Annotated in this window: 53 protein-coding genes (2 of these 53 running past the window's edge); 28 read left to right on the top strand and 25 right to left on the bottom strand. The window is 61.5% G+C overall.

The features are described 5' to 3' along the window. From ABVQ20_RS07300 to ABVQ20_RS07275, 6 genes are all read left to right on the top strand, one after another. On the top strand, positions 1-594 hold the 3' portion of the coding sequence (locus tag ABVQ20_RS07300) for an ABC transporter permease (protein WP_354458870.1). The gene continues 126 nt to the left of window position 1, outside the view; the window shows 594 of its 720 coding nt (coding positions 127-720); the start codon falls outside the window, past its left edge; its stop codon occupies positions 592-594. Beyond that, complete coding sequence (locus ABVQ20_RS07295) at positions 591-1,412, top strand: ABC transporter permease (RefSeq protein WP_354458869.1); 822 nt, start codon at positions 591-593, stop codon at positions 1,410-1,412. Before ABVQ20_RS07300 ends, ABVQ20_RS07295 begins: the two co-directional genes overlap by 4 nt. Before the next feature lie 111 nt (positions 1,413-1,523). Next, on the top strand, positions 1,524-2,393 hold the full coding sequence (locus ABVQ20_RS07290) for an NAD(P)-dependent oxidoreductase (protein WP_354458868.1): 870 nt from the start codon (positions 1,524-1,526) through the stop codon (positions 2,391-2,393). A 9-nt stretch (positions 2,394-2,402) separates the two neighbouring features. After that, on the top strand, positions 2,403-3,116 hold the full coding sequence (locus ABVQ20_RS07285) for a DNA alkylation repair protein (protein WP_354458867.1): 714 nt from the start codon (positions 2,403-2,405) through the stop codon (positions 3,114-3,116). After that, the gene (locus tag ABVQ20_RS07280; protein WP_354458866.1) at positions 3,113-3,652 is read left to right on the top strand and encodes a GNAT family N-acetyltransferase; all 540 of its coding nucleotides are present in this window, start codon (positions 3,113-3,115) and stop codon (positions 3,650-3,652) included. Before ABVQ20_RS07285 ends, ABVQ20_RS07280 begins: the two co-directional genes overlap by 4 nt. Before the next feature lie 49 nt (positions 3,653-3,701). Continuing rightward, a complete protein-coding gene (locus ABVQ20_RS07275; RefSeq protein WP_354458865.1) occupies positions 3,702-4,277 on the top strand; it encodes a DUF3299 domain-containing protein in 576 nt (191 codons plus the stop codon). Positions 4,278-4,298: 21 nt separating this feature from the next. Here ABVQ20_RS07275 and ABVQ20_RS07270 read toward each other — a convergent pair whose 3' ends face one another. The 4 genes from ABVQ20_RS07270 to ABVQ20_RS07255 all read right to left on the bottom strand — a co-directional run bounded on the left by ABVQ20_RS07270 (position 4,299) and on the right by ABVQ20_RS07255 (position 6,797). After that, on the bottom strand, positions 4,299-4,790 hold the full coding sequence (locus ABVQ20_RS07270) for an Lrp/AsnC family transcriptional regulator (protein ID WP_006333679.1): 492 nt from the start codon (positions 4,788-4,790) through the stop codon (positions 4,299-4,301). A gap of 108 nt (positions 4,791-4,898) precedes the next feature. Then, positions 4,899-5,579, bottom strand: a complete 681-nt coding sequence (locus ABVQ20_RS07265; protein ID WP_354458864.1) for a uracil-DNA glycosylase family protein — start codon at positions 5,577-5,579, stop codon at positions 4,899-4,901. Next, entirely contained in the window at positions 5,519-6,130 is a 612-nt protein-coding gene (locus tag ABVQ20_RS07260; RefSeq protein WP_354458863.1) for a glutathione S-transferase, read from the bottom strand. Before ABVQ20_RS07260 ends, ABVQ20_RS07265 begins: the two co-directional genes overlap by 61 nt. Before the next feature lie 43 nt (positions 6,131-6,173). Continuing rightward, complete coding sequence (locus ABVQ20_RS07255) at positions 6,174-6,797, bottom strand: thermonuclease family protein (protein ID WP_354458862.1); 624 nt, start codon at positions 6,795-6,797, stop codon at positions 6,174-6,176. Positions 6,798-6,872: 75 nt separating this feature from the next. Here ABVQ20_RS07255 and ABVQ20_RS07250 point away from each other — a divergent pair, with 75 nt between their 5' ends. Then, complete coding sequence (locus ABVQ20_RS07250; protein WP_354458861.1) at positions 6,873-8,396, top strand: sensor histidine kinase; 1,524 nt, start codon at positions 6,873-6,875, stop codon at positions 8,394-8,396. Positions 8,397-8,400: 4 nt separating this feature from the next. On the opposite strand, the gene ABVQ20_RS07245 is transcribed toward ABVQ20_RS07250, so the two are convergent. Then, the gene (locus ABVQ20_RS07245) at positions 8,401-9,399 is read right to left on the bottom strand and encodes a nicotinate-nucleotide--dimethylbenzimidazole phosphoribosyltransferase (RefSeq protein WP_354458860.1); all 999 of its coding nucleotides are present in this window, start codon (positions 9,397-9,399) and stop codon (positions 8,401-8,403) included. 180 nt (positions 9,400-9,579) lie between these two features. Between ABVQ20_RS07245 and ABVQ20_RS07240 the strand changes: the two genes are divergently transcribed. Together ABVQ20_RS07240 and ABVQ20_RS07235 are read left to right on the top strand one after the other, a co-directional pair. After that, on the top strand, positions 9,580-9,813 hold the full coding sequence (locus ABVQ20_RS07240; protein WP_354458859.1) for a DUF1289 domain-containing protein: 234 nt from the start codon (positions 9,580-9,582) through the stop codon (positions 9,811-9,813). A gap of 13 nt (positions 9,814-9,826) precedes the next feature. Beyond that, positions 9,827-10,531 (top strand): TIGR02281 family clan AA aspartic protease, encoded by a 705-nt coding sequence (locus ABVQ20_RS07235; RefSeq protein WP_354458858.1) that lies wholly within the window; start codon positions 9,827-9,829, stop codon positions 10,529-10,531. Positions 10,532-10,534: 3 nt separating this feature from the next. On the opposite strand, the gene dusA is transcribed toward ABVQ20_RS07235, so the two are convergent. Continuing rightward, the gene (gene dusA, locus ABVQ20_RS07230; RefSeq protein WP_354458857.1) at positions 10,535-11,524 is read right to left on the bottom strand and encodes a tRNA dihydrouridine(20/20a) synthase DusA; all 990 of its coding nucleotides are present in this window, start codon (positions 11,522-11,524) and stop codon (positions 10,535-10,537) included. Positions 11,525-11,801: 277 nt separating this feature from the next. On the opposite strand from dusA, the gene ABVQ20_RS07225 reads away from it, so the two are divergent. Continuing rightward, the gene (locus tag ABVQ20_RS07225) at positions 11,802-12,215 is read left to right on the top strand and encodes a hypothetical protein (protein WP_354458856.1); all 414 of its coding nucleotides are present in this window, start codon (positions 11,802-11,804) and stop codon (positions 12,213-12,215) included. Between the two features lie 537 nt (positions 12,216-12,752). Further along, a complete protein-coding gene (locus tag ABVQ20_RS07220; RefSeq protein WP_354458855.1) occupies positions 12,753-13,367 on the top strand; it encodes a hypothetical protein in 615 nt (204 codons plus the stop codon). A 185-nt stretch (positions 13,368-13,552) separates the two neighbouring features. Here the strand turns inward: ABVQ20_RS07220 and ABVQ20_RS07215 are convergent, their stop codons facing one another. Continuing rightward, complete coding sequence (locus tag ABVQ20_RS07215) at positions 13,553-14,257, bottom strand: hypothetical protein (RefSeq protein WP_354458854.1); 705 nt, start codon at positions 14,255-14,257, stop codon at positions 13,553-13,555. A 903-nt stretch (positions 14,258-15,160) separates the two neighbouring features. On the opposite strand from ABVQ20_RS07215, the gene ABVQ20_RS07210 reads away from it, so the two are divergent. Beyond that, entirely contained in the window at positions 15,161-16,327 is a 1,167-nt protein-coding gene (locus tag ABVQ20_RS07210) for a PP2C family protein-serine/threonine phosphatase (RefSeq protein ID WP_354458853.1), read from the top strand. A 131-nt stretch (positions 16,328-16,458) separates the two neighbouring features. On the opposite strand, the gene ABVQ20_RS07205 is transcribed toward ABVQ20_RS07210, so the two are convergent. The 13 genes from ABVQ20_RS07205 to ABVQ20_RS07145 form a co-directional block, all read right to left on the bottom strand. Next, entirely contained in the window at positions 16,459-16,830 is a 372-nt protein-coding gene (locus ABVQ20_RS07205; protein ID WP_354458852.1) for a response regulator, read from the bottom strand. 2 nt (positions 16,831-16,832) lie between these two features. After that, positions 16,833-19,484 (bottom strand): ATP-binding response regulator, encoded by a 2,652-nt coding sequence (locus ABVQ20_RS07200; RefSeq protein WP_354458851.1) that lies wholly within the window; start codon positions 19,482-19,484, stop codon positions 16,833-16,835. Positions 19,485-19,555: 71 nt separating this feature from the next. After that, positions 19,556-20,323 carry a Tll0287-like domain-containing protein gene (locus tag ABVQ20_RS07195; RefSeq protein ID WP_354458850.1) on the bottom strand — a complete coding sequence of 256 codons (768 nt, stop codon included), beginning with the start codon at positions 20,321-20,323 and terminating at the stop codon, positions 19,556-19,558. 123 nt (positions 20,324-20,446) lie between these two features. Further along, a complete protein-coding gene (gene tssE / locus ABVQ20_RS07190) occupies positions 20,447-20,929 on the bottom strand; it encodes a type VI secretion system baseplate subunit TssE (protein ID WP_354458849.1) in 483 nt (160 codons plus the stop codon). Positions 20,930-20,940: 11 nt separating this feature from the next. Next, positions 20,941-22,497: a type VI secretion system contractile sheath large subunit gene (gene tssC, locus ABVQ20_RS07185; RefSeq protein WP_354458848.1), complete on the bottom strand. Its 1,557-nt coding sequence runs from the start codon at positions 22,495-22,497 to the stop codon at positions 20,941-20,943. 22 nt (positions 22,498-22,519) lie between these two features. After that, positions 22,520-24,013 carry a type VI secretion system contractile sheath large subunit gene (tssC, locus tag ABVQ20_RS07180; protein WP_354458847.1) on the bottom strand — a complete coding sequence of 498 codons (1,494 nt, stop codon included), beginning with the start codon at positions 24,011-24,013 and terminating at the stop codon, positions 22,520-22,522. Between the two features lie 3 nt (positions 24,014-24,016). After that, a complete protein-coding gene (gene tssB, locus ABVQ20_RS07175) occupies positions 24,017-24,529 on the bottom strand; it encodes a type VI secretion system contractile sheath small subunit (RefSeq protein ID WP_354458846.1) in 513 nt (170 codons plus the stop codon). 61 nt (positions 24,530-24,590) lie between these two features. Beyond that, on the bottom strand, positions 24,591-25,700 hold the full coding sequence (gene tssA, locus ABVQ20_RS07170) for a type VI secretion system protein TssA (RefSeq protein ID WP_354458845.1): 1,110 nt from the start codon (positions 25,698-25,700) through the stop codon (positions 24,591-24,593). 172 nt (positions 25,701-25,872) lie between these two features. Continuing rightward, complete coding sequence (locus ABVQ20_RS07165) at positions 25,873-26,484, bottom strand: DUF6931 family protein (RefSeq protein ID WP_354458844.1); 612 nt, start codon at positions 26,482-26,484, stop codon at positions 25,873-25,875. A 12-nt stretch (positions 26,485-26,496) separates the two neighbouring features. Further along, entirely contained in the window at positions 26,497-28,533 is a 2,037-nt protein-coding gene (locus ABVQ20_RS07160; RefSeq protein ID WP_354458843.1) for a type VI secretion system Vgr family protein, read from the bottom strand. 62 nt (positions 28,534-28,595) lie between these two features. Then, positions 28,596-29,072 (bottom strand): Hcp family type VI secretion system effector, encoded by a 477-nt coding sequence (locus tag ABVQ20_RS07155; protein WP_354458842.1) that lies wholly within the window; start codon positions 29,070-29,072, stop codon positions 28,596-28,598. A 72-nt stretch (positions 29,073-29,144) separates the two neighbouring features. Further along, complete coding sequence (tssH, locus tag ABVQ20_RS07150) at positions 29,145-31,883, bottom strand: type VI secretion system ATPase TssH (RefSeq protein ID WP_354458841.1); 2,739 nt, start codon at positions 31,881-31,883, stop codon at positions 29,145-29,147. A gap of 150 nt (positions 31,884-32,033) precedes the next feature. Next, a complete protein-coding gene (locus ABVQ20_RS07145; protein WP_354458840.1) occupies positions 32,034-32,360 on the bottom strand; it encodes an STAS domain-containing protein in 327 nt (108 codons plus the stop codon). Positions 32,361-32,664: 304 nt separating this feature from the next. On the opposite strand from ABVQ20_RS07145, the gene ABVQ20_RS07140 reads away from it, so the two are divergent. The 13 genes from ABVQ20_RS07140 to ABVQ20_RS07080 all read left to right on the top strand — a co-directional run bounded on the left by ABVQ20_RS07140 (position 32,665) and on the right by ABVQ20_RS07080 (position 49,992). After that, on the top strand, positions 32,665-33,534 hold the full coding sequence (locus ABVQ20_RS07140; RefSeq protein ID WP_354458839.1) for an ATP-binding protein: 870 nt from the start codon (positions 32,665-32,667) through the stop codon (positions 33,532-33,534). Beyond that, positions 33,531-33,911, top strand: coding sequence for a PAAR domain-containing protein (locus ABVQ20_RS07135; protein WP_354458838.1), 381 nt, complete (start codon positions 33,531-33,533; stop codon positions 33,909-33,911). Before ABVQ20_RS07140 ends, ABVQ20_RS07135 begins: the two co-directional genes overlap by 4 nt. 1 nt (position 33,912) lies before the next feature. Continuing rightward, the gene (locus tag ABVQ20_RS07130; RefSeq protein ID WP_354458837.1) at positions 33,913-35,022 is read left to right on the top strand and encodes a class I SAM-dependent methyltransferase; all 1,110 of its coding nucleotides are present in this window, start codon (positions 33,913-33,915) and stop codon (positions 35,020-35,022) included. Between the two features lie 15 nt (positions 35,023-35,037). Beyond that, the gene (locus tag ABVQ20_RS07125; RefSeq protein ID WP_354458836.1) at positions 35,038-35,808 is read left to right on the top strand and encodes a type VI secretion system-associated FHA domain protein; all 771 of its coding nucleotides are present in this window, start codon (positions 35,038-35,040) and stop codon (positions 35,806-35,808) included. Between the two features lie 53 nt (positions 35,809-35,861). After that, the gene (gene tssJ, locus ABVQ20_RS07120; RefSeq protein WP_354458835.1) at positions 35,862-36,368 is read left to right on the top strand and encodes a type VI secretion system lipoprotein TssJ; all 507 of its coding nucleotides are present in this window, start codon (positions 35,862-35,864) and stop codon (positions 36,366-36,368) included. A 69-nt stretch (positions 36,369-36,437) separates the two neighbouring features. Next, entirely contained in the window at positions 36,438-37,769 is a 1,332-nt protein-coding gene (tssK, locus tag ABVQ20_RS07115; protein WP_354458834.1) for a type VI secretion system baseplate subunit TssK, read from the top strand. A gap of 107 nt (positions 37,770-37,876) precedes the next feature. Next, positions 37,877-39,301, top strand: coding sequence for a type IVB secretion system protein IcmH/DotU (icmH, locus tag ABVQ20_RS07110; protein ID WP_354458833.1), 1,425 nt, complete (start codon positions 37,877-37,879; stop codon positions 39,299-39,301). Beyond that, complete coding sequence (locus tag ABVQ20_RS07105) at positions 39,298-41,085, top strand: type VI secretion protein IcmF/TssM N-terminal domain-containing protein (protein ID WP_354458832.1); 1,788 nt, start codon at positions 39,298-39,300, stop codon at positions 41,083-41,085. The genes icmH and ABVQ20_RS07105 overlap by 4 nt, the downstream gene beginning before the upstream one ends. After that, positions 41,082-44,597 (top strand): type VI secretion system membrane subunit TssM, encoded by a 3,516-nt coding sequence (gene tssM, locus ABVQ20_RS07100; RefSeq protein WP_354458831.1) that lies wholly within the window; start codon positions 41,082-41,084, stop codon positions 44,595-44,597. The genes ABVQ20_RS07105 and tssM overlap by 4 nt, the downstream gene beginning before the upstream one ends. A 150-nt stretch (positions 44,598-44,747) precedes the next feature. Next, a complete protein-coding gene (gene tssF, locus ABVQ20_RS07095) occupies positions 44,748-46,583 on the top strand; it encodes a type VI secretion system baseplate subunit TssF (RefSeq protein ID WP_354458830.1) in 1,836 nt (611 codons plus the stop codon). Then, a complete protein-coding gene (tssG, locus tag ABVQ20_RS07090) occupies positions 46,580-47,638 on the top strand; it encodes a type VI secretion system baseplate subunit TssG (RefSeq protein ID WP_354458829.1) in 1,059 nt (352 codons plus the stop codon). The genes tssF and tssG overlap by 4 nt, the downstream gene beginning before the upstream one ends. A gap of 16 nt (positions 47,639-47,654) precedes the next feature. Next, positions 47,655-49,196, top strand: coding sequence for a class I SAM-dependent methyltransferase (locus ABVQ20_RS07085; RefSeq protein WP_354458828.1), 1,542 nt, complete (start codon positions 47,655-47,657; stop codon positions 49,194-49,196). 16 nt (positions 49,197-49,212) lie between these two features. Beyond that, positions 49,213-49,992, top strand: a complete 780-nt coding sequence (locus ABVQ20_RS07080; RefSeq protein WP_354458827.1) for a protein kinase domain-containing protein — start codon at positions 49,213-49,215, stop codon at positions 49,990-49,992. Between the two features lie 7 nt (positions 49,993-49,999). Here the strand turns inward: ABVQ20_RS07080 and ABVQ20_RS07075 are convergent, their stop codons facing one another. The 5 genes from ABVQ20_RS07075 to ABVQ20_RS07055 are packed head-to-tail and all read right to left on the bottom strand — an operon-like array spanning position 50,000 to position 55,003. Further along, positions 50,000-50,338 (bottom strand): slr1659 superfamily regulator, encoded by a 339-nt coding sequence (locus ABVQ20_RS07075; RefSeq protein WP_354458826.1) that lies wholly within the window; start codon positions 50,336-50,338, stop codon positions 50,000-50,002. A gap of 34 nt (positions 50,339-50,372) precedes the next feature. Further along, positions 50,373-50,921: a slr1658 superfamily regulator gene (locus ABVQ20_RS07070; RefSeq protein WP_354458825.1), complete on the bottom strand. Its 549-nt coding sequence runs from the start codon at positions 50,919-50,921 to the stop codon at positions 50,373-50,375. A 4-nt stretch (positions 50,922-50,925) separates the two neighbouring features. Further along, positions 50,926-53,313, bottom strand: coding sequence for a SpoIIE family protein phosphatase (locus tag ABVQ20_RS07065; RefSeq protein WP_354458824.1), 2,388 nt, complete (start codon positions 53,311-53,313; stop codon positions 50,926-50,928). Beyond that, the gene (locus ABVQ20_RS07060; RefSeq protein ID WP_354458823.1) at positions 53,310-54,485 is read right to left on the bottom strand and encodes a class I SAM-dependent methyltransferase; all 1,176 of its coding nucleotides are present in this window, start codon (positions 54,483-54,485) and stop codon (positions 53,310-53,312) included. The genes ABVQ20_RS07065 and ABVQ20_RS07060 overlap by 4 nt, the downstream gene beginning before the upstream one ends. Further along, entirely contained in the window at positions 54,485-55,003 is a 519-nt protein-coding gene (locus tag ABVQ20_RS07055; protein ID WP_354458822.1) for a ubiquinone biosynthesis methyltransferase UbiE, read from the bottom strand. The genes ABVQ20_RS07060 and ABVQ20_RS07055 overlap by 1 nt, the downstream gene beginning before the upstream one ends. A 218-nt stretch (positions 55,004-55,221) precedes the next feature. On the opposite strand from ABVQ20_RS07055, the gene ABVQ20_RS07050 reads away from it, so the two are divergent. From ABVQ20_RS07050 to ABVQ20_RS07040, 3 genes are all read left to right on the top strand, one after another. Further along, a complete protein-coding gene (locus tag ABVQ20_RS07050; protein ID WP_354458821.1) occupies positions 55,222-56,160 on the top strand; it encodes a PP2C family protein-serine/threonine phosphatase in 939 nt (312 codons plus the stop codon). Positions 56,161-56,598: 438 nt separating this feature from the next. Beyond that, positions 56,599-57,261, top strand: coding sequence for a M91 family zinc metallopeptidase (locus tag ABVQ20_RS07045; protein WP_354458820.1), 663 nt, complete (start codon positions 56,599-56,601; stop codon positions 57,259-57,261). 354 nt (positions 57,262-57,615) lie between these two features. Then, positions 57,616-57,671, top strand: the start of a protein-coding gene (locus ABVQ20_RS07040; protein WP_354458819.1) for a YopT-type cysteine protease domain-containing protein. Its footprint extends 652 nt past the window's final position; only the first 56 of its 708 coding nucleotides appear in the window; its start codon is at positions 57,616-57,618; its stop codon lies off the right edge, out of view.

The raw sequence follows: 57,671 nt of genomic DNA, 5'->3' as shown, positions 1-57,671 counted from the left end.
GGGTTTTTCATTGCACTGGGAAAGCAATCCGAAGAGCCGTCCCTGCGCCTTGCGGCCAACATCTACACCACGGTCTTCCGTGGCCTGCCGGAACTGGTGACGCTCTTCCTGTTTTTCTTCGGCATGCCGATTTTGCTGCAGCATCTCATCAGGTTTTTTCGGCCTGAAGCGACAGTCGACGTCAACAGCTTCGTCGCCGGCATGATCGTGCTCTCCCTGATCTTCTCGTCCTATGCCAGCGAGGTTTTCCTTTCGGCCTTCCGCGCCATACCGAAGGGCCAATATGAGGGCGGCTACGCCATCGGCCTTTCGAACTGGCTGACCATGCGCAAGGTGATCTTGCCGCAGCTTCTGCGCATTGCGTTTCCCGGCCTCGAAAACTGCTGGCTCAGCCTCCTGAAGGACACCTCGCTCGTGTCGGTCGTTGGCCTCGCGGAGACGTTGCGCAACGCCGGTGTGGCCGCTCGCGTCACCAAGCATTCGTTCCTGTTTTACGGCCTGGCGGCCCTGGTCTTTCTTGGTTTGGCGATCGTGTCGTCCTTCGCCACCAACGCCATTTTGCGCTCGCTCGGTCGGCGAGAGGCACAGCGATGAGCGCCACAGCCACCATGGTCGAACGGCCGCCGCCACAGGCCCGCGGCTGGCCGCGCAGGCGCGTCATCGGCTATGCACTGGTCGGCTTGTGGATAGCCTTTGGCCTCGGCATCGTCAGCTATCTCTTCTTTGCCTGGAACGCCGCTTTCTTTGCCAAATATGCGCCGGCCTATCTGCAGGGCCTGGGCGTCACCCTGTCGCTGGTTGCCATTTCAATGGTGCTTGGTGCCATTTTGTCCGTGCCTGTTGCTTATGGGCGTATGTCCAGGAACCGGATCCTGTCTGGCCTTGCTTATTGTTACGTCTATTTCTTCCGCGGCACGCCTCTGCTGGTTCAGACGTTTCTGGTCTATTACGGATTGGGTTCGTTCCGGCCGGAACTCCAGACGGTCGGCCTCTGGGATTTTTTCAAAGACGCCTTCAACTGCGGCGTCTTTGCTTTCGCGCTCAACACCGCGGCCTACCAGGCCGAGATTCTGCGCGGCGCCATCGAGAGTGTGCCGAGGGGCCAATGGGAAGGCGCTGCCTCGCTTGGCCTGCACAAGCTGCAGACACTGCGCAAGATCATCCTGCCGCAGGCATTGATCGTCGCCTTGCGGCCTTATGGCAACGAGCTGATCCTGATGATCAAGGCTTCTGCTATCGTCGCCATCATCACTGTCTATGATCTGATGGGCAACGCGAAACTCGCCTTCGCCAACAGCTTCGACATTCAAGCTTATATCTGGGTCGCCCTGGTGTATCTTGTCATGGTCGAGTTGCTACGCCATGCGGTCGAATGGATCGAGCGTCGGATCACCATCCACCTGAAGCGCTGATCTGTTCACCTCTGCTGGGCCAGTCGATCAGCGTGCGCGCGTCTTGACGAATTGAGCGCAGGGCCTAGAGCTTTCGCAGCAAATTCCGTTTTCATTCTGAAGGGCAAGCTCATGGCATCTGTGGCATTTCTCGGTCTTGGCGTCATGGGCTATCCGATGGCCGGACACCTGAAAAACAAGGGCGGCCACGATGTCACCGTTTACAACCGTACCAAGGCGAAAGCCGAGCAATGGGTTGGCCAGCATGGCGACACCTTTGCCGTAACGCCGGCGGAGGCGGCCAAGGGCAAGGACTTCGTTTTTTCCTGCGTCGGCAACGACGATGATCTGCGCGCGGTGACGATCGGCCCGGACGGCGCGTTCCAGGCGATGAAGAAGGGTTCGGTGTTCATCGACAACACGACAGCATCTGCGGAGGTCGCCCGTGAATTGGCGGCGGAGGCGAAAGCTCGCGGCTTCTCGTTCCTTGACGCGCCTGTCTCCGGGGGCCAGGCCGGCGCCGAGAGCGGTGTGCTGACGGTGATGGTCGGCGGCGAGCAGGAAGCCTTCGACGAGGCCCGGCCGGTCATCGACGCCTTTGCGCGCATGGTCGGGCTGATGGGCTCGGCAGGTGCCGGGCAGCTCACCAAGATGATCAACCAGATCTGCATTGCCGGATTGGTGCAGGGCCTGTCGGAAGGCATCCACTTCGGCAAGAAGGCCGGCCTCGACATCGAAAAGGTCATCGAGGTGATTTCGAAGGGCGCGGCCGGCTCCTGGCAGATGGAAAACCGCCACAAGACGATGAATGCCGGCAAATACGATTTTGGTTTCGCCGTCGACTGGATGCGCAAGGACCTCGGCATCTGCCTGGCTGAGGCCGACCGCAATGGCGCCAGGCTGCCGGTAACCGCACTTGTCGACCAGTTCTACAAGGATGTGCAGGCGATGGGCGGCAAGCGCTGGGATACGTCGTCGCTGCTGGCACGCCTGGAGAAGTAGGCGCCCGTGGTGGCAGAGCTCTCACCCCTATCCAGCGCGGAGGAGATTATCGCTCATCTGCGCGCGACCGGTTCGGAGCAAAACCTTGCCGGTATGGCACGGTTCGGCATCAACACCGCAACGGCACTCGGCATCAGCAATGCAGTCCTGGACCCTGTTGCCCGACGGGTTAAGCGGAACCACCAGCGCGCGCTGAAACTGTGGCAGAGCGGCATTCGCGAGGCACGGCTGCTGGCCGCCTTCACGGATGAGCCGCAAAAAGTCACTGTCGAACAATGCCGGCTCTGGGCCGGCGACCTGGGTTCCTGGGAAGTCGTGGATACGGTTTCCTACCTGTTCGCTATGACGCCATTCTGGCGCGAACGTGTCGAAGAGTTCGCCGAAGACGAGCGTGAATTCGTCCGGCGCACCGCCTTTTCCATGCTGGCATACGCAGCGGTGCATCTGAAGAAGGAGCCGGACGCGACATTCACGTCCTATCTGCCTCTTATCGAGTTGCATGCCGTCGACGAACGCAATTTCGTCAGGAAAGCGGTGAACTGGGCGCTCAGGCAGATCGGCAAGCGATCCATGGAATTGCATGCCCCTGCCCTTGGCCTGGCGCAAAAACTGGCTGCCGTCAACGACAAGACCGCGCGCTGGATCGGCAAGGATGCGGTACGAGAACTGACCGCCGCAAAAACACTCGAGCGGCTGGCGGCAAAGACAAAGCCCGGGACATGACCGAACTGGATTTCGTTCCTGTCACCAGGAAAACCTGGTCGGATTTCGAAACCCTGTTCGAGCAGCCGGGTAGCCCGAAATTCTGCTGGTGCATGAGCTGGCGAGACCTGCCCGCTCGCCAGTCGGCCGGTAGCGCCGACAAGAAGAAGGCGATGGCCGCGATCGTCTCGGCCGGCACACCGGTTGGTATCATTGCGCGTTCAGGCTCCGAAGTCGTCGGCTGGTGCTCGGTCGCGCCGCGCAGGACTTTCCGGAAATTGTCGCCTGATCAGAACGATGCCGAGAAGGACATCTGGTCGATCGTTTGTTTCTTCGTTGTCCGTGCCCACCGCAATGGTGGCGTCGGCGCCGCATTGCTCGACGCGGCCATCGATCACGCATTGAAGAGCGGCGCGTCCGCCATCGAAGCCTATCCAGTCGATCCGCAGTCGCCCAGCTTCCGCTTCATGGGCTTCAAACCGATGTTTGTCGCGCGCGGATTTCGCGCGATCGGCATGGCCGGTTCTCGGCGAAATGTGATGCGGCTCGACGGTTGACGCTTCCTGATGGTTGGTTCTACCTCATCCCGGCAGAGGAGTGCGATCGATGAGTATCCGTCTCAAATCGACAGCGGCCCTGGCAGCCGTGCTGCTCATGGCCATTGTGCCAGCCAAAGCTATGGCTGAGACCACCCAGATCTTCTGGAAGGATCTGCGCCCGGCAACCCAGTCGGTCGCGGAAAGCGCCGGACTGCCGATGATCGCGGCCAAAATGCCCGACCATGGCGAAACGTTGTCCGTCAATCTGCAGGACAGGACCATTCAATTAGCCGGCTATGCGCTGCCGGTCGACCGTGACGGCGATCTTGTCTATCAGTTTCTGCTGGTGCCCTGGACCGGTGCCTGCAGCCATATGCCGACACCGCCGCCCAATCAGATCGTGCTCGTCACGCCGGCCCAACCCTACAGAATGTCGCAAGCCTACCAGCCTGTTTCCGTGACAGGCGCACTGAAGCCGGACATGGAGAAGAGCCAGCTCTTCATCCTCGACGGCGTCAGCATCATCCAGTCGGGCTACACCGTGCGCAGGGCCGAGGTGGTCAGCGTCGAGAGCGTGCCGGACACCATCACCCTGCCGGTGAACTCGCCTTGGACTATCCTGCTCAACAAGAAGAAGAACTGAGCGTTACGCGCCCGATGTCTGTCAGGCGGCGTTCGCGCCTGACTCCTTGTCCAGCACCATGTAGTCCAGCGGCATCTCGGTCGTATACTTGATCTGCTCCATGGCGAAGGAGGACGACACGTCGCGGATTTCGATCTTGGCGATCAGCCGCTTGTAGAACGCGTCATAGGCGGCAATGTCGGGCACCACCACGCGCAGCAGATAATCGACGTCGCCGCTCATGCGGTAGAATTCGACCACTTCCGGAAATTCCTGGATGACCTCCGAAAAGCGCCGCAGCCATTCATGGCTGTGCGAATTGGTGCGGATCGACACGAACACGGTGACACGCACATTGACCTTTTCGTGATCGAGGATGGCGACGCGCCGCTTGATGACGCCCTCTTCCTCGAGCTTCTGGATGCGGCGCCAGCACGGCGTGGTCGATAGCCCGACTTTCTTGGCGACATCGGCGACCGCGAGCGTCGCGTCCTCCTGCAAGAGGCGGAGAATTTTTCTATCAAGGCGGTCCATTGGGTGCTCCCGGGGGAATAGATTGCTTATGATCTGCCTTACTTCGCCCTTTCACAAGAAAGAAATTCTGCCGATTGCGGAAAAAGCGAGTGATTTCTTCCCGAAAGATCAACCAAGGCGATAGCGGATTTCCGTTCTCAGAAATGGCAGCAATTCCATTTCAAACCACGGATTCTGTTTCAGCCAGCCGCTGTTGCGCCAGGATGGATGCGGCAATGGCAGCACTTTTGTGTTGCTGGGCGCATCCCAGATGGCACGCCAGTCCATCACGGTCTCGGTCAGTGAGGGACGGCGCGTGGCGCCCATATGCCAGGATTGCGCATAGATGCCTATGGTCAGCACAAGGTCGATTCGCGGCATCAGCGCCATCAAGGGCGCGCGCCATGCCGGCGCGCATTCGCGGCGCGGCGGCAGGTCGCCGCCTTTTGCATCCTGGCCGGGAAAGCAGAAGCCCATCGGCACGATGGCGAACTTTTCGATGTCATAGAACTCTTCGCTGCTGACACCCAGCCAGCTCCGCAGCCGGTCACCTGAGGCATCCGTGAACGGCATACCGGTGATGTGGACTTTTGTGCCAGGCGCTTGGCTGGCGATCAGGATACGGGCGCTCGAGGACGGGCGCAGTACCGGGCGCGGCTCATGCGGCAGCGGCCGGCCGATCGGATTTTCGACGCAGATGCGGCAGGCGCGAACTGTTGCCGCGAAACTATCCAGCTCAGCACTCATGCTCAGGCGGCGGCGCTCGGCCGGCTCGAAACGGCCTGGTACCAGCGCAGCACATTGGTGCAATCTTCCGGCACCTTGATGCGCGCCGGCTTCATGAAATCGATGGCGATCAGCCCGGTAATGTCGGCGATCGAATAGGTGTCTCCGGCCACGAATTGCCGGTCTGCCAGTTCGCTATCGAGAACCTTCAGGAATTCAACGGCTTTCGGCTTGTTGGCCTCGCCCCATTCGGGAATTTGCGGGACTTCCCATTCCTTCATGGCCGGATGGATGTGACGAAAGGCCTGCGCGACACAGGAGAGAAGATTGAACTCCATGCGCCTTTGCCACATCTCCACCTGCGCCTTGCCGACAGCGCCGCGCCCGAACAGCGCCGGCTCCGGATGCAACTCCTCGAAATAGCGGCAGATGGCGACCGATTCGGTAATGACGGTGCCGTCATCGAGTTCGAGCACAGGCAGCCGCCGAAGCGGATTGCGCGAACTGACCGCCTCCTGCCTGTGCTCCAGCGCCCCCATGTCGACTGGCACCAGCGGAACCTCGAGACCCTTTTCGGCCAGGAAGACGCGAACTCGTCTTGGGTTGGGCGCGCGCCCGCCGTCGAAAAGCCTCATCAAGTCCTCCCTGCCATTGTCCGTCCGAATTATAGGGTGCCTGTCACCAGAAGCGAAAAATTTCTCGCAAGGCATCGCCGACCGAAGCCAGACTGCCGTGCTTTCTCTCGGCCAGTTGGCCATTGTGGCTTGCGCGCCAGGTCTGCGGCTGATCGAAGGTGCCGGCCCAGATGCCGGCCTTGCCGACTCGTGCCACCGCTTCCTCGGTTTCGAAATCGCCATAGGCGACCGCCCAGCCCGCAGCCACCTGCGAACGGTTGAGGTCCACGCCGCCTGCCTGGCAGTCGCCCAGCAGCCTGCCATAGCGGTCGCGCTGCCAGCCGATGCAGGAAACGGGCCTGCCGGCGATCAACCGCACCAGCGACTGGCGTGAGAGCTTGCCGCAAGGATAGTCGGCGCCATCCCTGCGACAGGTCTGCGAATACTCGGGCGCATCGATGCCACGCATCCGGATGCGCTCGCCGCCGAGCGTGATCGAATCGCCGTCCGCGACGACAGCAACCCCTTCCGTCTTTCGCGTCTCCATCCGGTCGAGGCGCACCGCCAACAGGATGAGCAGACCGAGGAGGAGGACGGTCAGGCCATAATCGCCCAGCTTGCGCCACGGGCTTCTCGGAGATGGCGGAATATATCGCCGCCGCGACCTCCCGGACCAGGAACGGCTCATATGGCAAACCGTTGGTTAATCATTCGAACGTAGCTTAACACTTTGAAACCGCTGCCCGCATGAATTGAAGTTTCCATGCCCTTGCAACGCTCGAACACAGCGGACAAGTTTATCGTGGACCGCAGGAAACGCCATCGTAACAGCGACGTGGCGCGCGCGGTGCGCAAGACGCGCGACCGTCTTTCGCAGCAAGCTGGCAATCCCCACTTCGATCGAGAACTGCTGAAGCTGCATGCTCGCGCCATGGTCAGTGGCGCCATAGCTATGCCACTGATCGTCCTGGCCATAGCGGCGGTGGGGCTGCTGGCCGGCATGAGCAGGGAGATCGGCGTCTGGGCACTGTTCACGTTCATCTGCTACGCCCTCGTCGCGTTCATGGCACGACGTGTCGAACGTACCGAAGCCTCCGAACTCAATCCATTTCGAGTGCGCCGGGATTTCCTGATTGGCCATTTTCTCTGCGGCCTGGGTTGGGCCTGGTTCGCATGGCTTGGTTGCGGCAGCTGTCAGACGGACCAGTTCCAGATGATCAAGGCGGTGCTGCTGTTGCTCGCGATGGCCGTAACCGCGGTCATGGCATCATCATTGCGCGGAGCGCTTCTGGCGACTTTTGCCGTTCCCGTGGCGGTTTATGCCTATGCCGGCGGGCGACTATGGTTGCCGATCGAGGTGATCATGGTCGGCCTGCTGGTCATGTCCCTGCCCTTCTTCGCCTATGTGGCGCGCCAGCTTCACCGGTCATCCTTGATGCTCCTTTCGTTCCGCTCCGAGAAGGATGCGCTTATCGCCGAGCTGGAGACGGCGAAATCGATGTCGGACGAAGCGCGGCGTCGGGCGGAAGACGCCAATCTGGCGAAGTCGCGTTTCCTGGCCTCGATGAGCCACGAGCTGCGCACGCCGCTCAACGCCATTCTCGGTTTCTCGGAGGTAATGTCGAACGAGGTGCTGGGACCGATGAACAATCCCACCTACCGCGACTATGCCCACGACGTCCATGAATCGGGACAGCATCTGCTCGACCTGATCAACGAGATCCTCGACCTGTCGCGCATCGAGGCGGGGCGCTACCAGCTCAACGAGGAGCCGGTGATGCTGCTCTCCATCGTCGAGGATTGCTGCCACATGATGGAGCTGAAGGCGCGCAACAAGGACATCCGCATCGTCCAGGATTTTGAGAGCATCCTGCCGCGCCTGTTCGCCGACGAACGGGCCGTGCGACAGATCACGCTCAATCTTTTGTCCAACGCCATCAAATTCACCGCGACAGGCGGTGAAATCCTCGTGCGCGTCGGCTGGACAGCCGGCGGCGGCCAATACATTTCCGTCAAGGACAATGGACCGGGCATACCGGAAGACGAAATCCCCATCGTGCTCTCCGCTTTCGGCCAGGGGTCGATCGCCATCAAGAGCGCCGAACAGGGCACCGGGCTTGGCCTGCCGATCGTGCAGGGCCTGCTCGCCATGCATGGTGGCGAGTTCGAGCTCCAGTCGAAGCTGCGGGAAGGCACCGAGGCAATCGCGATCTTCCCGCTGAGCCGGGTCATGGAGGAACTGCCGGCGCTGCCGACCAAGGTGGTCACCGCGGCGCGCAGGCGCTGAACGCTTAGCCGTGAACCGCTGCCGCCATGCCCGAGCTGGTCAGCGCCGCGGCCTTCACCAAGCCTGCCGCAAGGGCTGCACCTACCCCTTCACCATGGCTCATCCCCAGGTCGAGAATCGGACGAAGCCCAAGCCGTTCGGCAGCCCGGGCGTGCGCTGGTTCGGTCGAGAGGCCGGCAAGCAGGCAGTGATCGAGGGCAGCGGGATTGGCTGCATGCAGCGCTGCGGCGGCGGCGGTCGCCGCAAACCCGTCGAGCAACACCGGGATCTTCTGCATGCGCGCGGCGAGGATGGCACCAGCGATCGCGGCAAGCTCGCGACCACCGACACGACGCAATGCTTCCAGCGGATCACGGAGATTGGCACCGTGGAAGGCAAGGGCCGCGTCGACCACGCCTGCCTTGCGCGACTGCATCGCCGCATCGGCGCCGGATCCGGGGCCTACCCAGTCCCTGCCCTTGCCTCCAAAAAGCGCTGCAAGCAGCGCTGCGGCGACAGTGGAATTACCGACACCGAGGTCGCCAAGGCAGATGAGATCGGTGCCGCCGGCGATGGCTTCCATGCCGAACGCCATGGTGGCGGCGCAGCCGCGCTCGTCGAGCGCCGCATCCTGCGTGATGTCGGCCGTCGGAATGTGCAGCGCCAGGTCGAACACCTTCAGACCAAGATCATAGGCGATGCAGACCTGGTTGATCGCCGCCCCGCCGGCCGCGCACAGCTCGACCGCGTTCGCCGTGGCCGCCACCGGCCGCGGAGAAATGCCGTGACGGGTCACGCCGTGGTTTCCGGCAAAGATCGCCACCAGTGGCCGATTTACCGCAGGCGGCGCACGACCGCTCCAGGCTGCGAGCCACGCGGCGATATCCTCGATTCGCCCCAGCGAACCCCGCGGCTTGTCTGCCTTCGAAAACAGCATACGCACGCGGTCCACAGCCGCCATATCGGCGCCTGGCAGGTTCGCCAGCAGATTGCGAAAATCATCAAGAGGCAGTGCACTGGTCATGTCGGTCCTGATCGTTCGTGATTGCTGAGCGGCATAGCCGCGTTGCCTGATCGGCACAACCTTCCGGCATTGGCGCGAAAGCGATTGCCGGGGGCGGAATCCAGAGGGCTTGCATCGGCCCGGTCGTTGCACCATGTGGGAGTGGAGAAGGTTTCCGGATGGAATCCTCAAGAGAAAGTCATGACGGCCATCGAATCCCCGTGCATCCTGGTTTGTTCAATCGACATGAAAACCGGCTTCTGTTTCGGTTGCGGTCGCACACGCGATGAAATCGGCGCGTGGATCAGCATGACGGCGGAAACGCGACGAGGCGTGATGGCCGAACTGCCTGCCCGCCTGGAAACAGTGGAGCGCCGGCCGCGCCGGGAAACGCGCCGCACGCGCATGGCGCGCGAGCGCGACGCGCTTTCGTGAACGGGGCGCACCGATGAACCGTCTGTTCTGGATATTGATGGCTGTGATCGGAGTGGGGGTGGCCCTGCTCATGTTCAACGATTCCGCCGGCAGCACGTTGGGCGTCGAGAACTATGATTTCGGACGGCTGATCTGGCTTGGTGCGTTTGCCGCTCTCATCGGCTCTGGTTTGCTTCGGTCAGGCAGGCCGATGGGCGACATGCTTAGAAATCTCGCAGCATGGGCGGCAATCGTGCTGGTGCTGATCGCCGGCTATCAATATCGCTATGAATTGCAGGATGTCGCCAGCCGGGTCACGGCCGGTCTTGTTCCAGGCAGCCCGCTTGCGCTGGGCCTGGAGGATGGTCGCGCCACCGTGTCGCTGGACAAGGCGGACAATGGCCATTTCGAAGCGCGCATCCTGGTCAACGGCACGCCGATCCGGGCCTTGGTCGACACTGGCGCGACCAGCACGGTGCTGACAGCCCAGGACGCCCGCGCAGCCGGGTTTGATCCGGACAAACTCAACTTCACCATACCGGTCTCCACCGCGAACGGCATGGCACGCGCCGCGGCCGTAAGGACGGACGAGCTGGCGATCGGCGGTATCGTGCGCAAGAACATGTCGGTGATGGTCGCGGCACCCGGCGCGCTCGGCCAGAGCCTGCTTGGCATGAACTTCATTGGCTCCTTGTCGGGTTTCGACGTGCGCGGCGACCGGATGATCCTCAGGGATTGAGGGTCAGGCGGCTTCGGCCGCCGCCCCGCCGAAATCGACCGCGGCAAAAGCCGTCTTCAGAACCTCAGCCCCCGCACCCGGCTTGGTCGCATCGGTGGACAGTATCTGCCGGTAACGCCGCGCGCCGGGCAGTCCATGGAACAACCCGACCATATGGCGGGTGACATGCCCAAGTCGCCCGCCCTGCTCGATATGGCGCGCTGCGTAGCCCGCCATGGTGTCGATCAGGGTGCCGAAATCGAATGCCCCAGATTCCGTGCCGTAGATCGCCGCGTCAGCTCCCGCCAGGATGCCCGGCGTGTGATAGGCGGCGCGGCCAAGCATGGCGCCATCGACATGGTCAAGATGCCGGCGGGTCTCCTCGAGAGATTGAATGCCGCCGTTGATGCCGATGAATTCGTTTGGCTTTCTGGATTTCAAACGATAGACGCGTTCGTAATCGAGCGGCGGGATGTCACGGTTTTCCTTTGGGCTCAGCCCTTCCAGCCAAGCCTTGCGGGCATGCACCCAGAGCGCGTCGGCGCCAGCTGCAAACACGCCGTCGGCCAGCGCATCGAGCGCCGGCTCCGGGTCCTGCTCGTCGACACCGATACGGCATTTGACGGTGACGGGGATGCTGACAGACGCCTTCATCGCCGCGACGCAGTCGGCCACGAGAACCGGCACCCTCATCAGGCAGGCGCCAAACGTGCCGGACTGGACACGGTCGGATGGGCAGCCGACATTGAGGTTGATCTCGTCATAACCGAACGCCTCGCCGATACGCGCCGCCTCGGCAAGCTTGAGGGGATCGGAACCGCCGAGCTGCAGCGCAACCGGATGCTCCGCGTCATCGAAGCCGAGCAGACGATCCCGCGCGCCGTGGATGACCGCATCGGCCACCACCATCTCGGTGTAGAGCAGCGCACGGCTCGTCAGCTTGCGATGGAAGAACCGGCAATGCCGGTCCGTCCAGTCCATCATGGGCGCTATGGCAAGTTTATGGTGTAACATATTAATTTCATTATCTGTTTATGTCTAAGTCCGTCCAATGCCCGGTGGGAAAGACTGGGTAATTTAGCAAAGGCGCCCGCCCAAACGTAGCCCGATTCACGATTCTGCCGCCGAAACGGAATGACCCTTGCCTATATCGAAGTTTTCACTGCCCACATAGTGCACATGGCACAGCGGCTCCATGGACAAACCCCGCCCTCGCATTCTACTAAAGCGGTCGCGGGCACGCACCACATGAGTCTGACGCGAGCCGCGATTTCAGTCCAAAGGGAAAAGCATGCGCATTCGGTCGATGATGATGGGGGCAGCAGCCTTGGTGGCGGTTGGGACGTTCGCTGTGCACGCACAGGCCGAAGGGTTCGAAAACATCGTGCTGTCCGCAAGCGAGGACGCGAAAGAGACTCAGACTACATTTGCACCGGATACGGCCAAGATCTTCCTCTCCGCCGACCTGACCGAGGCAGTGGCCTCGGGATCGAAGCTAACCGTGAGCTGGATTTCCGTGGATTCGGGCGGTGTTGCGCCGGCGAACTACAAGATCGACGAGGTCAGCTTCGAAATCGGCAAGATCGAAAACCATGTCGACTCCTCGATGACCAGGCCGGATGCCGGCTGGCCGGTCGGCACCTATCAGGTGCAGATCGCCGTTGACGGCACGATGAAGGAAGCGGTCGACTTTTCCGTGAAGTGACCGACGCGTCAGGTGGCCCCTACTCCACGAGTAGGGCGTCGCAGCCCGGCATCGCTGTCGTCGATCGGCTGATCAAGGTGCTGTTCTGCCAGCCTTGCCGTGAGGCGGAGCGCCCCGATCGTAACATCTCGTTCACAAGCCATCCGAAGACGCTAGGGCAGCGCTAGACAGCGCGGCGGACAATTATTCACCCGCAGAGAAATGGCTGGTGCAGGGGATGCTTGGATTAAAAGCGGGCCGCACCAGCCATTACGGGATTGGGCAACAGTCCTCCCACGGTGCCTAACTTGTAGTAACGTTAACAATAACCAAACCAATACTGAAGCCCCAGCCCTGCCCCGTGGCGGCCAGCAGCGGGAGCGGAATCGCGACCGGAAGCCGACTTTCCGAGGGCGCGCCAAGGCAGCGGCCCGGCACCTATGTTGGGATGACTAGGACATCTTCGCCGTGACCGCGCCGCGCGAGGCTACATCGCCTTTGACGCAACGAAACCCAAGGGGCTAAAAGGACAACGGTTCAAATTGCAGGGAGAGCAAGATGGCGATCAAGAAAGTGCAAGCGGAAGCGGCGATCAAGGCGCTCGTTGCGTGTAAGGCTGCCGAAATGTTCGACAAGATCAGGGGCAACCAACACTCGATGGAGAAACATTTCTCGAAAAAGACCGCGCATGAGGCGGCTGTTTCGACAGGCTATCCGCAAGGCTATTTCAAGCGGCAGAAGGGTGTGGTCTTCATTTCATCAGAAGACCTTCAACGTCCAGGGCTCTCCCAAAAGACGTACGGCAAGGCGCTGGCTGCGGTGGGAGCAAAGAAGAAAGCAGATTTCGGAAAGAAGCTCGGGAGCCGGCAGATCACCGTGATCGAAAAGAGCCCAGCGGGTAAGGACGACATTCTCGAACTGGTCAACGCGGTCATCTCATCGGATGCTTGCGAATTGCGCGAGAACAACGTCGATGCGATGACTCGGTTTTTGGCAGTTGCCCCAATTCCCAGAGGCTTTTACGGGCGATCGATTGATAACCAGGGGCAGAAAGCGACGGATTGCAACAAGGCAGTCTTGGTCATCAACGCGCTATCCACGTCGAACCCCCAGATCGTTACCATATTCCCTGCCAATGATCAGTACGCGAACGCGTGCCCTTTGCTGACATAGTCAAGCAGACAATCCATCGAGATGATCGATCCGGAAGGGATGTATCGCGTCAGGGTGCGGGGATTCGCTCGACGGCTTCGGCGCGCGCGAGCGATTGGTCGATCCAGATAGCGGCGGAACGATAGGTTGCGGTCATCAGGATAAGGGCAGGGAAAGATCAGCATCATTCCGCAATAGCGCCAATGCTACTGCGGGGGTATCAGCTTGCTGACAGCATCCCGGGCCATCATTCCCCAATTCATGTTGGGCGGAAACGAACGGAAATAGTTGTAATAAAGCTTGCTGGCATTGCCGTATCTCCGACGCACGTCCTCCGTTTTCGTCTTATCCCGGTGAGACTCATACAGCGTATGACCGAGCCCGCCCGGCACCAGCGGATAGGTCGCTTTCATCATCGCTTCCAGATGGGGTAAGGCGTCGCGGAACTCCTTCAGCGACTTCGCGTACATGAGAGCCGGCGTGTTGATCTGGATCTCGCCTTTATTGCCGCCGGATGAAACGAACACGGTGATGCCGGAATAGCCGGCGGTGTTGAGCGCGCCGAGGGTGATTTTCTCCTCGAATACCGTGAATCCGTTGCTGGCCCGGAAGTGCGCCCTTACGGCGTTGATCGCGTTGTCGAGGAGCATTGGTGATTCGACCACCAACGTGCAGCGCGCCATGTCCTTGATCTCGAGCCAGTCGCCTTTGTAGTCAGTATTGACCTTCTCGCTGGCCCTCTTGATACTTTTCGCGCCCGTCGGCGGGACCAGGACGACCGCGCCCTTGATAGTGGCCGCTACTTTTTTGGTCTCAGCCACCAGACGGCCCTGCAGGGCCTGTGCGCCCCGATCGACGACCTTGGCCATGATGTCGCTCTGCTTTAAGCGAAGCTCATCCAAAAACGACATAATCGGGTTCCTTCTATTCCGTTGTTACCAGACTTCCTGACCCAGATCTCCTGACGATGTATTGCGTGTGCCGTGGGCGGCAACCTTGCTGCCGCCGTGACCATCCTCGATGGGTGTGCTGGATTCGGAGCACTGTGCGGACATTCCTCACCAAGGCTCTGGCAGCGCTCCGTCTCATTTTTGCAGCACGCCGACCAACTGTTGGATGCGACCGCGCGCCGACTGAGGGTCCGCTCGAACTCTGCGTGGTAACTTGTTCTACACGATTGGATATCCTGGAAACTTTGTCAACGGCGGTCGGATTCCAGGCCAGCGTGGCAGAGTAAAGCATGCCAATGAGCTTGTAGTCCGTCGCCATGGTCGGCTTGGGGTGATCTCCCCGATGCCAGAAGCGGCGGTGGAGGTCGTGGCGGCCGCAATCCATCGCCAAGATGCTTCTATTGGCGAGCGTCGTTTCGACGGCGGGGAACGAAAGGCAACATATTGTCTCGCCGGGTGCTGGCGCAGAGGGACAGGCGAGCGCCCTTAGACAAGCCACCAGAACCTCCCTGCCTCGCAGACACACTTCCCACCGAAGCGCCCTGACAAGTACCGTCCCTGTCGGAGTGGCCGCCATCGACGAAACCAAACTGATACGGCTTGCGGCGTGCGCGTTGGGATTGCTCGGCTGCTACCTATTATTCGACGCATTAGCAGGCGCGATCCGCTCGTCACCGACATGATCGGCTGATCATCGACGCCGCAATTGCGCGGAAGCGAAAATCTGCTAGGGCTAGTGCATGTCGCCCAAAAGTGTGCAGCGGTTTTGGGCAACTGCATGCACAAAGACAAAAACTTGAATCGCGTCGACAGAACCCGTTTCAATGCGACGCGCTTTAGGGTTGACCTAGATTGAGGAGTCCGGTGAACCTCTCCGCAGCGCGCGTCCTTGTCGTCGACGACAATCTCGACAATCGCGATGTGCTCGCCCGCCGTTTGCGCCGGCTCGAAATCACTGAGGTGATACAGGCGGAAGATGGCCTTGAGGCAATGGGATGCCTGCGGTCAGGATCGTTCGATCTGGTCCTTCTCGATGTGATGATGCCACGCATGAACGGCGTCGAAGTTCTGGAAGCGATGAAGGCCGAAGGCCATCTCGAGGATACGCCCGTGGTGATGATATCCGCGGCTTCCGAACTCGATACCGTGGTCCGCTGCATCGAGCTGGGCGCCGAGGACTATCTCCCAAAGCCGTTCAACCCCGCCCTGCTTGCCGCGCGGGTCAAGGCCGTGATTGAGAAGAAATTCCTCAGAGCCGAGAACAAGCGCCAACTCGAAAGGCTGGAGCGCGAGCTGGCGGAAGCATGGGTGCACCAGCAGTCCATGTTGCCGACTGAGTTTCCCGTCGACCTGGCCGTCATTGATATCCACGCGCTGATTCATCCAGCTCTCGAAGTGGGGGGAGATCTATACGACGTCTTCGAAGTCAAGCCGGGGCTTATCTGCATAGCCATCGGCGATGTCGCCGGCAAAGGTACCGCGGCGGCGCTGTTCATGGCCCGTACGCGAAGTCTGTTGCGAGCCGGCACGCTCCAGTTCCAGGCCATCTCAGGACGCACACCACTCCCGTCGGACATCGCATCGCTGGTCAACGAGGAATTGTGCAAGAACAACTCATACTCGAAATTCGTAACGCTGTTTCTTGGCTTTCTCGATCTCGAAAGCGGCAGGTTGACATTCTGCAACGCCGGCCATGTCTATCCCATTCTGGCCGGTAGCGAGGGCGTCAAGGAAATCATCAGCACGCCGGATCCCGCACTCGGGGTGCTCGACGGGTTGAGCTTTTCGGATCATGCGTTGACGATCGCAGTGGGCGACACCTTCATACTGACCTCCGACGGGCTTTCCGACACGCTCAATGGCACTCTGGAAAACTTCGGTACCGAACGGATTCTTTCGGAAATCGACAAGGTAGCCGGCAAAGCGACGGCGGTCGTCGTGGACGCCGTTGTTTCGGCGGCGCGCGCATTCGCCAACGGTGCGGCCCAGTTCGACGATATTACTGTGCTGGCAATTCGCCGCTTGCGCTGACTCTCGCCGTTGCAGGCACCAGGTGTCCGACGCGCACGCAAGCCCCTCGCGTTGAAAACGGAGGCAGTCGACGCGCCCTTGTTTTTGCATGTCGTTGGCCCAAACCTCTACGCACTTTCGGGCGACATGCACTATCTTTTGGGGAGCAAGAGTGCATCGATCTTTCCGAGAAGCCGCTGGATGTCGACGGGTTTGGTGTCGAAGTCGTCGCAGCCCGCATCCAGAGCACGATCCCGGTCGCCAGTCATGGCATGCGCCGTCAGCGCTATAATCGGCAACTGGGCGATCCGTTCGGTGGCTCGAATTCGCCGCGTCGCCTCACAACCATCGATCCCTGGCAAGCCTATGTCCATCAGCACGAGGTCGGGAAGATCGCTATGCGCCCGCGTGACCGCCTCCTCCCCATCGACCGCCATGGTCACCTCATGTCCGTTTCGGATGAGTCGCCGCGAGAGCATGTCGCGATTCATCTCATTGTCCTCGACAAGCAGTATCCGCGCCATGGTCAGGCCCTCTCCAGGCTTTCGGTGGCACGCGACCCGAGCGCTTTGCGCAAGGCTTGCGAAAGCTCAAGGTGCGCGCCTTGCCCTTTGGCGACGATTTGCGCCGTGCGCTCGGTCAGCATGCTGCGCTCCGCCAGCGACAGTTGATGCGCGGTCACGACAATCACCGGGACCTTCGCCCAACTGTCGTTTTCACGCAAATGCGTGAGAAAGTCGAAGCCGTTCATTTCCGGCATGTTGAGATCGAGTAGAATGGCGGTCGGCGGCGGGTTGGCAACCATCCAGTCCATGGCCTTGCGCCCGTTCTCGGTCAGCGCGGGAACATGGCCGAGGCGTTCGATCGTGCGCTGCATCAGCACCTGTGTCGCCGCGTCGTCCTCCACAACGAGAATAGTCCCGGAGCCGTGAGCGCCGGTGAGCCGAATGATGAATTCACTGAGTTCGCCCCGGTCGACGGGCTTGGTCAGCATGCCTGCGGCGCCAAGCGTGAATCCCAACGCCTTTTCATTGCTGATGCTGACGATGATCACTGGTATGTCGGCGATCTCGGGGTCTTTTTTCAAGGCCACCAACACCGACCAGCCGTCCATCTTGGGCATCATGATGTCCAGGGTGATCGCCGCCGGCCGGTGTTTCCGCGCCAGTTCGAGCGCCTCGGCCCCGGTGGTCGCGTAGAGTATCTTGAACCCTTCGCGGACCAGGTGAGAGCCGATAATGTGCAGCGCCGATGCGTCGTCGTCGACCACCAGAATTGTGGTTCGCGCTTCGTCCGCACCGATCTCCTTGTTCCCTTCGTCCTTTTCCCGGCCCGTGCTGTCGGCAACCCGGATGCCCACGGCCGGCAAGGTGAAGACGAAGCAGGAACCTTCGCCCGGCTTGCTGGAGACCGTCAGGTCTCCGCCCAGCATCTGGGCGAAGCTGCGGCTGATGGCCAGTCCAAGGCCGGTGCCGCCAAACTTTCGGGAGGTCGAATTATCCGCCTGCGAGAAGGGCTGAAAGAGCCGGCTCATCTGTTCATCGCTCATGCCGATCCCACTGTCGGCGACCGAAAAAGCCAGCCACCCGGAATCGCCCTCGGTTCGCCGTTCGACAAGCAACCGGATCGTGCCGTTCTTCGTGAATTTCGACGCATTGCTGAGGAGGTTGAGCAATGTCTGCTTGACCTTGGTAACGTCTGATTCGACAGTTCCTATGTCCCGCGGGCAATTGATGATGAGCGTGTTGTCATTGCGTGAGGCGAGCGGGCGGACCAGCATCTCAACGTCGCCGACCAGGTCGGCCACATCGAAAGCCTCGTTATAGACCTCCATGCGCCCAGCTTCGATTTTGGACAGGTCGAGGATGTCGTTGATCAGCCCGAGCAAATGATTGCCGGCCGTTTCGATCTTTTTCAAATCCGGAAGAAAATCGCTCTGCCCGACATCTTGCATATCCTCCTGCAATATCTGGCTGTAGCCGATGATCGCGTTCAAAGGCGTCCTGAGCTCGTGACTCATATTCGCGAGGAAGTCCGACTTCACCTGGGTTGCACGCTGGGCCTCGTCACGCGCGACCTCAAGTTCGAACTGGCGTTGTCGCAGCTCGCTGATGTCGGTGTAGACGACGGTGAACCCACCCTCATGGGTTTCCCTCTCGCTGATCTGCATCCAGCGATCATCATGGAATTGTTCAATGCGGCTGGCCCGGTGGCCATGGTTGGCAAGGCGTTCTGCGATCCATTCTTCGGGTTTGCGGTCGGTGCGCACGACATGCCGCCCGCCGGCTTCGATGATCTCGTTGAAAGAGGCATGTGCTTCGGCAAGCGCGGCATAGAGCGGATGGATGTCGCGAAAGCGCTGGTTGGCAATCACAAGCCGGCTGTCGGGCGCATACAGGGCAAAGCCTTCGGCAATGCTTTCGATCGCGTCGGAAAGGGTCTTGCGCTGACGTTCGGTTTCCCGCGTCAGCCGATCGCGTTCGCTCTGGCTTTGCCGGAGAAGCAAAAGCGCTTCGCTGATCCGGCCGAGCTCATCCCTCGATGGCGGTGGAATGGCAATATCCGTATTGCCTGCCGTGAGGCCCTCGACCGCGACGACAATTTCGCCGAGAGGCTTCAGAATCGAACGGAGAACGACGAATGTGAGGAATGCGCCAACGAGGACCGCCAGGCCTGTCAAGGCAAACGCCACATTGGCCGCCTGATAGAACTGCGTCAGTATGCTGGCCCTGGCGCTTTGAGCCTGATCACGCAGCGTGGTCTGAACGGCTCTCAGCTGCTCGTCGATCTGCACGCCAAACTGACGTGCCTGGGCAAAGTGGGCGTTGCCGATGACGCGCTGGTCTTGCGTGTAGGCTTCAACCGCCTGGTTGGCGAGATCGTCGAACTGACCCGCCAGCGTCTCGATCCGGCTCGCCTCCTGCGGCTGGGTGGACGCAAGCCGCTTGAGCGCCGCCGCAAGCCGCGTGCGGGCATCGGCGGCATTGCTTTCTGCCAGTGTCAATTGGCTGACCGCCAAGTCCGTCTGCCAGTAGCGCAAATCGTTAAAGGCGGAGCGGACGCTGAAGGCCACGCCCATATTTTCGGCAGCGCGGTCGGCACTGTCCGACATGGCGAGCGCCTGATCGAGTGCGGCGCGGATATAAAGGCTGCTGCCAACAGTGGCCAGCAGCAACACCGTGGCCAATGCGATGAGACGAGACCTGATCGAGACGCTTCTCAGGAAACCACCCGCCTCGGCCCTGTCGCTCATTGCGGCGTAAGCCCGATGCTGATCACCCCGCCGAGGTCGCCTTCATGGGCGCCCTCCTTCGGATAGCCGGTCATGTCGAGTTCCCCTTTCGGATCTCCATGGCAGCTCAGGCAAGACGTCGAATAGTATTCCGGCACCATGATCCGCGCCCGCAAGACACCGCCTTCGGCGTCGACGCCGGAATAGATCTTCGCATGAGGCCAGTCCGCCTTCTGGAGGTAGTCCCTGATTGCCGCGACTTCCCAGCTGTCAGGACGCGCCCGCCTGTTGCGGACAAGCTCGGGCGGCGCGGTGACTTTGATGGTGGCCTCGGCGCCAACGCGCCTCGCGAAGGCCTCGTTCACCAGGCGGGCGAAGGTTGCCGGGATGAAGCCCTTGAAGGCGACACCTTTGGCATTGATCATTGCCTGATTGGCGTCCATCACCTCGACCACCGAATCCATCTGAGCCTTCAGCAGGCGACCTTCATAGGCAGCCTGGTCGATCGTGCGGGGATCCTTGCCGGTCCGCTCTTGATAGTTGCGGATCGCCTCATCGAGGACCGTTGGCCCGGACAATCCCTTGTCGCCCAGCGCAGGGTCGTTGATTTCCTTTTGATGCGCGGAGATGACGGCTCGCGCCGATTGCAGCATCGTCGCCAGGCTTTGGGCGACCCGCAGATCCTCCGCGGACGGCGCATCGGCTCCAGATGCCGGCATCAGGAGCACTGAGGTCGAAAGCAAGGTCGCCGCGCAAATCGCTCGAACGAACCATTGGCTGGTCATCCCACCCTCCCCGCCACGCGCCCTCAGCATGCAGGCTGAAACGGCTGCGCCGACTATCGCCTCTGCTTCCAATTTTGCAAGCCATATTGGTCACCGGATGCAACAGCGTTCGACGACACGGCGTCATGTTTTGCCAACCAGCACCAGTCCGCCTGAAACCGGATCCACCACGGTGTCATAGATCACCGGCTCGGCCGTCGCGTCCGCCAGCAGGACGGCATGGACCCGAAAGCGTAGCGTGCGGTCGAGCGTGTCCGTTCGGGCCACCAATTCGACCGAGACCTCGCGAAAGCGCGGTTCGAACTTTCTGATCAGCGCTTCGAGCTTGAGCCGGAATTGCTCCTGCTGATGCGGTGTTGCCAATTGCTGCGTCTGCAAATCCTGGACGCCGAACGACAGCAGGGACAGGCGGAGTTCTTCCAGCTCCGGCGCAATCGAGAGATAGCGGGGTCTCGTGGTGAACAGGATTTCCAGATCCCGCCGCACCGCCTCGCGCAGCTCGCGCATGGCGCGGTCGGCGTTGCGGTCCGTTTCGATGCTGTCACCCTGCAGCAGCCGGTCGAAGAGCGACAGCCGGGGCGGTAGTTTCGTGGTCGGTCTGGCCATGTCAGGGCCGATCAGTTCGCATGAACGGCCTGCATCTCGGTGCGAAGCCGGAATCCGGTGACCATATGGTCGAACTGGAAATGCGGCTGGAGGTGCATGACACATTTCATGATGCCGGGGCGTCCGGGTACTTCGCTGACTTCGATGCTTCCCCCGCTCAGCGGGTATCGCGCCTTGAGTTCGGCGCCGGCATCGGCATTGCCGAGCATATAGCCGCGCAGCCAGTCGTTGAGGTATTTCTCGAGTTCTTCAGCGGTCGTGTAAGCCCCCACCCGATCACGCGCCATGACCTTGGCATAGTGCGCGAAGCGGCTAATGCACAAGACATATTGCAGCATCGACGACAGCCGCGAATTGGCTCGTTCAACAGGATCGCGAAGATCGCCGGGTGCGTGCAGCGACTGTGTTCCGAGAAAAACCACCGATTTCGTGAAATTGCACGGGCTGAGCGCGATGAACCCCAGTTCCTCCAGCGCCTTTTGCTTCTTGTCGGTCAATTCGACCTCAAGCGGCCGCCGATAGGCTGTAGCCTCGCTCGTCGAAAAAGCCGGTGCGGGCAGACCGACAAGCACACCTGCCTCCTCGCGATCCTGATAGGCGCCACGGATATCGGCGAACCATCCCCAGTCGTGAAAGGCGCGGATCGCGACGGCACCGAAACCATAGACCGCGTTGCCCCAGAGCCAGGAGTCGATCCCGGTGCCGCCCTCGCGATAGCGGAACCCGTCCTCACGCGTGTGGCTGTCCCCATACTTGTTGCGCAACAGCATGCGCGGCAGCACAATGCCTAGAAACCGGCTCTCCTCCCTCTCTTGAAGCCGTCGCCAGCGCTGATACTCCCCCAGTCGGAAGCCTGCATCCAGCCTTTGGGTATGGGAAAGGTCGGCAAATGCGGGAACACCGAAAAGCTCCGGCGCGGCGCTGATCACGCAAGGTGCGAACGAAGCCGCCGCAACCTGGGTGAGACCCGACAAGGTGCTCACATCATCCGTCGGCTGTTCCGCGCCCGCCTGGAAACGATGGCGCACGGCATAGTCGCAAAGCAGAAGGCCGTAAGGAAGGCCGCCCGGCATCCCGTATTCGTCATTGTAGACCTTGGCGAATAACGTGCTTTGGTCGAATTCGACGGCGCGATCGAAATCGCGCGTCAGTTCTGCCCAGGTCGCATTGAACAACCTGACTTTGACCTTCTCGTCGCTTTCGACCTGACCCAGAAGGTAGTCGACACCGCGCCAGCTCGATTCCAGGCGCTTGAAATCCTTGTGATGCAGGACGGCATCGAGCAAATCGCCGATCAGTGCGTCCATCGCCGCGATATCGCGGGCCAAGAACTGGCGAATAGCCTCGCCATCGCCGCGCGATGCGAGTTTATGTGCCCCGTCTCCAAACCACACGCCCAGACAGCCGCCGGCGGCCTTGTCCGCGAGGAAGTCAGCCAGGGCTGCGTCAAGCGCTGCTTCGCCACGCCCGAGCACGGCGTCGACAACGCGGTCCCGTAAGGCAAAATGAATGCGGGCCCCGCCATCGGGAGCATCATCCTCCCTTTGCACGGAGCCCGCGTCATCCATTGTCGATCGTCCTATCGATCCGTCAGCCCATCTGCGGGATGCGTGCGACGAGCCGCATGGAGGCCGTCAGTTCCTCCATCTGCAGCCACGGACGCAGATACGCCACGGCGTTGTAGGAACCAGGCGCGCCCGGCACTTCCTTCACCGTGATCGAGGCTTCCGCCAGCGGATACTTGGCCTTCATATCGGCACTCGCATCCGGATTGCCGTTGACGTAGTTCCGGATCCAGTTGTTCAGCCAGTTCTCGCAATCCTTGGCTTCAAGGAACGAGCCGATCTTGTCGCGGCCCATCACCTTCAGATAGTGCGAGAAACGCGACGTGGCCATGATGTAAGGCAGCCGCGCCGAAATGGCAGCATTGGCCGTGGCATCCGGGCTGTCGTATTTCTTGGGTTTCTGCGAGGTCTGCGCGCCGAAGAAGACGGCATAGTCGGAGCCCTTGTAGTGACAGAGCGGAAGGAAACCGAGCTTCGACAGTTCGGCTTCGCGCCGGTCAGTGATACCGATTTCCGTCGGGCACTGCTGATCGACGTCACCATCGTCACTGGTAAAGGTGAAGCTTGGCAGATTTTCAACCTTGCCGCCGCCTTCCGCGCCGCGCACCGCGACGCACCAGCCGTTTTTCGAAAACGCAGACGTCAGGCGCTCGCCGAGAGCATAGGAGGCGTTCATCCAGGTGAACTTGTCCGAAGACATCGCGGTTGCCTTGCCGCTCGCATCGATGGCCGCTTCCTCGAACCCGAACTCCTCGATCTCCCTGCCCTTCGATCCATAAGGTACTCGTGCAAGCACGCGCGGCATCGTCAGTGTGACGAACCGGCTGTCCTCGCTGTCACGGAAGCCGCGCCACTTGATGTATTCGGAGCTTTCGAAGATTTTCTCCAGATCCCGCGGCTTGGACAATTCATTGAAGCTCTCCAGCCCGAACATCTTCGGATTGGCGGCTGAAATGAAAGGTGCGAAGGAGGCGGCGGCGACATTGGACATGCCCTGAAGCACCTCCAGGTCCTCCGTTCCGCTACCGAACTCGTAATCGCCGATCAGCGCGCCGTAAGGCTCACCGCCGGGCGTGCCGAATTCCGTTTCGTAGATCTTCTTGAAGACCTGGCTCTGATCGAATTCGACCGCCTTGGTCAGGTCCTTGTGAAGGTCCTTCTTTTTAAGATTCAGCACGCGGATCTTCAGCGTGGCGCTCGTTTCGGAGTTCTTCACCAGGTAGTTGAGGCCGCGCCACGAGCCTTCGAGCTTCTGGAAGTCCTCGTGATGCATGATTTCGGAAAGCTGCTTCGACATCTTTTCGTCGATTGCCGCGATTGCCTTGTTGAAGGTCTGCGTCAGGTTCTTGCTGAACGTCACGGTGCCGGAAAGCGCTTCGGTCGTCAGGGTCCTCAGCAGGTCCTGCATTTCGTCTGGTTCGGCAGTCTTGGTGACGCCGATGGCCTGATCAAGCAGGCTCAGCGTGGCGGTCTGTTCCGATGCGGCCGCGGCCGTTTTGGTTTCTGCTTCAGCGGCCATCGATCACGCTCCCTTTTTTTCTGCTGAATCGAGTTCACCCGCGAGGGCGGCCAGCTTGTCGGTGTTTTGCAACACCTCCTCAAGCAGGCTTTCCAGTTCCTCGGACCGATCCACCTTGGACATGAGGTCGCGAAGCTTGTTGCGCACGGCCAGCAGCTTGCGCAGCGGCTCCACCTGGTTGACGACGGCTGCCGGCTCGAAATCGTCCATCGATTTGAACTTGAGCGAAACGGCCATCTGTGAATCGTCGCCGGCCAGCGTGTTGTCGACCTTGAATTCGGCGCCCGGCGTCATCCGCTGCATCACATCGTCGAAATTGTCGCGGTCGACCTGGGTGAATTTGCGGTCACGCAGCGGCTTCACGGGCTCGTAGGGCTTTCCCGAGAAGTCGCCGATGACGCCGACGACGAACGGCAGTTCCTTGCGGACCTCCGCGCCCTCGGTTTCGACGTCATAAGTGATATGCACGCGCGGCTTGCGCACGCGGCTCAGTTTCTGTTGGACGCTCTCTGCCATAACGATCCCTCCACGGTTGGGTAGGTTGGTTGTTAAATAGGTAGACTGAATTCCATGTTCGTCAGGCAGCCGCCTCGACGTTTCTTATTCCTGCCGCCATCAGAATACGCTGGATATGAGCCGGATCCTCGGCCAATTCGGACAACAGCTCGGGCAGCGTCATACGAGCCCGCCTCACCGCTTCCTCCAGTGTATAGGAGATTGGCGAATGGGGTTCGGTCTTCCGAAAATAAGTGGCGATCTTGACCAACTCGGCCAAAGCTTCCTCGCGGCCCGAATAGCCTTCGGTGCGCCGCGCCGGGGCCACGGAAACGATACCATCCGTTGTGACCGTTTCCGTCAAACCGGCTTCTTCTTCCGATGAAGCGGCGTAGACGGCGGCGAGCTTGCCGGCGGCGAAATGGCGTATCGAACTGTTGATCTGCTCAAGGAGTTCACGCAGCCCCGAAATCGGCGGAGAATCCGATCCGGCAACGGCGTCGAATGCATCCGACATCGTCTTGAGCGCGCGTAGGGACTCGCCGACCACCTCCACTTTCTGGTGAAATTCGTCGGGCGGAGTCTCGGCAACACTCTGGACGAACTGCTCCATCGTCACCGAACCGGCCTCGATCCGCGCGTTCTTGCGGTTTGGATCGGTAATTTTCTCAAGCTCCGTCGCCTGTTCGTAGCTCCAGAGTGAAAAACTGGCCATCGAACCGTGCGTTAACGGTGTCAGGCGAACCGGCTGGATCAGTGTGCCGACCGCGCCCGAGCCGCTCAGGCCGGCGACCGAAGAGACCTTGCCTTCAACCCCGTCCTCGTCAAGTTCGGGAAAGCACGAATCCCAGAAGTTCGAGGCGATCCCGCTCAATACGTTCAGTCCATCACGCAATCCCTCGAAGCCATGTCGGCGCACAAGCGCCTCCACGAGCCACGAGGCGACCTCAAGATCCTTTGCATGGCCGGCGAGTATCTCCATCGCCGTTTCCAGGACAACGTCCCATTCCTCGGGGGGGGGCGAACCGATCTCGACGGATGCGCGTTCAGCTGAACGCGCCGCGTTGCGTGCGTCCTTGGTGCGATAGTACAGCGACGACGACGATGTGTCCGCGCGCGGATCGGTTCCCGCAGGCGCGTCTTCGGAAATCGGCTTGAGCAGCCCGCCAACATCGACAATTTGCGCCGTCATGCGCAATGATCCTTTCCGGCCAAGTATTTGGTAACTGGAGAGCCAGCGCAGACGGTTGGAACCCGATCAACAGTCGACGCCATATCCAATAGACCACAAAGATTATCGAGACTCCAGACGCGCTCGTACTTCTTCACGTCCAAAAATTCTTCAACCGTGCAACGCTCTTGACTCATGGCTGCGCCTTGATCGGACGGTCACCTTCGAGGTGTCCGTTTCCGCCGTTTGCGATATCCACCCCACGGGCGATCGCGATCTTGAATCGCTCATTCAAACGCATCGGATCGCCCGCCGTGATCGACAGCAACACCGACGCACCGACGCCGATCGGTCCCAGTTTCGGATCAGGCAGGGCGTCGGGCATGTTCTCCGGAGCCATGCTGCCACCCGACCAGAACACAGCCAGTGCGGCGTAGGCCGCGGCGCCGTCGAAATTCGCCGATTCGGCGGCCGCCATACAGGCGCGCCGGTGGCTGTCGGTTGGTTCGTAAACCCACGAGGCGGTGCGTCCGAGACACAGCGCATCAGGTCCAACAGGCTCGTTGAGGTTGCCGTGAACGACCACGCAAGCCCACCACACGCCTTCGCGGATCGGCAGCGCGAAAGCAAGGAACCGAACCGCATCGCCGATCTGCCCGGCATCAACAAGCAGCGCCAGATAGCCTTGCGGCGAAAGGCCCGGCACCAGGAAAGCGCTGGCCTCGGCGGACAAATCCACACGCTCGCAGATTTCGGCGGCGGTGCCGCCGGAAACCTTGCGAAACGGTTCGGTCTGGATTTTCACGTCGCCGGGCCCTTAGTTGATCTTGACCATGCCGCCGGCGATCTTGGCAATGCCGTCGGCTGAGACATCCACCATCGGGGCCTTGATTTCAGCCTTTGCGGTGCCCTTGATCGACACCTGAATCCCGTTCACGGTGACGCCCTGCGGCGTCACCTCGACGGTGTTCTCACCGCATTTGAGCGTGATGCCCTGCGTCGCCTCGAAGGTGATCTTTCCCGCATCGGCCTTGGTGACATGATTGCCGGCCGACAGCGTCAGCGCGTCGTTGCCTTGGGTGAGCTTGGTCGTCCGGTCGCCGACGTCGAGCGTCAGGGTATCGCCGCCCTGGCCGAGCGTCGTGGTCCGATTGCCCTGCTTGATGTCGAGCGTCTCGTTGCCTTTGGTGATCGTTTCGGTGCGGTTGCCCGACTTGATGGTCAGGTCCTCATTGCCCTCGGTGATCGTCGTCGTGCGATTGTTCTTGATCGTCCGGGTTTGGTCGTGTCCTACGTCGAGCGTGTCGTCGTTTTCGACCTCGCGAACAAAATCCTTCTCTGCATGGAACAGGACCTTTTCCTCACCCTTCTTGTCTTCGAACGACAATTCATTGGCGTTGGCGGCCGCGCCCGAGAGCGTGCTGCGCGACAGGAAACCGCTTTTGGTCATGTTGTCCGGCAGCCCCCATGGTGGCGCGTTCGTGCCGTTGTAGACCGTACCCGTCACCAACGGCCGGTCGGGATCGCCGTCGAGAAATTGAACCACGACCTCCATTCCGATCCGTGGCAGGAAGACCATGCCCCAGCCCTGGCCGGCCAGGCCTTGCGCAACATGGACGAAGCATGAGCTCTTCTCGTTCTTGGTGCCGACCCTGTCCCATGGGAACTGGACGCGTATGCGTCCGTATTTGTCGGTGTGGATGTCTTGGCCCGACGGCCCCACCACCCGTGCGGTCTGCGGACCGCGCACGATCGGTTTCGGCGCCGGCAGCGGCAACCGAGCCGGACGCGTCGCGGGAATGCAGGTGAAGCTGTTGCGATAGTAGGGCTTGCCTTCCATGCCCGGCCGGATGGTGAAATGCGCCCGGTCCATGGCTTCATGCCGCACCTCGGTCAGGACGAACTTCGTGTTCAAGCTTCCAATCGTGTGGTCGGAAAGCTTGAAGCGATGACCAGGCGTGAAGCTTGCGCAGGTGCCGGCCCCCTTGATCTCCTCGAACCCGGCCTCCTGCGCCTCGATCGCAACACCAGCCAGACGCGTCAGCGTCGAGTCGATCACACTGCCGGCCGGAAACCGGTAATGCTCCCAGGTTTTTGATGCCGAAGGCTGCAGGTTGGTTGTCTTGCTGCCCTCGCGCGGGCTGTCGGGCGCCTCGAAATCATAGTCCGCCACGATCCATTTCGCATCGGTCAAGCTGGCGCCGAACTCCATCTGATAGACGGCATCCGTGGCGTCCTCAGCGCTCTGACGAAAAACCACCTCGCTCTGCGCGCCATCAGTATAGCCAGTCGGGTTGTCGGCGATAATGAGCTTGTGGCTGCCGCTAGCATGAGTGAAATAGAAGTAGATGCCTTCCTCCGCGAACAACCGCTGGACAAAAGCTAGGTTCGTCTCGCCGAACTGGACGCAATAGGCCCGCGTCTCGTAAGTCGCTTGCAGCTTCTTCTCAAAGCTGATGCCGGCCGCGGTAAGGATTTCCTCGGCGATTTCAACAGCGGTCTTTTCTTGGAAAACCTTGTAGTCGGAAGTCCGGTCAAGCAGCCAAAGGGCCGGTGCCACCTGCAACGTAAACAGCCGATAGTTGCCGCGGGTGATGGCGCCGCCGGAAAAAGACACGACGATGCCGTTCACGATCCGGCGATTTCCGCCAGGCCGCGCCATCGACAGTGTGACGCTCTTGCCCAGAAGCTCTTGTGGCCCGATGATCTGAAGGCTGGATAGGGCCGATATTGTATATGCGAAAAGCCTCGAAATTCCCTCGACGCCCTTCGCCTCAGTCGCAACCAACACGTCCGCCCCAAGCGGAGTGTCCAAAGTGAGCCAGCGTTCCGCCTGAACAAGTGTTTCGGACATGTAGCTTTCAACCTTAGCCGGCGCCTGACCCGGAGATCAGGCGCCGCAAGCGGGACTCGACGTCAGCCGCTCTTGGTGGTCGACAGGTCGTAGCTGACCGTCACTGGCGTGCCGGCTTTGTTTTTGTCATCGAACGGGATGTGCTTGTACTCGATCTTGGTGAAATTGATCGAAATCGACTCCGATGGGCGGTCGCCGCCGCTCGACACGCTGTAGCCTGAAATCAGCGAATTGGTGAGCGTGTACTCAACATAGGTGTTGCCTGGGCTGCCCGTGTTGACCAGGTGGATTTCCACCTTCTTGCCTGTCGCGCCAGTGGCGGACTCGGTGAACAGCTTGCTTGACGAACCGTCCAGCATTTTCGTTATCACGACTTCGCTGACGCTCGGCTCGCTTGCCTCGCGATTGGCGGTCGATCCGGAAGGTGTGGAAATGCCGCGTCCAACACCGAACTGGAAGCTGCTTACGTCGATCCACTTCTTGTGGTTTTCCTGCGTCGCCTCGCCGTCGATACCTTCATACTTCAAATAAATTGCCATGGTTAGCTCCCGTTATGATCCCAAAAGCACGTTCACGGTGAGGTATTAACCCACCGGAATTCAAGAAAACCCTTACAAGGCCGCGGCCAGGGCCTCCACATCCGCAACCTTCGCATGCGGCGACGCCTTGTCCCGAGTGTCGCGACTCTCTCCCTTCGGCGTGAACCCGAAACGGCCGTCAGCGTCGATCGATACGTCGATACTGCCGATTTGACCGCCTTCCGCCATCACTGAAAGCACATGTGCCGACAATTGGGGCAGCAGACCACGAGACAAGATGTATTCGATGTTGCGCGCACCGCTTTCGACCTCGGTGCAGCGGCTGGCGATCTCGGCAACCAGCTTCTCGTCCCAGCTCAGTTCGGCTCGGTAATTTTCGAGGAAACGTTTGCGGATCCGGTTGAGTTGGAGGGCAACGATCTTGCGGATGATGTCATCGGCCAGCGGGAAATACGGAACGACCGAACAGCGACCAAGGAATGCCGGCTTGAAGGTCTTGAGAAGCTCGGGGCGCAGCGCTTCGGCCAGCGCCTCTGAATCCGGACGCGTATTCGGGTCGGCACAGAGCCGGTGGATCAGGTCCGTTCCAGCGTTCGACGTCATGATGATGACCGTGTTCTTGAAGTCGATGTCGCGGCCTTCGCCATCGCGCAGCATGCCCTTGTCGAACACTTGGTAGAACACGTCCTGGACACCCGGATGGGCTTTTTCCATTTCGTCGAACAGCAGCACCGAATAGGGCCTGCGACGTACCGCTTCGGTGAGCACGCCGCCTTCGCCGTAGCCGACATAACCGGGAGGCGAGCCGACAAGCATCGAGACCTTATGCTCTTCCTTGAACTCCGACATATTGATGACGGTGAGGTTCTGTTCGCCGCCATACAATAGGTCGGCGACGGCCAGTGCCGTCTCGGTCTTGCCGACGCCCGAGGTGCCGACCATCAGGAAGACGCCGATCGGCTTGCGGGGGTCGATGAGCTTGGCACGCGACGTCCGAATTGTTTCCGCGATCGCCTCAAGCGCATGCGGCTGGCCGATGACACGCTCCTCGAGCCTGTCCTTGAGCGCCATCACCGTCTTGATCTCGTTGGACACCATGCGCCCGACAGGGATGCCCGTCCAGTTGCCGACCACCTCGGCAATCGCCTGACTGTCGACCGTCACGTGCATCAACGGCTTTTCGCCCTGCAGTGCGGTCAATGTCGCATTGTATTTGACCAGATCGGCGCGCAACTTGGCCGGATCCTCCGCGCCTTCCACCGGCTCGGCGCCCTCATCCAGATCGCCCAGCATGCCGTGCAGGGCGCGGATCTTGGCAACGAGATCGCGCTCCTTTTCCCATTGCGCTTCAAGATCGGCAAGCTCCGAGGCGGTCTTCTCGCGATCCGCCTTGAGTTCCTCGACGCGCTGCGAATGGTCGGCGCCGATGCGGCCCTCACGCGCAAGCACAGCCAGATCGACATCCAGCATTTCAATGCGGCGACGACGGTCTTCCACCGGCGCGGGCGTGGCATGGCTGGCTATGGCGACGCGGCCGCAGGCGGTATCGAGCAGGCTGACAGCCTTGTCGGGCAGTTGCCTGCTCGGAATGTAGCGGCGTGACAGGCGCACGGCATCTTCGACCGCCTCGGCCAACACGCGCACGCCATGATGATGCTCCAGAGTGGGAACAAGACCACGCATCATGCCGATCGCGGCTTCGTCGCCGGGCTCCTCGACCTTGACCACCTGGAAGCGTCGAGTGAGCGCCGGGTCACGTTCGAAATACTTCTTGTATTCGGCCCAGGTCGTCGCCGCGATGGTGCGCATCTCGCCACGCGCCAATGCCGGCTTGAGCAGGTTGGCCGCATCATTCTGTCCGGCCGCGCCGCCGGCACCGATGAGCGTGTGTGCCTCGTCGATGAACACGATGATCGGCTTGGGCGACGACTTCACGCCTTCGATGACATTCTTGAGGCGGTTCTCGAACTCGCCCTTCATGCCGGCACCGGCCTGCAGCAAGCCCAGATCCAGCGACAGGAGTTCGACATCCTTGAGTGACGGAGGGACGTCTCCGGCGGCAATCTTCAACGCGAAACCTTCAACCACGGCGGTCTTGCCGACGCCGGCTTCGCCGGTGAGGATCGGATTGTTTTGACGCCGGCGTGTCAGGATATCGATGATCTGGCGCGTTTCGGCGTCGCGGCCGAGAACCGGGTCGATCTTGCCCTCGCGGGCGCGCGCCGTCAGATTGATCGTGTACTGTTCCAGTGCCGAACCGCCCGCCGTCGAAGCCGCGGGCGCACCACCGGCGGTCGCATTCGCGGCGCCGGAGGCGAGGCTCGCGCCCCCAGCCTCGCTGCTGTCCGCCACGATCTTGACCAGCGACAGGCGCAAGGTCTCGGCGTTGATCCTGGCCAGAAGCGGCGAAGCGTCGCGTGCCAGCGCCGCCAGGCTGTCATCGCCCAGCAGCGCGGCCATCAGGTGTCCGCTGCGGATGGCAGCTGCATTGTATTGAAGCGAAGCAAAGACCCAGGCTTCGCGAACCAGCTTGACGATATTGGGAGCCAAGGCCGGCGAACGGCTGTTGCCTGTCTTAAGCCGGTCCAGCGTCTTTGTCAGGTCCGCAGCCAACCGGCCGGCGTCTATCTCGAAATGCCGCAGGATCGAGGCGACGTCGTTGTCGCTCGATTCGACCAGCTTGAACAGCCAGTGCTCGATCTCGACGTTATAATGCGTGCGCGAAAGCGTAAGTCCAACCGCACCCTCCAACGTCGAGCGACAATGCGGGTTCAGCCGCCCAACCAAGGATTGCAAATCTACGTTGAGCACGACGCCTCCCCCAAAACCAGCGATACGCCGATTCCGCGAAGCGGAAGCGACAGACGTCGACCGGCAACCCCCGTTCCGAATCTGACAATACGTGATGGCGTCGCAGCCTAGTGTTTACCTCGCGTCAGGTCTACGGCAATTTTGCAACAATCATGCGATAGCGGCGTCGACATTCGGAAACACCGGAAATAACCTTAAGAAACCACTCATTTCGAAGACTAGACGTATCCGACTGTTCAGGCCCGCGAGCGCCATGCGACCACCGGCGGCCTTTACCTTTTTCGCCGCGGAAATGAACGCGGACAGCCCCGTGCTGCTGATGTATTCGAGGTCGGCAAGGTCGATGACAAGTCGCGTGTCGCCACGATCGATGACCGAACTGAGATGCCGATCGAATATCGGCGACGAAGTGGTGTCTATCCTGCCGCTGGGCGCGATTATGAGGTTGCCGTCGCGGCGACTCTCGGCGATGTTCATGATAATGGAGGCCTCGACAATTCTGAATGGTCCGCAGCGGGTGGCGTACCGGGGTGGGCCCACTTCCGCAACAGCCGCTATCATGTCAGAAAGCACCGCGTGCCGCTAGAATATTATCCTCGGTTTCTCTGGCAATGAGACGGTCGTGAGCGCGTCTTCTCTGCAAACGAACATGGTCGAGATCATTCGCGACGCGCTGTTGCCGCAGCGTTTTCCCATCCGTCGGGATGTCGAACTGAGCGCCAGCATAAGGCTTCGCGACGGGGTTGTCTCGTTTTATGACTATTTGTGGCTTGGCCGCCAGGTGCTGGCGGTCGCGACGGTGCAAATAAAGGGCAACGGGATCGAAGCCGTTCTCGAGGCGGCATCGTTTCGGCAACTTCTGCGAGCGGCCCTGGCCGTTTTCGATGATCCCGACATGGTGTTGTCGGCATGCCGCGAAACCTCACATCAGGTCAATTTCGAAGTCGCCATCCTGAGGCTCGATACCAGCAGCGGTGCTTTGGCGTCGGCGACCGCCGGCAGCGGCCGTGTCGAGGTGATTTCGTGCGCTGGCGAAGATCGACGGCTGTCGGCCGGCGACATCGTGTGGATCGCCGTCGGCGATGTGCCGCCGCCGCGGTCGGCAGACATTCCGATTGAAGGTCTCGGCCAGGTGGTGGACGACGAAATCGCGCGCGCTGGCGGTGGTTGCGCCGCAGCGTTGCTTTTCCGGTCGCAGGGTCATCCCGCCAGAACGGCGACCTATGTCGTGCCCAACGATCTGCAGGCGATACCACGACTGCTCGGACAGGTCGCGGCGTTCTTCTCCCAGCACGCCATGGCGGCAGAAGACGTCGAAGGCATCGATGTGGTCATCGACGAAATTCTCACCAATACGATCGGCTACGCGTTTAGCGACGGCAAGGCCCATGAGGTCTACGTCAATTTGACGGCTGAGGCGGGCGAACTCGTCATCGAGGTCCGCGATGACGGCGTTCCGTTCGATCCCCTCGGCGTGCCGCCGCCCGATCTGTCCGACGACATTGACCTGCGCCAGATTGGCGGGCTTGGCGTCCATTTCATCCGCACAGTCATGGACGAGGTCGACTATCGGCGAGCAACCGGCTGGAACGTGTTGACGCTTCACAAGCATCTGACGCAGGGGATGGGGTCAGAGGAGTCCGAATCATGAATGCCGCGCGTTTGGGCGACCAGATCCTGCAGGATGCGCCTCACTGCCATGCTCCGATCCATCCGGCCGCGCTCGTGCCGACGCCGGCGCCGCATCCGGCAATGCCGCTCGCCATCATCAAGGGGCAGGTCAATGTCCTGATCGGCAATATGCCGGCCGCGCGCGCCACCGACCTGTCGCAGCCCTGCCTGCTGGCCGGCTGCGTTCCGGGCGGGCCCGGCATGATCGCAAAGGGATCCGCGACGGTCTTCATCGGAGGTCTTCCCGCGGCGCGGGTCGGCGACATGACCGCCCACACCGCCTGTGTCGCCCCGATACCCAGCCCTGTGGGAAAAATCCTGCCGCCCGGTTGCCCGACCGTCATGATCGGCGGCTGAGGTGCGACGCGGCCATTTCGAGATGCTGCAGCCGGTCTGCCCGGGCTGCCATGCACGGGGCGTTTCGTCCGCACTTGGCTTGAGCGTCATTGAAGACGAGCGCCAAGGCGACATCCTGGCCGGCATCCTCGGCTGTGCCGATTGCGGGGCGGAATACCCCATCATCGACGGTCTGCCGATCATCGTGCCCGACGTGCGACGCTATGTGCAGGACAATCTCTTCTACATCATGGCACGAACCGACCTGACGCCGGCTGTCGAAAGCCTGCTGGGCGACGCATCCGGTCCCGGCAGCGGGATGGATTCCATACGACAGCATGTCTCGTCCTATGTCTGGGACCATTGGGCCGATCACGATCCGCAGGAGCGTGGGCCGGCGGCGGGCGGTGCCTTGCCAGGAGGCGTGGCGCGTGCCGTCATCTCTGGCCTTGAGATGATGGCCCACGATATCCCGCCCGGGCCTGTGCTGGACATAGGCTGCGGCGCCGGGCGTTCCACCGTCGAAATCGCACAGAGAACCGGACGTCATGTCCTCGGGATCGATGTCTCGACGCCGCTTGCCCGTGTCTCGCGGCGGGCCGCGGTGGATGGCAAGGTCGACTATGCGCGGCGGCGAATTGGGCTTGTCTATGATCGACGCCGCTTCGACCTCGACATTCGCCGCGATCTCGTTGACGTCTGGATCTGCGACGCACTCGCCTTGCCATTCGTTTCCGCGACGTTCGCGCTCGCCGTGGGCCTGAACGTACTCGACTGCCTGGCCGATCCCGGATTGGGGCTTGCGCAGATGGGACGCGTCTTGGTGCCAGATGGCCAGGCGCTGCTGTCGGTGCCCTTCGATTGGACAGGTCATGTCACGCCCGTCGAGCGATGGATTGGAGGACATTCGCAGCGTGGCCCCCATGCCGGAAGCGCCGAGGCGATTCTCGAGCTGATGCTGGGCGAGGGTCCGCTTTCAAGCGGTTCGTTGCGCCGCGAGAAGCCGGCGCGCGAGGTGCCGTGGCATGTGCGGATTCACGAGCGCTCTTGCATGCACTACCTGGCTCATCTCATTGTGGCGCAACGCGCGGCAGGCAAGATGGCGGATACGCGCGCCTTGGACGTCGGCTGAAATATCGAGGGGCCAATGAAACTTACGCTCGTTCTCAAGGGTCCAGATCGCCTGATGGGCGCCCAGATCGAAAAATCGATGGAGAATGGCAGCCTCGTCATCGGTCGTTCGCCCACCGCCGACTGGACGCTGCCCGACCCGGACAGAGTGATTTCCAAGGCACATTGTCGGATCGACAAGGATTCCGGTGGCTTCGTTCTAACCGATACGTCGACAAACGGCGTCGAAATCAACAATGATGCGGTCGGATTCGGCCTTCCGAGGCTGCTGGCGAACGGTGACGTGCTGAAGCTTGGCGATGCAGTGGTCATCGTGCGCATAGAAAACTCTACCCAGGCGCCACCGCTGGCGAGCAGTACACCACGCCAGCTCCCCGCCGTGGATCGCACGAGAATCGCCGACGGTCCCTTTGGACTTCCAGACAAAGCCGCAGCGCAGCGGCCGGATTTCTCGGTGCCGCAGGACCGGGATATCGCTGGCAGGCCCGTGGGACAAATACTTGATGACTGGTGGGCGCCAACTTCCCCGGTTTCCGATCCGATTTCCGTGGATATCTCGGCAAAGCAAGCTCCAGACACGATTCACAATACTATAACAGCACAAGAATCGTTACCGTCACGCAGTGGCAGTATGACAAAACTTGCGGCATCTCTGACCCGTCTCGACCTCGCAGCGTTGGTGCAAGCCGTGGACACGGCGGCCGAGGTCTTACCGGAAGGCGAGAGGTCCAGGTTTTACGAGCGGTTGCGTGACCTCCTGGACGGGAACCGATCCCAGGGCAAATAGGTCGCCAGGTTTTGGTTGAGCTGGCTGAAGCCGGCGGGCAGTGGGGTGATTTCATGCCCGGCATTTTCCGGACATGGTTGGTGTTGTTCGCGATCCTAGGCCTTTCGGGCTGCGGACTGCTTGGAAAGGACAAGCCACCGCCCAAGGAAATCGAAATCAAACCGGCGCCGGCGGAGGCGGGGATCGATTTCATCGCGATGGCCTCGCCGCTGATAAACCCGCTCCCCCAGGGAGAGCCGTCGCCCGTGGTGCTCCGGCTCTATCAGCTCAATGGTGATTCCGCCTTCGCGAATGCCAGCTTTCGGCAATTGTGGGAGGAGGACGAGAAGACACTTGGGCCGACCATGCTCGGCAAGGCCGAAATTCTGCTCAATCCTGGCGGCGTGGAACGGATAAAGGCCAAGCTTGTCGAGGGCACGGTGCTGATCGCGGTCGTCGTTGGGTTCCGAAATTTCGAAGGCGCGAAATGGCGTGCGATGGTTCCGCTTCATGGCGAGAAGAGCTTCAAGTTGAAAGCGGAACTCAAGACGCTTTCCGTCGATCTTGGGCCTCAGGATTGAACGGGCATGCCCTTTGCGAGGACGTGAGCCGCAATTCTGTGTTGCAATGTGGTGGTGAGGAAATGTTGCATGCCATTCGATGACAAGGTGATCTGGTCCGAGGGGATGTTCATCCGCGCCCAGCATTTTCAGCAGGACGGACGCTACTTTCAGCGAATGCTTAACGGCCGTGTGCGGGGGCTTCGGGCCTATGGCTGGGGCCTCACCGAACTCAGGCTCAATCGCGAATTGTTGTCGATCGGCCGTTTCGCGGTCGAGGGGGCCACCGGCGTCTTCGAGGACGGCACGCCGTTTTCGGCGCCCGAGGGCGCGGACGATCTCCCGTCCTTGCAACTGAGCGAAAACCTGCGCAATGCCATCATCTACTTGACGCTGCCCATCACCCAACCCGGCAGCCAGGAGACGGCCGACGCCGACGTCGATACGCAGACCCGGTTCACCACCAGGAATATCGATGTCACCGACGCCAACAGCAGCGACACCGCGCCTGTGTCGATCACGGTGGGCAAGTTACGGCTTCGCTACGCGCTCGAGAGCAGCGAGCGCAGCGGGTTGCTCAGCATTGGTCTGGCCCGCATCGTCGAAGTGCGCGCCGACAACACCGTCGTGCTGGACGACGGCTACATTCCGCCGGCGCTCGACGCCAGAACCTCGCCCGTGCTGACAGGACTGCTTACCGAGATCGTCGGTCTCCTGAACCATCGCGGCGAGGCGATCGCGTCAAGGCTGGCATCCGGCAGCGCTGGAACCGCGGCCGAGATGACCGACACGCTCATGCTCCAGACCATCAACCGCTGGCAGCCTGTGTTCGCGCATCTGGCGTCCGCCTTTTGCGTGCATCCCGAGACGATCTTTCAAAATGCGGTCGGCCTCGCCGGAGAGCTCGCCACCTTCACCACGCCCAGTCACCGTCCACGCAACTTTCCGGTCTACGATCATGAGCAGTTGCAGCTGACATTCGCTCCGGTGATAGCGGCGTTGCGGCAATCCTTGAGCGCCGTGCTCGACCGCGGCGCCATCGCGATCCCGCTCACTGAACATCGCTATGGCATCAGGGTCGCCACCGTCTCCGATCGTTCGATCTATTCGAAGTACACGTTCGTGCTGGCGGCCAAATCCGACATGCCGGCGGACGCACTGCTTCGCCGGCTGATCGGCCAGATCAAGGTAGGCCCGGTCGAGCAGATCAGGGAGCTGGTTAACGCCGCCCTGCCCGGCATCATCCCCCGTGCTTTGCCGGTGGCGCCACGGCAAATACCCTACCACACCGGAAAGGCTTATTTCGAACTCGACCGGACCAGCGCGACGTGGAAGCAGATCGCCAATTCAGCCGGGCTTGCGATTCACATGGCCGGCGATTTCCCCGGACTGGAACTCGAACTGTGGGCGGTTAAGGACTAGAGAAATCAAGACTGCCCAGGTGATCTGGAGCAGGCTCAACAAGGAATGCGACGCTGAGCGATCCCTTTTCTTTTTTCTCGAAGGCTGACGACACGATCAGGCGGTCCTTGGCCAATGCCGAGACGCGGCCGGTACGTCTCGACGCCGGCTTGACAGGTTCCGGTTTCGACAGGGAAAACGCGGGCGTGCAGCAGGAGTTTGGGGTCGATGAGGATTTCTTCGGCGCCGGTCCACCCGTCGGCCGCAACCAGTTCGATGCAGCTTTCGCGCAACGCGAGCGCAAGCCAGGCAGCGGTGACATGCGGCAGCGCGGCGATTCCAGCATCGACAAGGCTTTCGACCTTGCCGCCATCAATCGCCTGGCCAGCGCCGCCGCGCCGCTTTTGTGGCTGGCCGGAAGGCTCAACGAAAGCGCGCCACCCGACAACATCACCGAATTCCGCGACCGGACCATCGACGAGATCAAGCGGTTCGAAACCGCTGCCATGGCCAAGGACGTCCCGAGCCGGATCGTGCGGATCGCGCGCTACGCGCTGTGTGCGGTGATCGACGACATCATCCTCAACACGCAATGGGGCGGTCAATCGGGTTGGGCGAGTAGCAGCCTTGTGGGCACACTCTACAATGAGACATGGGGCGGCGAACGTTTCTACGACCTTCTTTCCCAGCTGCAGCTCAACCCGGAAGACAATATCGACGCGCTCGAATTGATGGCGATCTGCCTGTCGATCGGCTTTGTCGGCAAGTATCGCGTCGTTGACGCAGGCCAAGGTCAGCTGACACGGCTTCGCCATGATCTCTATCGGACGATCCGGCGGGTGCGCGGGCCATACGATCGAGGCCTGTCCGCGACCTGGCAGGGCGTTACCGCCCCCCACCGCCCGCCCCGTATCATGGCCGCCCCCTGGCTCGCGGCGGCGATTTTGCTGGGCCTTCTTGCGATCTTGTGGATTTTTTCGAGTGTGAGCCTGCGCAGCAGCGTCGAGACCGCGGCCGCGCAGATCAGGAGCCTCATGCCGGCGACGCCGATCGTCGTGGACGGCGCCGCCGTGCCGGCGATACCGGAGCCGGTGCCGCCCGTGCGGCAAACACAGATGCAGCGGCTTTCAAAATTCCTGGCCGATGACATTGCCGCCGGCACGGTGGAAGTCGCCCCATCCGGCGGCGACCTTCTCATCAGGATGCTGCGGGCGTCCTTCCCGTCGGGCGGAAAGGACCTGGCGCAGACCGAGGACGCGCTCGTTGGCCGCATTGGCACGGCCTTGAACGCCGAGAGCGGGCCGATCCTGGTCATCGGACACACGGACAATATTCCCGTCGGCGCCGGCAGCGCTCTCGGCGACAACATGGCCATCTCGGTGGCGCGCGCCAGTTCCGCCGCGCAAATGCTGCGCAATCACGTCTCGGACCCTTCGCGGGTCAGCTTCGAAGGACGCGGCGAGACCGATCCGATCGCGTCCAATGCGACGGAAGAAGGACGCTCGCGCAACCGCCGCGTCGAGTTCAAGATAGCGGCGGAAAAGGCGCCATGAGACCCTGGTTCCGGATCGCATGGCTTGCCGGCCTTGGTCTTGCGGTCGCCGCAAGCTGGGCGATCTGGCGATATGCACCGGTAACGGTCCCTGAACAGCGTTTTGCCGCATTGCTCGCCCCCCTGGTTCTTCTGGGCCTGATACCAGCGGTCTTTACCCGGCGCCTGGTCAGGGGCGACGCCGACATCGATACGCCAGGTCTGCGCATGCAGCGCAAATCGGCGCTCACCTTTCTTGCCAACAGAGGCCTGGCTGGCCGCCGTGGTCGGTTGTCCGTGCCACTCTATCTCGTGGTCGGCGCTCCCGGCGCCGGAAAAACCAGCCTGTTGGAACGATCGGGGCTGGGCCTCGGTTCGCCGGTGACGATCGCGGGCGCGACATGGTGGGTCGGCGACGACGCGATCTTCGTGGAAACGTCGATCGGCGTGCCGGACCGGAGCCCGCGCCAGATTTGTGAGATCATCAAGAGCCTGCGGCCCGCCTTGCCGATAAACGGCACCGTCTTCGTTCTCAGCCCCGCTGACCTGACACTCGCCGACCAAGTCGAACACCGCGAATTCGCCGAGGGCGCGATGCTCGCGCTGCGCGAGATCGAAGCCGCGACGGCACAGGCCGCACCGATCTACCTGATGCTCTCCAAGATCGACCTCTTGCCTGGATTCCAGGAATTCTTCGATCGACAGGAACCGCAGGAGCGCTCGCAGCCCTGGGGATTTGCGCTGCCGATCGCAGCGTCGACCGCGCCTACGGCGATGGGCGACGCTATCGCGACCGGCTTCCAGTCGTTGCTGGCCGCCATGCGGGCCCGCCTCGTCGAATGGCTCTCGCGCGAAGCCGATCCAGTGCGATGCGCCCGCATCAATGGGTTCAGCGCGCAGATCGCGGGCCTTCAGCCGACCATCCAGCCCTTGCTGGAAACGCTGTTCACGAAGACCGGCAGGACCAGGCAGGATGGCGCCCTGCGCGGGATATTTCTGACCAGCGCCCGCCAGGAAGCGCTGTCGATCGACAGCCTGCTGCCCGAATTGTCGCGCCGCTTCGCCATGCCGCGCGTCGGCATGATCCCGCCCGATCTCGCCCTGGACGACGAGGACCAGGGGTATTTCATCGGCGGGACGTTCAAGAATACGATCTTCAAGGAAGCCGGACTTGTCGGCCTTGGACAAAGAGGCAAGGTCGGCGAAGCCACCCGCTGGGCGGCCGTCGCCGCGCTCGCCGCCCTTTGCGCCGGTACCAGTTATTACATCCTGCGGACCTACAACCGTGAAGTCGCGTTTTCGGCACGGGGAGCGGAAATCACCGTCGGTGCCACCCCGATCGCCAGCCCCACCACCGTCGCCGCCTTGCCTTCCATCCTGGCGACGATGCGCCGTCTCGACGAATTCGGATCAAGCCTGACGAAAGATCAGCCGGTTCACCCCATCGAAATCGGCCTGTCGGCGCGGCCGAAACTTGAGACCATCATCGACAGCACGCGCGATCACTTCCGCCGAAACGCGCTCATGCCAAGCCTCGTGGCGATGATGGAAACCGAACTGGTCGATCTCAATGCCAGCGTCGAGACGTTAAAGCAGCGGATCGCACTGACCGGCGCCTCGGGCGCCGCCAGCCCGGCAATGACCGCCTGGCTTCAGGCGCAGGCACGGACACTGCCCGAAGCAGAGCGCGACTTCTTCATACTGGAGAGCCAGGCTGCTGTCAGCGCCAACGGCGGCTTGCTGGTCGATTCCGCCTATCTCGAGGCGGCACGACGCATCATCGCCTACAAGGAAAGCTTGTCTTGACCCTCCGGACACGTCTGCAGCGCATCGGCAAGGCGATCCTTTCGCCGGGCGCACTGCTGACCATCGCCGCGCTGGTCCTGGCTATCTTCGTCTGGTTCCTGGGGCCGCTGTTCGCATTCGGCGACATCCAGCCGCTCGGTCCGGTTTCCGTGCGACTGGCGATCGTGCTCGTCATCGTGCTGGCCTGGGGTATCGCCGGCTATTTCATCCGTATCCGCCACAACAGCGCCGACAAGGCATTGCTGGCCGCGTTGCGCCGGCAGCAAGAAGAGCAACGACAAGCCGGCAAACAAGTCCGCACCACGACCGACGCCGAGCTCGCCGCCTTCCGCGGCATGGCCCGCGGCGCCACCAAGTTCACCAACAAGGGACGCGGCTTCAATCCCCTCGCCCGTGATCGCCACCAGACACCTTGGTATCTGGTTTTGGGTTCTCAAAACGCCGGCAAGACGTCTATCGTCCTCAATTCAAGCTTGGCGTTTTCGTATCAAGGCGACAACGCGGCCGGCTCGCCGGCGGTGTTCCATCTCGCCGACCAGGCGGTGTTCGTCGAGATCGCCGGAAAGTTCCTCGTCCCATACGAGCCGCCGGCCAACTCGCTTTGGCTCGGCATGCTCGACCATCTGTCGCGATTGCGGCCGCGCCAGCCAGCCAGCGGCATCATCGTCACGGTCAGCGCCGACGAGTTGATGACGATGACGCCGGAGGGCGCCATAGACCTGGCTGGGGTGGTGCGCAGACGGCTGGATGAAGTGGCCGCGCGCCTGCGCACGCGGCCACCTGTCTACGTCATCGTCAGCAAGCTCGATCTTCTGGTGGGCTTCGAGGAATTCTTCGACACGCTGAGCGCCGAAGAGCGCAATGCGGTGCTGGGGTTTCCGCTTCGCCAGCCTTCGGACGCGAAAGGCCAGGCCCCCGCCGACGACCGCTTTACGCAAGGGTTTTCGGATACCGTCGAACGCCTGTCGGGCCTTCTCCTGCTCCGGCTCCAGGAGGAACCCGACGAGCACCGGCGGCGGCGCGCTTTTGAATTTCCCAGCCAGTTCGCCGCGATGCAGGCGGTGCTCGAACCATTCATCACCCAGCTGACGTTCATCTATCGTTTCGAGCCAGCGCCCCTGCTGCGGGGCTTGTTTTTCGCCAGTGCGACACAGAACGGGCTTTCGGTGGACGTCCTGGCGCGCGACCTGTCCCCCAGCTTTGCCCAGCAAGCGGAAAAACTGGCGTTTCGCAACGACGCGGCCAGCGGGCGCGGGCGGCCCTATTTCCTGCGCGACCTGGTCCGTGACATTGTCATTCCGGAGGCCAATCTCGGCGGCCTGACGCGCTCCGCCGCCGCCATGTTGCAGATACGCGGCATCGCCGCCAACGTCCTTTTGACCCTCGCGGTGCTGGCCTTGCTGGTGTTTTGGTGGCTGGGCTTCAACGAAGGCCAAGCCTATACCAAGAGGCTCCAGGACGGCGTGACCGCTGCGCGCGCCAGCATCGCCACGGCGCTTCCCGCCGGAACGGCGCCCCTGGACTTCAAACCGGCTCTCACGGCGCTCGACGACCTGCGAGCCCTGGTGCAGGAACGGCCCGGCCGCGCCACCTTCGGATTGTACGGCACGGCGTCCGTGGAAGAGGCGGCACGCGAGGCTTATGACCGCGGTATCCACGCCATGATGCTTCCTTTCGTGTGGCGCTACCTTCGCGACGGGCTCGATGATCCGCAAACCGCCGCCGCATTGCGCTTCCACCAGCTTAAACTCTACTTGATGATGACCGGCGAACGGCCCGTGGACGCCCAGACCGCGGCGCTGTTTGGTCCCGATTTCGCCCAAAAATGGCTCCCCTACGACCGCACCGCCGATGTCGACCGGCGGGTATCCGAACATCTCGCCGAATTGTCCTTCACGGTGATCGCGGCACCCCTCATGGACATGCGGCTCGTGGACCGCGCGCGCGGACTGATCTCGAACTACACGCTTGCGCGGCTCGCCTACGATGCCTTGAGCGCGATGCCGCGTATCCAGCAATTGGCCACCTGGCGCCCGGTTGACCATATGGGACTGTCAGGCCCACAGGCGCTTGCCTTGATCGGCGGCGGCAGCTTCTGGGACGGGATTCCCGGACTTTTCACCAGGACCGGGTTCTTCGACAGCGCACTGCCCACCACAGGGGCCGTGTCGGATGACCTAGCCGCCGACCTGTGGGTGATGGGCGTCGCCGATACCGTGGCCGGCCACGAGCGCGAGACCCAGCGCATCCGCGAAGGCATGCTCGATCTCTACCGCGTCGACTACATGCGGCGATGGGACAGCTTTCTTTCGGAACTGACAATCGTCGACAGCGCCGATGCCGGCGAAACCGCGCGCGCCATGGCGATCATCACCGGCAGTCCCTCGCCGGTCAAGGAATTGACCGCCGCCGCCGCCGCCGAGGTCAATCTCGCGCCCGCCAACGACCCGGCGAGCGCGTTGACGAAAGCCGCGACGGCGCAGGTCAACCGCGTGGCGGGCAGCGTCATCGCACCGTCGCGGGTGGTCGACGTCGGCAAGGCGGTGACGGATCACTTCAAGCCCTTTGCCAAGGCAGTCAGCGCGCCGGAAGGACAGCAATCGCAGATCGACACGATGCTGGCCGGCTTGCAGCCGCTGTACAGCCAGATCAACCTCGTCGCCACCGGCGCCAACATTCTCGAGCTCGGCACCCAGCCGCAGACGATCCTCAACCAACTGACCGAGCAGGTGAACGCGCTGCCCGATTCACTGCAGCCTTTGTTCAGGCGGATTCTGAGCCAGGCCGGAGCCGTCACCAGCGGCAGCTCGCGCCAGCGGCTCGCCGAAATCTGGAAGACCACCGTCGAGCCGTCCTGCCAGGCAACGACAAAGGGACGATATCCGTTCGTGCAAGCCAGCGCCGAGGATACCTCGATTGCCGATTTCACCAGCCTTTTCGGCCCGAAGGGACTGATCTCCAGTTTCCGCAACGATTATTTGAAACCCTTCATCGACACCACGACAAAACCCTGGCGATGGCGCACCGGACAGCAGGTTGGGCTGAACATCGGCGACGACGTGCTGGCTGCCTTCGAACACGCACAAGACATCACCGCCACCTATTTCGGCGACGCCGACATGCCGTCGGTAAAATTCACCGTCGAACCGGTCCAGCTCGACGAGAAGGCGCGCGCCATGCAGTTCGATATCGGCGGACCAACACTGGTCTACATGCACGGTCCGCCGACACCCTCGGCGTTCCAGTGGCCGCCGGACCGGGCCGATGCCGATGCGATCCTTTCGATGACCCCGGAAGTGAACGGGGAGCGCAACATGCTGCGGCGGCAAGGACCCTGGGCCCTGTTTCGGCTGCTTAACGCCGGCCACGTGCTGCGCAACGACCCGACGGACATGGTTCCATACGGGTTCACCGTCGGCAGCCGAAAGGCTGTGCTGAACGTCATGGCGCCGGCCACGCGCAATCCGTTCGCGCGCGACATCCTGTCAGACTTCAAATGCCCGGTGCTTTGATGGCAACGTCTGTTGACAGGCATGGCACGCCTCATCATCTTCCACGACGGACAGCAGCGGAATCTTTTCCCCCGCGTCCCGACCGGATGGCCCTCGCCCACCAGAACTGACGTTCCAAGCCAATAACCGCCAAGGGAATTCGCTCCATTCATGTCGGACGACCTGCTGCTCCACTACAATCGGGAACTGCTCAACATTCGGCGGGCGGCGGCAGTCTTCGCGGCGGAGAACCCGCGCATTGCCGGCCGGCTTCGGCTCTCGGAAGACGCCGTCGAGGATCCGCATGTCGGTCGTCTCATCGAAGCGTTCGCCTATCTGACGGCGCGGGTACGGCAGAAGCTTGACGACGATTTTCCCGAACTGACCGGGGCGTTGCTGGGAATCCTCTATCCGCATTTCGACAAGCCGATCCCGTCCATGTCCATCCTGCAGATGGAACCACAGTCGGACATGCCCGGCTCGCACCTCGTGCCAGCCGGCACCTTGCTCGACACAGAGCCAATGGAAGGCGAGCGCTGTCGCTTTCGCACCGCTTTCGATGTTGCGTTGCACCCAGTCGCGGTGCGCACCGCGATCCTGTCTGGCCGGCCAATCACCGCGCCGGATACGCCGCGCGGCAACAGTGCCGCGGGATGTCTGCGCCTGACCCTCGAGATGACGTCCGCCGACGGCACCTTTGCCAGGAACGCGCCGGAGCGGCTGCGTTTTTTCCTGCGCGGTCAGCCGCAACTCGCCTATCCGCTCTACGAACTCCTGCTCAACGACACCATCGCGGTCGCCTTCGCCGAAGGCGCGAACGACCCGAACCCGATCGTTCTTGACGCCTCGGCGTTTTCGCCCGCCGGATTTGATGAGAATGAGGGGCTGCTGCCTTACGAGAATGGCTCACATCTCGGTTTCCGCATCCTAACCGAATATTTCGCGTTCCCGGAAAAATTCCTGTTCGTTGACCTCGCCTTGCCGGAACGGGCGCGGCTCGCCGGCAAGGGCGCAACGCTCGACGTCTTCGTCTATTTGAAGCGGCCCTCCCCGAATCTGGAACGAACGATGACGGCGGCGGCATTTGCCCTGGGCTGCACGCCGATCGTCAATCTCTTTCCCCAGACGGCCGAGCCGATCGCAATCGACCATACCACGAGCGAATATCGCATCGTGCCCGACAGCCGTCGTCCGCGCGCGCTTGAAGTCTATAGTGCGGTCGCGATCACGGCTTCGGATGCGGACGGCAAACGCCGCGAAATCCTGCCGTTTTACAGCGTCCAGCACAGCCTGGGACATCATGGCACAAAGCAAGACGCCGAGCAGCCGACATGGTGGCTGGCGAGCAGGCGACCGTCGGATTCGGACAATCCGGGCAGCGAAGTCTATCTTTCGATCGTCGATCCAGATTTCACGCCGTCGACGCCGCCCGATCACGTCCTCTCGATCGAAACGCTTTGCCTCAATCGAAATCGGCCGGAGCGCCTGCCGTTCGGCGGCGGCCAGCCGACGCTGCGGCTCGTCAATCCCGTGCCGCTGGTCAAGACGATGAAACTCCTGACGGCGCCAACGCCGACCCTGCGTCCCGACTACGGCCAGGGAGGGCGCTGGCGCCTGATTTCACATCTGTCGCTCAACCACTTGTCGCTGGTCTCGGACGGTGGCGTCGAAGCGTTGAAAGAGATGCTCATTCTCTATGATTTCCGAGGCTCCGCCGAAACACGAGCGCTGATTGACGGCGTGCTCGCCTTGGCGTCCAGACCGGGCACGGCGCGCGTCAAGAGCCGCGGTCAGACCGCGTTCTGCCGGGGTATCGATGTGAGCATCACCTTCGACGAAAGCAATTTTTCGGGCAATGGCATGTTCATGATGGCCAGCGTTCTCGAGCGCTTCCTTGGCCTTTACGCCAGCGTCAATTCGTTTTCACGCCTCACCGCCCTGGTCAAGGGTCGCAGCGGAGTTCTCAAGACATGGCCAGCGCGCGCCGGCGACCGAATTCTTCTTTGAAGTCGGATATTTTCGAACGCCCGCAGGCCTACGATTTCTTCCAGGCCGTACGGATCATCGAAGCCATGGCAGCCGACGAGGCCGCGGCCGCCGGCGCGAGCCGGCCCGACGCGGTTGGCCGAGGCATCGACCCGAAAAACGCGTCGATCAGCATTCATGCCGCCGTGCCGCTCGGCTTTGCGGCGGCGGAGGTCAATGCGGTCAGGCGGCCGCGCGGCGGCGGCCCGGTGGAAATGACCCAAACCGTGGTTGGGCTGACCGGCCCGTCAGGCGTGCTTCCCCACGCCTTCAGCGAAATGGTCCAGATCAGCGTGCGCGAACGCAATCCGGGCCTGCGTGAGTTCTTCGACCTGTTCAACAACCGGCTGGCCGGCTTTCTTTATGACGCCTGGGCAAAATACCGGATCGCCGTCGAACGCGAGCGCGCAAGCCGGCTGAGCACACCCCGGCCGATCGACGCGGCACTGCGTGCCTTTGTCGGCATCGGCATGCCGTCGCTGTCTGGCAGGACCGAAACGCCTGACGCGACGTTCGTCTTCTTCGGCGGCCTGCTTGGCCGTGAAGGACGCTCGTCGATGGCCGTCGAACAAGTCCTGTGCGGAATGCTGGGGTTTGCGGTGCGGATCGAACAGTTCCACGGCGAATGGCTGCCGATCGACGCGGCTGACAGATCGCGGCTCCCGAGCGCCGATCTGCCGGACGGTGCCTATTGCCGCCTCGGCGAGGATACCGTCATCGGCGAGAGAACCTTCGACGTCCAGTCGTCGGTGATCCTGCATGTCGAGCCATTGCATTATCCGGTCTTCCGTTCGCTGCTGCCGGACGGCAACCAGGCCAGGAAGTTCGCCGACCTGGCGGCCATGGCCATCGGTCAGGACAAGACCTATCGCATACGCCTGGGGCTTCGTCCGGAAGAGGTCCAACCACTCCAGCTGACAACCGATCGCGACCTGCCCGAGGCAAACCGGCTTGGCTGGAACACCTGGATCAACGCGGCGCAGCCCCGCAGCCAACCCGTCCAGGCCGAATTCCGGCCCATTCCCCATCTCCGCTAGACAGCAGGACCGCAGCATGCCCACCTGGAGCGACGGATACGTATCCGACATAGAATACCTGCCCGGCTTCTACATGGATCAGACGCCCGCGCATCTCGACGTGGCCTGCCTGCTGCGCGACATCGAGCCGCCGGTGGCGGCGGGAGAGCCATTCCGTTACTGCGAACTCGGGTGCGGCGTCGGTGAAAGCGCCCTTGCCATCGCCGCCAGCAACCATCGCAGCGAAGTCTGGGGATTCGACTTCAACCCTGCCCATATAGCGCGTGGACGTGACCTCGCGCGAGACGGGGGATTGCGCAACATCCATCTGCTGGAAGCCTCCTTCGAACAACTGGCGAAGGGGGAAGTTCGCGACCTGCCGGCGTTCGACTATATTGCGTTGCATGGCGTTTGGTCGTGGGTCAGCCCGGCAAGTCGCTCTCACATCGTCAATTTCATCGACCGTCACCTCAACCCCGGCGGCCTTGTCTATGTGACCTACAATGCCCTGCCCGGGTGGACGGTCGCGCAGCCGCTGCAAAGGCTTGTATCGACCTTCGCCAGCTTGGATCATGGGCGCAGCGACCGGCGCGTAAGCACGGCGATCGAAATGGTGCGACGCGTTTGCGACGTGGGGGCGCCTGCGTTGCAGGTCGCCGATGTCGAGCGGCTGGAAAAGGAACGGGACCAGGGCAATCTCGCCTACTTGTCGCATGAATATCTCAACGAGCATTGGGCGCCCTGCTACCACAGCGACGTTGCCGGCGACCTGGCCGCCGCCAAGCTGGAATTCGTCGGCTCGGCCAATCTGCTCGAGAATTTCCCGGATCTTTCGCTGACGCCGCAACAGCGCGCCCTGATCGACGATGCGCCGCTTGCCGTCCGCGAGACCTTGAGGGACTATTTCATGGCCCGCACCTTCCGGCGCGACGTTTTCGTTCGGGGGGCACGCATTATCCCCGGCCGTCGCCGCGCCCAGCGGCTTCGCCGGCAGAAACTGATGCTGGTCATCCCCGCCGCCGCCGTGACGCGCAACATCAAGATACCGTTGGGCGAGGCAGCGCTGAGCGAGCGCGCCTACGAGCCGGCCTTCCGGGCACTGGCCGAAGGCCCGCGGTCGATCGGCGAGTTGCTTGACCTCCCCGAGGCGGCCGGATCAACCGCGTCCCCACGAGAGATGATCGGCATGTTGGTCGGCTCCCGGCAGGCCATGACTGTCACAAACGAGAATACCGACGCGGCGATCGCTGTCGCCAGGGCCTACAACACGCTTCATCTGGCCGCTTGTGCCGACAGTGGCCGTGGGATGACGGCGCTCGCCGCCCCGGCGGTCGGCTCGGCGGTGACCGTGACCATTTACGAAATGCTGGCCTACGAGGCACTTTCGAGTGGAACGCCGGACGATCCAAAGGCGTTGACCGAGGCGACCTGGAAGCTGCTTCAGGATCGGGGCGACCGGCTGCGGCACGAAGGTGAAACTGTCGAAAGCGAGGACGAAGCCCGGAAGATCTTGCATGACAACATGCAGGTGATCATCGACATCGCTCTGCCGCTGTGGCGGCGCCTGGGCGCGATCTGACCTGAAGGCAACGCTGTTGCGCGACGATCCATGTCCCTTTCGCCTTGTGCGCATGCTCCGTCAGGGCGGGCTCGCCAGCGTCTTCGAGGGCGTCGGCGATGATGGTGGCGCCGTGGTCGTAAAGCAGGCGAGCGCACAGCGCGCCGCCGTCGATCCGATCGGCGTCAAGCGCTTCGAACGCGAGATCGCGCTCGCGACGATGACCAGTCATCCCGGGTTGGCCCGCATAGCTGGCCATGGCGCCAGCTGGATCGCCTTCGAACGCCTGGAACCCGCGGCGGCGGACAACGCGCGGCGAGCCTCGTTGGCGACACTTGCGGGCATCAGGGCGCTTACCGGGCAATTGGCCGAGGTGCTTGCCTATCTGCACGCGCGCGGCATCGTCCATCGAGACGTGAAGCCCGGCCACGTCATGTTCCGTGGCAAGCAGCCGGTGCTGATCGATTTAGGCATCGCTGGCCTCGTCGCCGAAGATCCGCTGGATGGAACCGAACTGGTCGGCTCGCCGGCGTGGATGGCGCCCGAGCAGATCACCGGTGCAAAGGCAGAACCTTCCGCCGACATCTGGTCACTGTGCGCGGTCACTGTGGCGCTGGCGCACGGCAGGCCGCTCTTCAGCGGCTCCGCCGACGAAGTCCTGGACCTGAGAAGGAACAGCAGCGCCGATGCGGCATATTCGTTGGCGCATATCGACGACGACGCGCAACTGACGGCCATGCTGAAGGCGGGCCTGGGGCCGGCCGAGACACGTCCGCGGGCCGTGGACATCGCTGCCGCCCTTTGTCACCCTCGCTAAGGCGTGTTCAGGCGATCACCAGGTCGACCGCTGGATGAAGCTTTTTCAGATTGGGAAGTGACTTCGATTGCCAGGGTATCCTGGTCGAGCCCTTCACCGCCAACCCCACATCTGGCTGCTTGCGCACTTCTATGGTGAATTTGGCGAGCAGGTTGATGCCGGAACTGTTCAGGAATTGAAGTTCGGTCAGGTCAAGCACGATCGTCTTCGGCTTCGACGCGAGGACTTTGTCCATCAGCTCCAGAATAGGCGCATAGGCGTCCGTTCCCGAAAGGCGCATTGTTCCCTCGTAATGAATCGTCGCCCCCTCGCCCCACACTCGATATTCGTTCGCCTTGATTTCCATGATATGCAACCCACTCCTAAAACCTGTCCGGGACTCAAATGAGATCCAGCACGGCAAACGTCTCGAGCCTCACCGGCTCGTGTTCCCTGCCCTCATCGAACGTCCATCCCAGACGTGCGCCATAGTCGCTCATCAGGGTCAGAAGACCCAGCCCCGATCCACTTGATGTCGAATCCGCCGCGTTGGCTTCGATGCGTTGTATCAGCAGATCGCCCGGATCGCACGCCGTCACCTCCGCCAGCATCGCCTGGAAGCGTGCCGCGGTCGGGCGATCGATCAGATTGGTCACCTTCAGCTCGAAACGGCCCGCGTCGAGCGAACTCTCGATGACGATATCGCCTGGATGTCTGAACTTGACGGCGTTTTCAAGCAGTTCGTTGACGAGATAGCCAATGCTGTGGCGCGTTTCATTGGCGCTGTGGTCCGAGACGGCCCGCCCGAGCGCGAAGAACTCGCCGAGGAATTCCGAAGTCGTGCCGCAATGATGCCAGCTCAGGTCGATCGGGCCATCGCAAAGGCGCACGACGTTGGCCGTGGCGCTCGCGGCGTTGCGGAATTCGGTGGTGCCGAAGCTCGTCTGCATACGCCTACCTATGCCGCATCACGACAAGCGTGATGTCATCGTGGATCTTTTGCGTGCCGATGTGGGCCATCAGGTCGGCGATGATGCCGTTCTTGACGTCGTCGGCACTGCCGTTGCGGTGACGACGCGCGCTTTCGCAAAGGCGCTCGAGCCCGAACAGGTCGCCGTCCGGCCCTTCTGCTTCTGTGACCCCGTCGGTATGCAGCACGATGATATCGCCGGTGTCGAAGCTGAAATCACGTGTCCTGACGAACGGTCCGATGTCGCTTTCGAGGCCTATCGGGAAGCCAAGATCGATCGTGTCGATCCGCTCGACCTCGCCTTCGCCGCGCACGACGATGACTTCCTCATGCTGGCCCGACAAGGTGATCCGCTTGTCCTTGTAATCGAGGAAGGCGAGCGACAGGTGCTTGTCGGTTCGGGTCCGCTCGATGTTCTTAAAGATAGCGCGGTTGAGAACCTGGAGAAACTCCTTGGGATCGTCGCCGCCCTTTTCCTGAAGCGCGCGCGCGACCGACTGCACCATCAGCATCAGCACACCGCTCTCCAGCCCGTGTCCGGTCACGTCGCCAATGCCGACCTTGAGGCGGGCGCCATCCTGCAGCACGTCGTAATAATCACCGCCGATTTCGTCGGCTGGCTCCATGTAGCCCGCGATCTCGATTCGCGGGATGCTGCCGAGTTCGGCGAGCTTGGGCAGCACCATCATCTGAATCTGCCGCGCCACATCCAATTCAGCACCCAGCCGCAGGTTCTCGCTTTTCAGCCTGGCATTGAGCGCGCTGATTTCGTTGTTGGCATCGCCCAATTCGCGCGTTCTCTCATCGACAAGCTTTTCGAGGTTTTCGGTGTGATAGCTTATCTCTTCGGCCATGCGGTTGAAGGCATGGCCGACCGCGGCGACCTCGTCGCCAGTCGGAATGTCCACGCGCACCGAATAATCCTTGTTTTCCAACCGCCGCGCCGCTCCCGCCAGCGCGCTCAAGCCAGCGGTGATGCGCCCTGAGATGGCGAACACGGCGAAGAAGACGATGATCAAGCTCACCAGGAATGCCAGGATCTGGTAGTTGACGATGCGCGAGGTGGCTTTCGAGATATTGTCCTGCGCCGCAATCAGCGAGGCATAGATTTCGCGCTCCGATACGACGAAGCCAAGCGACATGGTTTCCTTGGTAATGTTGGTGCCGCCCCACAGGTTGGTCGGATTGAGCTGCTTCAGCACGACCAGGTACGGAACGTCTTCGCCGTTCTTCTTCAGGAAGATGTGCTTGATGACGGTACCGCCGTCGGACGGCAGCGCCAGGGTCTTGATCGCCTCCTGGTTGCTGTCCTTCAGCGACCGGATAACACCGGTGACGCCCTGCCCGCTGACATCGCTCGAAACCAGGCCGAGCGTCTGCTCGCCAACCTTGTTGGTGGCGATGACGTTGCCATTCTCCATCGCCAGAAAGCCGAAGCCGGTCTCGGCGATGTTGACGCTTTCGACCAGGCTGGCAAGCTGATCGAGCGTGATGTCGACGGCGGCCATTCCGGCGACGTCGGATCGGTTTTTGGTCCAGAGCGGGTGGAAGAAACTGACGACCAGCTTGCCGGTGATGGCATCCACATAGGGCGCGGTCGTCACGACATCGGAATCGACCGGCCGCGATGACGGGTTCTTGATCCAGCCTTGCCAGCCTTCATAGACGCCGGGGAAGAAGAAATCCCAGAAGCTCGGCCCCTTGTTGTGGCCAGGATAGTACTGATCGAGCGTCCGCGCCTGATCGGAATAAGGCGTCGACCGGGTGATCGAGGCGTTCTTCGGCCCGACATAGTACATCTGCAGCTTCGGCGCCCCGGTGGCCATGAGCGCAGGGCCGATGAGGCTCAGGAAGGCGCTGTTGCGGACTTGCGTGGCGGCGTCCTGCACCGGGACGTGGTTCTTGTCGAGCAGGTAGCCCCAGACATTGACCGCCGAAGGCACACCTGGCGCATTTTGCGACCAGCCGCCCTTTTCATCGTAGATCAGCGGGCTCGACAGGGCTGGGCTCTGTTCGAGCGCCTGCCCGATCGATTGCTGGATGTCGGGGTGGTCGATGAGGGCCTGCATGGAGTTGGCGAGCACGTCCAATTCCGAATGCACACGCTCCAGCAAAAGGTCTGCGCGCAGTGCGGTGGTATCGATATAGGTCTGAAGGAACTCCTTGTTGGCCTCCGTCAGGCCTTCGCCCACTTGTTGGGCGGCGTCGCGCGAGAGCCGCTGAACGTTCCAGATGGCTATGCCGCCCCCGAGCAAGAGGTCGAACAGCACTGCCGCGCCGACAACCATGATAAATTTGGCACGGAAACTGCGATGCGAGAAACGCCCGACAGAAGGCTGGCTGGCTTGAGCGACGTCGGCGATCGCGGTCATTGCGGCTTCCGGCCGGATGCGGCCCAGATCGGCCAGCCGGCATAGCCCTTCGGGTGCAGCGCTGCGAAGATATGATCGTCGAAGCCGCGCCGAAAACGCTCGACGAATTGCGGATCGTCCTTGCGCAGCGCCGTCATGCTTCCGGCGAACAGGTTCTTCCACGATTCAATGATGTCGGCGAAGTCTTGTGGATCGCCATCCAGATTGGTGACCATGAAGGATTCCATGCGGACATCGTCAAAGCCGGCGTCGAGAAGCAGCCGACGACTCTTCGGGCCGATCTCGATGTCCTGATTGAAATGCGCCAGGATCTTCGCCACCTCGTTGTACGTCCACTGGATGGACTCGCCGCGAGGTTCCCCCAGGCAATGCGAGTTCTTTTCGTTGGTGACGTAGACACGCCCACCAGGCTTGCAGATACGAAACAGCTCGCGCAGGATAAGCTCTGGGCGATCGAAAATCTGCAGCGCATGGCGGCAGGTGACGAAATCGAACTGGTTCTCCTCGAGCAGCATCTCGGATGCATCGCCATAGATATATTCGATGCCCTGGATGCCGAAATCGTTGGCAACGTTGCGGGCATAGGCCAGGCTCGACTTCGAATGATCGAGGGCGACGAGGCGCGCCGGCTTGAACTCCTTTTGAAGCAGAACGACGAAGTCGCCGATGCCACAGCAGATATCGGCCACCGACATTCCTTCCCTGATGCCGTGGCGATCAAGGATGTTGCGCTCGTGGCGCCATGTCATTTTCGTCTGGGTTCTGAGCAGCGAGATGATCTCGCTGTTTTCGACGAACGCCTGGCCGGGATAGAATTCGTTGTCGTATTCCTCGACCACGATATTTCTGTTGATGTTCCGCAACGTGGCGAATTTGCGCGTCGACCAGCCGACGACACTTGACGTGATCACCGAAATCCTGAGGTCCGGCCGCTCGCCGCATGCCTTGACCATCAGCCCGGCCAGCACGCGGAAGGCGATGTTGTTGAGCCGCACGAGGCGCTTGACGTTGACGTAGAGCGTGCCCTTGACCGTCTGCAGCGACTTCTCGAACAGCTTGGCGCACAGGTCGAGATCCTCGGCACGTTGCGGCCGCATCGATCCGATGATCGAGAACTCCTGATTGTTTTCGTCGAACCGGACGTCGAACTTGTGTTGAACAGCTGCCGCCATCACGCCTGGGTGTCCTCGAGTGCCAAATCCGCGATCAAGCGGATGGTGTTTTCGTCGGTTCTCACGACGCTGATCGATGCGTCGTAGTCTACGGCCAGTTCAAAAAGCCCGATGTCGGGATCGAGTGTGCCTTCCGCGAACAATGCCGACCGGTATTGCTCCGCCACGTCGCTCCGGGACAGGCGCTCCATCGCATCGATGTAGAATTGCGCATCCTGCCCCTTGCACGGGATCGTCAGTTCGATCCGGTCCTTGTTGGCCAGGCGCGAAATGTTGCACCTGAAACTTCCACCCGATCCGTGGGCCCGGAAAACCGTCTCGAGCAGTTCGTTCAACGCCGATGAAAAAAGGTTGGCATAAAGAAGGGAATCGATGCGGTTGTGACTGACCATCCGCGCGGCGTATGACGAAAGCCGATCGCAATAGGACCAGTTCGACGTGAAGACATCAATATCCATGCCGATCTGGAGAAGAGGCTCGAATGTGCCGCCGACTGCGTCTACTATGGTTTTCTTCATGAATTGGTCTTCCTATGGCCGGTGAGTGCCACGAAGGGTGCCAGAGTCAAAGGGTGGGTCTAGGCACGCGCCCCCGCGAGCCGATCAGAAGATCCCGAACAAAGGATTTTGAGTCTTGAGGCGGATGATACGAAAAGAAAATTGACGTGAGCAAGCCCAATGTCATCAAAGGACCCCGCAGTTGATCATTATCTGGCAGATTGATTATCAACGTGTTTATGAATGATGCTTCAGACCGAAATTCCAAGGGACCCGCGCTTCCGGCCGCGGCGGACCTTGCCGTTCAACTCGCTGCGGCGCAGACCGAAATTGCCCGGCTGAACGCCGAGTTTGACGATCTGAAGATGCTTTATGAAGCCATGATCGAACATGGCGAAGCGGTCGAAGACCAGTTGGCCGAAAGCAATTTGACGCTCCAGAACACGCAGGCGCGGCTGGAAGCCGAGCTCTCCGACGCCGCCCGCTATGTCATGTCGATCCTGCCCGATCCCCGCGCCACCACGCCGATGACCGAGTGGCTGCTGGTGCCCTCGACCGAACTTGGCGGCGACTCCTTCGGCTATCACGCGATCGATGACGACCATATGGCGTTCTATCTGCTGGATGTTTGCGGACACGGCGTCGGCGCCGCTCTCTTGTCGGTCACCGTCATCAACGTTTTGCGCGCTGCCGCGCTGCCCAAGGTCGATTTTCGCGATCCGAGCCGCCTGCTGGCGTCGCTCAACGACGCTTTCCCGATGGAAAGACAGAACAACATGTTCTTCACCATCTGGTATGGCGTCTATCAGCGATCGTCGGGAGAGCTTCGGTATGCGACTGGCGGTCATCCGCCCGCCATCCATCTCAGGCGCCTCGCCGATGGAACCGTGGCAAGCACAGAATTGATCACCTTCGGGGGCATGGCGATCGGCGCCTTCCCCGGGGTCGAATACGAATGCGCCAGCCTTCGGATCGATCCGGGCGACCGGCTGCTGATACTCAGCGACGGCACCTTCGAAGTGGACGGGCCACAGGGCGACATGTCGAGCGTGGCGGAGCTTGCTGCGTTCGCTGCCGGGCACAGCGATTCGCCGCAAGCGATCCTGGAATGGGTACGGTCCTTCAATGGCGAAGGCGCGTTGCCGGACGATTTCTCCCTGCTCAAGGTGACATTCTGATCGGTGCCACGTGAAGCCGGATGCTCGAATATTTTGCACGTGCCTGAGCGATTTCCGGTGTCGCTTTCGCAAGGGAAGCGAGCTACTTTGTGCGAGGCGGTTCGGTGGATGCGCGAGTCCACAAGCAGGGGCGGTGCAATGAAGACAGTCACCTTGGCGCGCATGGTTGCTGGACAATCACGGAGCCGCCTAGCGGCAATCCGAATCCCGACCCCAAGATCGTAAAGAACCTGTAGCGGCCCGGAGGGGTGGCCAACCGGCCCCGCCGTCCACCTGCCGCGGGAGGAACGGGCGCCGGCTCGCATGTGCTGTGCATTGCGCCCCTGCATTGCTGACCGAGAAGCTTGGGCGGCGCTGTCATGAGAAACGCATCGCGAAACGCTTATAGGCGAAATGCCTGAACGGGTTTGGACATAGCGAATAAGGGGGGGTAGACCAATGCCGATAGTCAGTAACAAGTTGCCTGAATTTGCAGGCTTTGCAGTGCGCTACGATTCCAGTGCGAAGCCGTTCTTCCAGTCCATGGTGCTTGAGGACCTGCGCCGCATCAACAGCAAACCGATTGGCAAGAAGCTGCTGGAGGACATCGCGGCGGCACGTCCTAGGGCCCGCGCCGCCGGTGCTGCTTCCAATGCCGAGGCTCGCGCGATCGTGTTCGAGGCCGGAGTCAATGTCGTTATGGTGCCAACTTCGATGGAGTACACGCAGTCCGGCTACAAGATGGCCTTCACCGGCGTTGGCGTCCAAAAATCGCTGAAACCGTCGACAGCGGCTTCGCACAATATCAAGGACTGCCCCTATCATCCGGCCGGCGGGAGCTGCGCCGAGGCCGCCGACATCACCGCTGCCGGCGACGGCACGGGTACGGTATCGATCATGAAATACACCAACGCCCAGATATTGACCGGCAAGGGCGAGGCCACCCATTCCTTTGTCGTGCTGGCGCACGAACTGATCCACTCGCTCCACCACCTCACGGGCACGCGCCGCGACAATGGTGAAGAAGATTGGACGACGGGCATCGGCGTCTATGCAGCGGAGCCGATGACCGAGAATGCGGTACGGGCAGCGTTCGGACTGAAGCTGCGCGAAAAATACTGAAGGCGACGACCGCCGAGCATGATCCCGAAACGTTGGAGCCGGTTTTCGGGAGAGATCACCCTCAAATCTTTTTGGTCAGCACCCCGAGTGGCTGGCCGCTTGGCTCGTGGATCATGACGCCCGGCACTTGGCGATTTGGCAAAGGTGCTGGTGATGCGCCGCAAGGCAATGCGGACTTCGCCACCCGTCACGGACCGGGTTGTCAGGCCTGAATACTGGCCGCGTGTCATAAGGGCAGGCATCGGACGATCACGATCAGCGGATGGGATCGATGGTTGACCTCTCCTTTACTATTTCCGCATAGCAGCTTCTTTATCATTGGGCGTCACGCAGCGGGAAACGAGGGGCATCCACATGGATTTGGCGGCGGAATACGCGAAGAACTGCGTTCCATTCAAACAGCGCAGTCT

Origin of the sequence: Mesorhizobium shangrilense (genome assembly GCF_040537815.1) — a bacterium.
GTDB classification, from domain to species: Bacteria; Pseudomonadota; Alphaproteobacteria; order Rhizobiales; family Rhizobiaceae; genus Mesorhizobium; species Mesorhizobium shangrilense.
The sequence above is the reverse complement of the archived record's forward strand: the minus strand, read 5'-3'. Positions and strand labels throughout refer to the sequence as shown.

What these genes read in the sequence shown, in the direction of transcription:
- ABVQ20_RS07195 (WP_354458850.1), bottom strand. Translation starts at nt 20,323, where the DNA reads ATGACCAGCCAATGGTTCGTTCGAGCGATTTGCGCGGCGACCTTGCTT.
- ABVQ20_RS07235 (WP_354458858.1), top strand. Translation starts at nt 9,827, where the DNA reads ATGAACCGTCTGTTCTGGATATTGATGGCTGTGATCGGAGTGGGGGTG.
- dusA (WP_354458857.1), bottom strand. Translation starts at nt 11,524, where the DNA reads ATGTTACACCATAAACTTGCCATAGCGCCCATGATGGACTGGACGGAC.
- tssF (WP_354458830.1), top strand. Translation starts at nt 44,748, where the DNA reads ATGTCGGACGACCTGCTGCTCCACTACAATCGGGAACTGCTCAACATT.
- ABVQ20_RS07290 (WP_354458868.1), top strand. Translation starts at nt 1,524, where the DNA reads ATGGCATCTGTGGCATTTCTCGGTCTTGGCGTCATGGGCTATCCGATG.
- ABVQ20_RS07055 (WP_354458822.1), bottom strand. Translation starts at nt 55,003, where the DNA reads ATGAAGAAAACCATAGTAGACGCAGTCGGCGGCACATTCGAGCCTCTT.
- ABVQ20_RS07125 (WP_354458836.1), top strand. Translation starts at nt 35,038, where the DNA reads ATGAAACTTACGCTCGTTCTCAAGGGTCCAGATCGCCTGATGGGCGCC.
- tssA (WP_354458845.1), bottom strand. Translation starts at nt 25,700, where the DNA reads ATGACGGCGCAAATTGTCGATGTTGGCGGGCTGCTCAAGCCGATTTCC.
- ABVQ20_RS07250 (WP_354458861.1), top strand. Translation starts at nt 6,873, where the DNA reads ATGCCCTTGCAACGCTCGAACACAGCGGACAAGTTTATCGTGGACCGC.
- ABVQ20_RS07155 (WP_354458842.1), bottom strand. Translation starts at nt 29,072, where the DNA reads ATGGCAATTTATTTGAAGTATGAAGGTATCGACGGCGAGGCGACGCAG.
- ABVQ20_RS07260 (WP_354458863.1), bottom strand. Translation starts at nt 6,130, where the DNA reads ATGAGGCTTTTCGACGGCGGGCGCGCGCCCAACCCAAGACGAGTTCGC.
- ABVQ20_RS07060 (WP_354458823.1), bottom strand. Translation starts at nt 54,485, where the DNA reads ATGGCGGCAGCTGTTCAACACAAGTTCGACGTCCGGTTCGACGAAAAC.
- tssC (WP_354458848.1), bottom strand. Translation starts at nt 22,497, where the DNA reads ATGGATGACGCGGGCTCCGTGCAAAGGGAGGATGATGCTCCCGATGGC.
- tssJ (WP_354458835.1), top strand. Translation starts at nt 35,862, where the DNA reads ATGCCCGGCATTTTCCGGACATGGTTGGTGTTGTTCGCGATCCTAGGC.
- ABVQ20_RS07295 (WP_354458869.1), top strand. Translation starts at nt 591, where the DNA reads ATGAGCGCCACAGCCACCATGGTCGAACGGCCGCCGCCACAGGCCCGC.
- ABVQ20_RS07270 (WP_006333679.1), bottom strand. Translation starts at nt 4,790, where the DNA reads ATGGACCGCCTTGATAGAAAAATTCTCCGCCTCTTGCAGGAGGACGCG.
- ABVQ20_RS07205 (WP_354458852.1), bottom strand. Translation starts at nt 16,830, where the DNA reads ATGGCGCGGATACTGCTTGTCGAGGACAATGAGATGAATCGCGACATG.
- ABVQ20_RS07135 (WP_354458838.1), top strand. Translation starts at nt 33,531, where the DNA reads ATGAATGCCGCGCGTTTGGGCGACCAGATCCTGCAGGATGCGCCTCAC.
- ABVQ20_RS07225 (WP_354458856.1), top strand. Translation starts at nt 11,802, where the DNA reads ATGCGCATTCGGTCGATGATGATGGGGGCAGCAGCCTTGGTGGCGGTT.
- ABVQ20_RS07245 (WP_354458860.1), bottom strand. Translation starts at nt 9,399, where the DNA reads ATGACCAGTGCACTGCCTCTTGATGATTTTCGCAATCTGCTGGCGAAC.
- ABVQ20_RS07275 (WP_354458865.1), top strand. Translation starts at nt 3,702, where the DNA reads ATGAGTATCCGTCTCAAATCGACAGCGGCCCTGGCAGCCGTGCTGCTC.
- ABVQ20_RS07160 (WP_354458843.1), bottom strand. Translation starts at nt 28,533, where the DNA reads ATGTCCGAAACACTTGTTCAGGCGGAACGCTGGCTCACTTTGGACACT.
- ABVQ20_RS07070 (WP_354458825.1), bottom strand. Translation starts at nt 50,921, where the DNA reads ATGCAGACGAGCTTCGGCACCACCGAATTCCGCAACGCCGCGAGCGCC.
- ABVQ20_RS07240 (WP_354458859.1), top strand. Translation starts at nt 9,580, where the DNA reads ATGACGGCCATCGAATCCCCGTGCATCCTGGTTTGTTCAATCGACATG.
- ABVQ20_RS07220 (WP_354458855.1), top strand. Translation starts at nt 12,753, where the DNA reads ATGGCGATCAAGAAAGTGCAAGCGGAAGCGGCGATCAAGGCGCTCGTT.
- ABVQ20_RS07065 (WP_354458824.1), bottom strand. Translation starts at nt 53,313, where the DNA reads ATGACCGCGATCGCCGACGTCGCTCAAGCCAGCCAGCCTTCTGTCGGG.
- ABVQ20_RS07050 (WP_354458821.1), top strand. Translation starts at nt 55,222, where the DNA reads ATGAATGATGCTTCAGACCGAAATTCCAAGGGACCCGCGCTTCCGGCC.
- tssB (WP_354458846.1), bottom strand. Translation starts at nt 24,529, where the DNA reads ATGGCAGAGAGCGTCCAACAGAAACTGAGCCGCGTGCGCAAGCCGCGC.
- ABVQ20_RS07280 (WP_354458866.1), top strand. Translation starts at nt 3,113, where the DNA reads ATGACCGAACTGGATTTCGTTCCTGTCACCAGGAAAACCTGGTCGGAT.
- ABVQ20_RS07145 (WP_354458840.1), bottom strand. Translation starts at nt 32,360, where the DNA reads ATGAACATCGCCGAGAGTCGCCGCGACGGCAACCTCATAATCGCGCCC.
- ABVQ20_RS07075 (WP_354458826.1), bottom strand. Translation starts at nt 50,338, where the DNA reads ATGGAAATCAAGGCGAACGAATATCGAGTGTGGGGCGAGGGGGCGACG.
- ABVQ20_RS07255 (WP_354458862.1), bottom strand. Translation starts at nt 6,797, where the DNA reads ATGAGCCGTTCCTGGTCCGGGAGGTCGCGGCGGCGATATATTCCGCCA.
- ABVQ20_RS07215 (WP_354458854.1), bottom strand. Translation starts at nt 14,257, where the DNA reads ATGTCGTTTTTGGATGAGCTTCGCTTAAAGCAGAGCGACATCATGGCC.
- tssC (WP_354458847.1), bottom strand. Translation starts at nt 24,013, where the DNA reads ATGGCCGCTGAAGCAGAAACCAAAACGGCCGCGGCCGCATCGGAACAG.
- tssK (WP_354458834.1), top strand. Translation starts at nt 36,438, where the DNA reads ATGCCATTCGATGACAAGGTGATCTGGTCCGAGGGGATGTTCATCCGC.
- ABVQ20_RS07045 (WP_354458820.1), top strand. Translation starts at nt 56,599, where the DNA reads ATGCCGATAGTCAGTAACAAGTTGCCTGAATTTGCAGGCTTTGCAGTG.
- tssE (WP_354458849.1), bottom strand. Translation starts at nt 20,929, where the DNA reads ATGGCCAGACCGACCACGAAACTACCGCCCCGGCTGTCGCTCTTCGAC.
- ABVQ20_RS07085 (WP_354458828.1), top strand. Translation starts at nt 47,655, where the DNA reads ATGCCCACCTGGAGCGACGGATACGTATCCGACATAGAATACCTGCCC.
- ABVQ20_RS07105 (WP_354458832.1), top strand. Translation starts at nt 39,298, where the DNA reads ATGAGACCCTGGTTCCGGATCGCATGGCTTGCCGGCCTTGGTCTTGCG.